At 49.9% G+C, this 57,671-nt stretch carries 45 protein-coding genes (2 of these 45 running past the window's edge); 34 read left to right on the forward strand and 11 right to left on the reverse strand.

The annotated features are described in order from the left end of the window. From clpA to OGY10_RS03185, 3 genes are all read left to right on the forward strand, one after another. Nucleotides 1–66, forward strand: partial view of an ATP-dependent Clp protease ATP-binding subunit ClpA gene (gene clpA / locus OGY10_RS03175; RefSeq protein WP_003036804.1) — the end only. The gene continues 2,211 nt to the left of window position 1, outside the view; only the last 66 of its 2,277 coding nucleotides appear in the window; its start codon lies off the left edge, out of view; it ends in the stop codon at nt 64–66. A 307-nt stretch (nt 67–373) separates the two neighbouring features. Continuing rightward, nucleotides 374–655 (forward strand): hypothetical protein, encoded by a 282-nt coding sequence (locus tag OGY10_RS03180; RefSeq protein ID WP_191227023.1) that lies wholly within the window; start codon nt 374–376, stop codon nt 653–655. A gap of 139 nt (nt 656–794) precedes the next feature. Beyond that, nucleotides 795–3,566 carry a hypothetical protein gene (locus OGY10_RS03185; RefSeq protein ID WP_191227024.1) on the forward strand — a complete coding sequence of 924 codons (2,772 nt, stop codon included), beginning with the start codon at nt 795–797 and terminating at the stop codon, nt 3,564–3,566. A gap of 534 nt (nt 3,567–4,100) precedes the next feature. Here OGY10_RS03185 and trhP read toward each other — a convergent pair. From trhP to OGY10_RS03225, 8 genes are all read right to left on the reverse strand, one after another. Next, nucleotides 4,101–5,462 (reverse strand): prephenate-dependent tRNA uridine(34) hydroxylase TrhP, encoded by a 1,362-nt coding sequence (gene trhP / locus OGY10_RS03190; RefSeq protein ID WP_103285532.1) that lies wholly within the window; start codon nt 5,460–5,462, stop codon nt 4,101–4,103. A gap of 159 nt (nt 5,463–5,621) precedes the next feature. Continuing rightward, nucleotides 5,622–5,954 carry a YegP family protein gene (locus tag OGY10_RS03195; protein ID WP_149607996.1) on the reverse strand — a complete coding sequence of 111 codons (333 nt, stop codon included), beginning with the start codon at nt 5,952–5,954 and terminating at the stop codon, nt 5,622–5,624. A gap of 135 nt (nt 5,955–6,089) precedes the next feature. Further along, the gene (baeR, locus tag OGY10_RS03200; protein ID WP_191227025.1) at nt 6,090–6,812 is read right to left on the reverse strand and encodes an envelope stress response regulator BaeR; all 723 of its coding nucleotides are present in this window, start codon (nt 6,810–6,812) and stop codon (nt 6,090–6,092) included. After that, complete coding sequence (gene baeS, locus OGY10_RS03205) at nt 6,809–8,212, reverse strand: envelope stress sensor histidine kinase BaeS (RefSeq protein ID WP_267456709.1); 1,404 nt, start codon at nt 8,210–8,212, stop codon at nt 6,809–6,811. Before baeS ends, baeR begins: the two co-directional genes overlap by 4 nt. Next, entirely contained in the window at nt 8,212–9,624 is a 1,413-nt protein-coding gene (locus OGY10_RS03210) for an MFS transporter (RefSeq protein WP_003834276.1), read from the reverse strand. Before OGY10_RS03210 ends, baeS begins: the two co-directional genes overlap by 1 nt. After that, nucleotides 9,621–12,701 (reverse strand): multidrug efflux RND transporter permease subunit MdtC, encoded by a 3,081-nt coding sequence (mdtC, locus tag OGY10_RS03215; RefSeq protein ID WP_286576229.1) that lies wholly within the window; start codon nt 12,699–12,701, stop codon nt 9,621–9,623. Before mdtC ends, OGY10_RS03210 begins: the two co-directional genes overlap by 4 nt. After that, nucleotides 12,702–15,824 carry an MdtB/MuxB family multidrug efflux RND transporter permease subunit gene (locus OGY10_RS03220; protein WP_286576231.1) on the reverse strand — a complete coding sequence of 1,041 codons (3,123 nt, stop codon included), beginning with the start codon at nt 15,822–15,824 and terminating at the stop codon, nt 12,702–12,704. It abuts the gene before it with no gap. Then, nucleotides 15,824–17,071, reverse strand: coding sequence for an MdtA/MuxA family multidrug efflux RND transporter periplasmic adaptor subunit (locus OGY10_RS03225; protein ID WP_032943941.1), 1,248 nt, complete (start codon nt 17,069–17,071; stop codon nt 15,824–15,826). Before OGY10_RS03225 ends, OGY10_RS03220 begins: the two co-directional genes overlap by 1 nt. Nucleotides 17,072–17,350: 279 nt before the next feature. On the opposite strand from OGY10_RS03225, the gene OGY10_RS03230 reads away from it, so the two are divergent. Beyond that, nucleotides 17,351–17,410 carry a type I toxin-antitoxin system Ibs family toxin gene (locus OGY10_RS03230; protein ID WP_106672390.1) on the forward strand — a complete coding sequence of 20 codons (60 nt, stop codon included), beginning with the start codon at nt 17,351–17,353 and terminating at the stop codon, nt 17,408–17,410. A 99-nt stretch (nt 17,411–17,509) separates the two neighbouring features. Here the strand turns inward: OGY10_RS03230 and yegD are convergent, their stop codons facing one another. Beyond that, nucleotides 17,510–18,862, reverse strand: coding sequence for a molecular chaperone (gene yegD / locus OGY10_RS03235; RefSeq protein WP_032943940.1), 1,353 nt, complete (start codon nt 18,860–18,862; stop codon nt 17,510–17,512). A 136-nt stretch (nt 18,863–18,998) separates the two neighbouring features. Between yegD and alkA the strand changes: the two genes are divergently transcribed. Beyond that, nucleotides 18,999–19,868, forward strand: coding sequence for a DNA-3-methyladenine glycosylase 2 (gene alkA / locus OGY10_RS03240; protein ID WP_267442119.1), 870 nt, complete (start codon nt 18,999–19,001; stop codon nt 19,866–19,868). On the opposite strand, the gene OGY10_RS03245 is transcribed toward alkA, so the two are convergent. Next, nucleotides 19,836–23,165 carry a diguanylate cyclase gene (locus OGY10_RS03245; protein ID WP_286576235.1) on the reverse strand — a complete coding sequence of 1,110 codons (3,330 nt, stop codon included), beginning with the start codon at nt 23,163–23,165 and terminating at the stop codon, nt 19,836–19,838. The genes alkA and OGY10_RS03245 overlap by 33 nt on opposite strands. A gap of 315 nt (nt 23,166–23,480) precedes the next feature. Here OGY10_RS03245 and udk point away from each other — a divergent pair, with 315 nt between their 5' ends. From udk to asmA, 3 genes are all read left to right on the forward strand, one after another. Then, nucleotides 23,481–24,122, forward strand: coding sequence for a uridine kinase (gene udk, locus OGY10_RS03250; RefSeq protein ID WP_003036776.1), 642 nt, complete (start codon nt 23,481–23,483; stop codon nt 24,120–24,122). A 91-nt stretch (nt 24,123–24,213) separates the two neighbouring features. Next, nucleotides 24,214–24,795, forward strand: coding sequence for a dCTP deaminase (gene dcd / locus OGY10_RS03255; RefSeq protein WP_003834269.1), 582 nt, complete (start codon nt 24,214–24,216; stop codon nt 24,793–24,795). Between the two features lie 26 nt (nt 24,796–24,821). Next, nucleotides 24,822–26,675 carry an outer membrane assembly protein AsmA gene (asmA, locus tag OGY10_RS03260; RefSeq protein WP_100272151.1) on the forward strand — a complete coding sequence of 618 codons (1,854 nt, stop codon included), beginning with the start codon at nt 24,822–24,824 and terminating at the stop codon, nt 26,673–26,675. Nucleotides 26,676–26,719: 44 nt separating this feature from the next. On the opposite strand, the gene OGY10_RS03265 is transcribed toward asmA, so the two are convergent. Beyond that, on the reverse strand, nt 26,720–28,303 hold the full coding sequence (locus OGY10_RS03265; protein WP_032943936.1) for a TerC family protein: 1,584 nt from the start codon (nt 28,301–28,303) through the stop codon (nt 26,720–26,722). 655 nt (nt 28,304–28,958) lie between these two features. Here OGY10_RS03265 and OGY10_RS03270 point away from each other — a divergent pair. The 26 genes from OGY10_RS03270 to OGY10_RS03390 all read left to right on the forward strand — a co-directional run. Beyond that, entirely contained in the window at nt 28,959–30,098 is a 1,140-nt protein-coding gene (locus tag OGY10_RS03270; RefSeq protein WP_286576238.1) for a polysaccharide export protein, read from the forward strand. Nucleotides 30,099–30,103: 5 nt separating this feature from the next. Next, nucleotides 30,104–30,553 carry a low molecular weight protein-tyrosine-phosphatase Wzb gene (wzb, locus tag OGY10_RS03275; protein WP_032949610.1) on the forward strand — a complete coding sequence of 150 codons (450 nt, stop codon included), beginning with the start codon at nt 30,104–30,106 and terminating at the stop codon, nt 30,551–30,553. Next, complete coding sequence (wzc, locus tag OGY10_RS03280) at nt 30,550–32,712, forward strand: tyrosine-protein kinase Wzc (protein WP_100272152.1); 2,163 nt, start codon at nt 30,550–30,552, stop codon at nt 32,710–32,712. The genes wzb and wzc overlap by 4 nt, the downstream gene beginning before the upstream one ends. Nucleotides 32,713–32,784: 72 nt before the next feature. After that, nucleotides 32,785–33,627: a colanic acid biosynthesis glycosyltransferase WcaA gene (gene wcaA / locus OGY10_RS03285; protein ID WP_008785202.1), complete on the forward strand. Its 843-nt coding sequence runs from the start codon at nt 32,785–32,787 to the stop codon at nt 33,625–33,627. A gap of 2 nt (nt 33,628–33,629) precedes the next feature. Beyond that, nucleotides 33,630–34,118, forward strand: a complete 489-nt coding sequence (gene wcaB / locus OGY10_RS03290) for a colanic acid biosynthesis acetyltransferase WcaB (protein WP_032943932.1) — start codon at nt 33,630–33,632, stop codon at nt 34,116–34,118. Further along, a complete protein-coding gene (gene wcaC, locus OGY10_RS03295; protein ID WP_286576241.1) occupies nt 34,115–35,332 on the forward strand; it encodes a colanic acid biosynthesis glycosyltransferase WcaC in 1,218 nt (405 codons plus the stop codon). Before wcaB ends, wcaC begins: the two co-directional genes overlap by 4 nt. Continuing rightward, nucleotides 35,307–36,524, forward strand: a complete 1,218-nt coding sequence (gene wcaD / locus OGY10_RS03300) for a colanic acid polymerase WcaD (protein ID WP_020996654.1) — start codon at nt 35,307–35,309, stop codon at nt 36,522–36,524. The genes wcaC and wcaD overlap by 26 nt, the downstream gene beginning before the upstream one ends. A gap of 5 nt (nt 36,525–36,529) precedes the next feature. Further along, a complete protein-coding gene (wcaE, locus tag OGY10_RS03305; protein ID WP_008785198.1) occupies nt 36,530–37,276 on the forward strand; it encodes a colanic acid biosynthesis glycosyltransferase WcaE in 747 nt (248 codons plus the stop codon). 9 nt (nt 37,277–37,285) lie between these two features. Further along, nucleotides 37,286–37,840 (forward strand): colanic acid biosynthesis acetyltransferase WcaF, encoded by a 555-nt coding sequence (gene wcaF, locus OGY10_RS03310; protein ID WP_048235022.1) that lies wholly within the window; start codon nt 37,286–37,288, stop codon nt 37,838–37,840. A 24-nt stretch (nt 37,841–37,864) separates the two neighbouring features. After that, complete coding sequence (gmd, locus tag OGY10_RS03315; protein WP_111465368.1) at nt 37,865–38,986, forward strand: GDP-mannose 4,6-dehydratase; 1,122 nt, start codon at nt 37,865–37,867, stop codon at nt 38,984–38,986. A gap of 2 nt (nt 38,987–38,988) precedes the next feature. Continuing rightward, entirely contained in the window at nt 38,989–39,954 is a 966-nt protein-coding gene (gene fcl, locus OGY10_RS03320; protein ID WP_286576245.1) for a GDP-L-fucose synthase, read from the forward strand. 2 nt (nt 39,955–39,956) lie between these two features. Beyond that, complete coding sequence (locus OGY10_RS03325; RefSeq protein ID WP_286576246.1) at nt 39,957–40,436, forward strand: GDP-mannose mannosyl hydrolase; 480 nt, start codon at nt 39,957–39,959, stop codon at nt 40,434–40,436. Continuing rightward, nucleotides 40,433–41,659 (forward strand): colanic acid biosynthesis fucosyltransferase WcaI, encoded by a 1,227-nt coding sequence (gene wcaI / locus OGY10_RS03330; protein ID WP_213752598.1) that lies wholly within the window; start codon nt 40,433–40,435, stop codon nt 41,657–41,659. Before OGY10_RS03325 ends, wcaI begins: the two co-directional genes overlap by 4 nt. After that, complete coding sequence (gene cpsB, locus OGY10_RS03335; protein WP_286576249.1) at nt 41,659–43,095, forward strand: mannose-1-phosphate guanyltransferase; 1,437 nt, start codon at nt 41,659–41,661, stop codon at nt 43,093–43,095. The genes wcaI and cpsB overlap by 1 nt, the downstream gene beginning before the upstream one ends. 135 nt (nt 43,096–43,230) lie before the next feature. Continuing rightward, a complete protein-coding gene (gene cpsG, locus OGY10_RS03340; protein WP_286576251.1) occupies nt 43,231–44,601 on the forward strand; it encodes a colanic acid biosynthesis phosphomannomutase CpsG in 1,371 nt (456 codons plus the stop codon). Nucleotides 44,602–44,655: 54 nt separating this feature from the next. Then, a complete protein-coding gene (gene wcaJ / locus OGY10_RS03345) occupies nt 44,656–46,050 on the forward strand; it encodes an undecaprenyl-phosphate glucose phosphotransferase (RefSeq protein WP_286576254.1) in 1,395 nt (464 codons plus the stop codon). A gap of 1 nt (nt 46,051) precedes the next feature. Beyond that, nucleotides 46,052–47,530: a colanic acid undecaprenyl disphosphate flippase WzxC gene (gene wzxC, locus OGY10_RS03350; RefSeq protein ID WP_274491266.1), complete on the forward strand. Its 1,479-nt coding sequence runs from the start codon at nt 46,052–46,054 to the stop codon at nt 47,528–47,530. Between the two features lie 23 nt (nt 47,531–47,553). Further along, entirely contained in the window at nt 47,554–48,834 is a 1,281-nt protein-coding gene (wcaK, locus tag OGY10_RS03355; protein WP_286576257.1) for a colanic acid biosynthesis pyruvyl transferase WcaK, read from the forward strand. Beyond that, nucleotides 48,831–50,051: a colanic acid biosynthesis glycosyltransferase WcaL gene (gene wcaL / locus OGY10_RS03360; RefSeq protein ID WP_286576258.1), complete on the forward strand. Its 1,221-nt coding sequence runs from the start codon at nt 48,831–48,833 to the stop codon at nt 50,049–50,051. The genes wcaK and wcaL overlap by 4 nt, the downstream gene beginning before the upstream one ends. An 11-nt stretch (nt 50,052–50,062) precedes the next feature. Next, a complete protein-coding gene (gene wcaM, locus OGY10_RS03365; protein ID WP_286576259.1) occupies nt 50,063–51,457 on the forward strand; it encodes a colanic acid biosynthesis protein WcaM in 1,395 nt (464 codons plus the stop codon). Nucleotides 51,458–51,605: 148 nt separating this feature from the next. Further along, on the forward strand, nt 51,606–52,601 hold the full coding sequence (locus tag OGY10_RS03370; RefSeq protein ID WP_048215967.1) for an SDR family oxidoreductase: 996 nt from the start codon (nt 51,606–51,608) through the stop codon (nt 52,599–52,601). Nucleotides 52,602–52,838: 237 nt separating this feature from the next. Beyond that, nucleotides 52,839–53,732 carry a UTP--glucose-1-phosphate uridylyltransferase GalF gene (galF, locus tag OGY10_RS03375; RefSeq protein ID WP_286576261.1) on the forward strand — a complete coding sequence of 298 codons (894 nt, stop codon included), beginning with the start codon at nt 52,839–52,841 and terminating at the stop codon, nt 53,730–53,732. Nucleotides 53,733–54,127: 395 nt separating this feature from the next. Further along, on the forward strand, nt 54,128–55,384 hold the full coding sequence (locus OGY10_RS03380; protein WP_286576263.1) for an oligosaccharide flippase family protein: 1,257 nt from the start codon (nt 54,128–54,130) through the stop codon (nt 55,382–55,384). After that, a complete protein-coding gene (locus tag OGY10_RS03385) occupies nt 55,377–56,186 on the forward strand; it encodes a glycosyltransferase family 2 protein (RefSeq protein WP_286576265.1) in 810 nt (269 codons plus the stop codon). Before OGY10_RS03380 ends, OGY10_RS03385 begins: the two co-directional genes overlap by 8 nt. A 172-nt stretch (nt 56,187–56,358) precedes the next feature. Further along, on the forward strand, nt 56,359–56,979 hold the full coding sequence (locus tag OGY10_RS23695) for an EpsG family protein (protein WP_353655381.1): 621 nt from the start codon (nt 56,359–56,361) through the stop codon (nt 56,977–56,979). 420 nt (nt 56,980–57,399) lie between these two features. Beyond that, on the forward strand, nt 57,400–57,671 hold the start of the coding sequence (locus OGY10_RS03390; protein WP_286576266.1) for a glycosyltransferase family 4 protein. The gene runs 811 nt beyond the window's last position; 272 of the gene's 1,083 nt are visible here — the first part of the coding sequence; it begins with the start codon at nt 57,400–57,402; its stop codon lies beyond the right edge, outside the window.

Below are 57,671 nucleotides of genomic sequence, written 5' to 3' on the forward strand. Positions count from 1 at the left end.
GAGAAAAATGAGCTGACCTATGGTTTCCAGAGTGCACAAAAGCACAAGCCAGAAGCAGCACATTAATCTTTAATCACCTAATCAGCCGGGCGCAATGCCCGGTTTTTTTTCGCCTGATAAAAGTGATTTGAATTGGGATATTCAGGGAGTTTAAACGGCAGGCAAAAAATCGCCTGCTTACGAGTTTGAGGCCCTAGCTAATGCTATTATGACCTATGATAATGATGATATTGAGCAGGCTAGGGCGGAGAGCTATCTGAAAGTTGCTTAGGAGCTGCAACAACAGGAAAGAGCTACACCTGCTGTTATTGGGCCAGCTCCACCTCCAGCAGGACGAATTAATATATTGAATGATTTCGCTAGGTCAGTAGGCATGGAATTCAATACCAGTATGTTGTTACACCTTGCACGTGGCGGGCATTTACGTATTGATGGTTTTATTATCGCTGCCACTAGATGTGGAAAGCTGAGACGCCAAAAAGATAACAGTACTGACCGCAGAATTGTCAATTTTTGGCAACGCATGGAACTACATCATAATATTGACAGCAAGGAGATTACGCATGACCCATTTGGCTATTATACCGAGATGTTGAAGAAAGCAGGTCGAGTAGCTAGGTGCAAGTTGTTTGGTGTAAGCGTGCTGAAAGGATAATTATTTTTGAGGGGGGAGAGTGAAAATGATATTTTATGCATGATTTAACTGCGATGAAGGCGTGATGTATAATAGATAATAGGTTTTATTTAATTACATAGCGACATTATATGTTTAAAATTGCAAAGGATATTATGTAATGGGTTTTGAAAGGTGGCGAATCTTATCTTGGTTAGATAAGAAAATGGTTTTAATTATTGTTTTATATCTAACGGTAATGGCTTTGGGGATCTATGGGGTTTTTAATTCTAACTTATTTGATTCAATGCCTGAGTATCTATTCCTCACACCGTCTTTCCTTAATGATACTAAGCTTAATTGGACGACTAGTGTTTGGGCAGGAGTATTAGGTATTCATGGAACTATTGCAGCTTTATCTATAACTTTTATGGGGATGTTTGTTAGTCAGGTGTCAAGTTACTCAGAGGCAGGGTTTAAGGATATATGTAAGTCATTGCTTTTACGTCGGAATAACTTTTTGAGTTTCAGTTTAAATTCTATCTTTAGCTTGTTATGTGGGATTGTCCTTTTAGCTTGTGGTGGAGGGATAATTGCTTACATCATTTCAATTGCCGTATCACTATTCTTTATTTTAAGTTATGGGTTAATGTACTTAAAATTATATGACGTTACAGAAAACCCAACAGTTATAACAGACTATTTGTTTACAGAATTGAAGTCTACAGGGGAACGCTATTATTACTTTAATCTCCATCTGCAGGAGATAACTAATAGTTTTAATCTATGCTGTGAAGCATTGAGTCATATTGAAAGTGGGTGGCCTGTCGATTTTTTAACAATGGATCAGCGATCACTAGAAGTTTTTCCTGAAAAAAGTAAACTGGTGTTAAGTGGTTTCTGTCCTGTATGCCTAAATGAGATTGATAGCGTAATTAAAGACAGTGCTGGTAACTCTAAAATAGTTTTGCGCATGAACCTTAATTTCTATCAAAATATCTCAAATTCTTCATTTAGTATTGAGTTTGAGAAAGAAAGACCTCTTGATGAAAAAATAATTTTTCAGATTGAAAATATGCTCAAAAAAGCTTTGCAGACAAAGAAAGTAAATCCTGTTGAAATTGCTTTGTACCAAAAGTATGAGCAGGCAGTAGTGCAAAATATCAGGAGCAGTTTATTAAAAGGTAGTGAGTCAGGAATTGATTTTGGTGTTAAATCTTTACTAACACTCACGGATAAAAATCATGTGGTTAGAACTATAAATGCTTTGGATCATTCATTTGGATATTCAAATAAAAAAAATAACATAGATTATGCTATTTTGGCTGCATTTTTTGAGAAAGTCTCAACAGAGATACTCTTAAAGAATAATTTTAAGATAGCAAGTGAGGTAATGGGCTCGATTATAAATCTTGGTAGGTATCTTTATACTAATGATTATTTTTACGAATTTTATCGTCTAATATCTCAATCTCTTCATCATCGTGCAAGATATGGATTTGGAGATGATGATTTTAGCATTCTTGATTTGTATTTATATACAGTTCGTCAAAATTTGATGGCTAAAAATTATATGGCGTTTGAGTTGAATACAAAATTCTTAACTAATGAGTTACGTTATCTTGAGCATGCTAATGACGGAGAATCATTAAGTGTAATTGAAAGTAAAATGGTTCAGTTCGTAAAAAGCATAGTGACGTTAATTTTGATTCGCTTGAGCTATCTTTTAGATAATATTAAGCAAGAAAAAGATGAGTTTAATAACCTGTGTAATTACTTGGAATCATGGTGTAATGCGGCGTTTCTTGAGGATGTATACTATAAAGAAGGAACCTATGATGCACTTTTTATAATCCCAAATGAACCCGACTTTGATGCGAGTAGAATTCTAAGGGAAATTCCTGATTATGAAGTAACATCCATATCTATAAGTAATGATACTTATAGAGCTATAGCATTTCTTATGACACAATCTCCATTCAATAATAATAAATTCAATCCAATTTTCATACGAGATAAAAAAGATTTTTTAGAAAACACAGGAATTACAACTCACCAGTTGCAATCAATAATAACATATCTGAGGAGCGACCATTTTATAAGAATGCTTGAAGCAGTAAAAGAAGGTAGTTCTGATAAAGCAAATGGAGAAGTTATTTCTGAAGCTCTTGAAGGTATAATTCATGAGAAAAATAACTTGCTCTCAAAATATATTATTGAATCTGAGTTGAATGATGACTTAGTTCAAAAATATAAAAATGAAGTGACGGTTTATTTTAAGAGACATTTAGATAAGATTCTGGATGTAAATGAACTTCCGGTGTCTAATACCATAGCTAGCGATACTTCATTTTATATTATAAATAAAAGAGAAGTGCTGAAACCCATTGATGGAGTTCATTACTCAATGAGTGGTGGGATTTACGCCGAAAAAGGAATTTATAATTGGGTTAAAGTGACTTTGAATAAGATAAAATCGAAGCCTAAAAATATTCTGAAAATAAATAACCTAGATGAATTGCCAACTCATAAATTAATAACAATTAAAAATAAAATAGAAAATGAATCTGGTGTATATCGTTATTGTAAAGGTTTGAGAATGACTGATAGTGAAGGTGTTTTAGAGTTAGGTGATGCAGGTCTTTATTATATGGATTTTGAAAATGAATTTTTATTCAGAAAAGGAAGGACTTTGTTTGACATAATGATTGAGAAAATTACTGATAAAAATATAGAGTCAATCGGTGGTGCAAATGTCTTTGCAGATGAAAATCCATTTTTGTATGCCCTAATGTCATTGAGGGTTAATTTAGAATTAATTGAAAAGACAAAATATAATTTTTACTTTCTCTCGATAGACAAATGCAGAGAACTCGCAGCATTGAGCGACCGTAGAGTACATTTATCCTTTGATAAAGAAACCGTTTTGGATGGTTCTCAGAACATATCATAACTATGTTATGTAAAATTTGCAGCACTTTGCAAACGTCACCGCGCAGCCAGTTGCTAACTGACTGGATAACATGATGTTTTTAAAAGGATCGTTTTAGTTTCTGTGACGATTAAAATGATTCGGTGGCATCCGGTAATTTTTGGTCGCGGATGTGACGAAGCCTTGAGCGGCACGGGCTGGCGGCTGGTTTGCTTTGCTCTGGGTTTTGCAAAATGGTGCACGAAATTTTGTTAAAGGCTCTACAGCGAAGGGGGGAGGGGAAAGTATTAAAAAACCGCGTTTGTGGGCGGGCTTTGCGTATCGATGTGGTCAATGCGTGGACATTGATAGAAATAAATCCATTTATTTCAGTATGTTATAGGCAAAAAATAAGCCTGCGTAAGGGAGATTACGCAGGCTAAGGAGGTGGTTCCTGGTACAGCTAGCATTTATGGGTTATGTTTTTCAGCGGAGGGGATAATACCCTTAATGAACGCAACGGTATGTGATCGATTTCTAAGAATCTTCCGAACGCTGAAAAATAACCGTAATTAACTACTTAGCATGCGGGTTGCGCGTGGACTCACCGGTAAAATTACGCATCAACAATGCATAATTCAGATCGATATCCTCTGGTACTGGCATCCACACGGTGTAACCATCGCCCGGCGCAACCGGCATGGCTTCACCTTTCGCGTTTTCCATCTGTTCGAGGGTAAAGTTAATGTTGCCCTGTGGGGTCATCAGCTCCAGGCTGTCGCCGATGGTGAATTTGTTTTTCACCAGTACGGCTGCCAGTTCACCTTTACGTTCGCCGGTAAACTCGCCGACAAACTGCTGACGCTCGGAAACAGAGAAGCCGTATTCGTAGTTCTGATAGTCGTCATGCGTATGGCGGCGCAGGAACCCTTCGGTGTAACCACGATGCGCCAGACCTTCCAGCGTTTCGAGCAGTTGCGGGTCGAACGGTTTACCGGCTGCGGCATCATCAATGGCTTTACGATAGACCTGCGCGGTACGTGCACAGTAATAGTATGACTTGGTGCGGCCTTCGATCTTCAGGGAATGCACGCCCATCTGCGTCAGGCGTTCAACGTGGGCTATGGCACGCAAATCCTTTGAGTTCATGATGTAAGTGCCATGTTCGTCTTCGAACGCGGTCATATACTCACCCGGACGCTGGGCTTCTTCAATCATAAAGACTTTGTCTGTCGGTGCGCCGATACCCAGCGTAGGCTCAACATTTTGTACCGGGATAGGCTCGTACTTATGTACGATATTGCCCACCACGTCTTCTTTGCCTTCCTGCACGTTGTATTCCCAGCGGCAGGCATTGGTGCAGGTACCCTGGTTAGGGTCACGCTTGTTGATATAGCCAGAAAGCAGGCAACGGCCGGAGTAGGCCATACACAGCGCGCCGTGAACGAAGATCTCAAGCTCCATATCCGGCACCTGGGTGCGGATCTCTTCGATTTCTTCCAGCGACAGCTCGCGGGAGAGGATCACGCGGGTCAGTCCCATCTGCTTCCAGAATTTCACCGTCGCCCAGTTTACGGCGTTAGCCTGTACTGAAAGATGAATGTCCATGTCAGGGAAGTTTTCGCGCACCAGCATAATCAGACCAGGGTCTGACATGATCAGTGCATCCGGCCCCATTTCCACCACCGGTTTCAGATCACGAATGAAGGTCTTCAGCTTGGCATTGTGTGGGGCAATGTTAACCACCACATAGAATTTTTTACCCAGTTCATGGGCTTCATTAATGCCGAGCTGCAGGTTTTCGTGGTTGAATTCGTTGTTGCGTACGCGCAGTGAGTAACGCGGTTGGCCCGCATACACTGCGTCAGCGCCATAGGCGAAAGCGTAACGCATGTTTTTCAGCGTTCCCGCCGGGGAAAGGAGTTCCGGTTTAAACATAATTTTCTCGTTCTGATGACAGGTCAGACTCGCCTCACTCAATGAGGCGGTTAGGGGAGTGCCCCCATATTAAGGGCGGGCATTGTAGCGCTGCGAGGAAGTCAGGTAAAGAAAAACGCCGGGCGACAGCGTTGCGTTACCCGGCTGAGCGAGTAATTATCAGGTCTTATCTTTTATCGTCTGACTGATACCATTGGTCTTAACTGAAGCAATACCGGTCTCGCGTGACTGTTCATTCGCATACAGTTGACTGCTACCAATAATCTGGTGGTTTGCAGCTTTCAGGTTGAAATGTAATTTGCCATTAGACGCTGTTTTTTTCTCATAACGCTCATCCAGAGGGCTGTTAGCCTGGACAGATGCGATCCCTTTTTCTGCAGCACCTTTTGTAGTGTAAAGCTCACTGGTAAGGATTATTTCCCCGTTCCCAGCTTTAAGAACAAAGCGGTACTGATCATCGCTACTCTTACTTAATTCAAACCAACCAGCCATATGAACTCCTTGATTAAAAGTTTTATATCAAACAGTTATTGACGACAGTATTGTCAGAAAGAGTATGAGCGATATTTGGAGAGTTGCTAGTTACCAGGGCCCACGGAGCAACGGAGCCCTGAAGGGCAGGAGAGTTTAAGCAATTCGGCAGGCGTCGGCTTCCCAGCGATACCCCACGCCATAAACCGCGCGGATAAACGACTGCTCGGCATCCAGCGACTCTAGCTTGCGTCGCAGGTTCTTAATATGGCTGTCGATGGTGCGGTCGGTAACGACGCGGTAATCGTCATAGAGATGATTGAGCAACTGTTCACGGGAGAACACTTTTCCCGGCTCATGTGACAACGTTTTAAGTAAGCGGAATTCGGCGGGCGTTAAATCGAGCATCTTCCCACGCCAGGAGGCCTGAAAACGGCCTTCATCGACGATAAGCGGGCTGTCTGCATCCATTTGTTGTAGTTCGCGCTGCGGTTTGCAGCGGCGTAGAATTGTTTTCACGCGAGCAACGACTTCGCGCGGGCTGTAAGGTTTACAAATATAATCATCAGCACCGATCTCCAACCCCAGCAGGCGATCAATCTCTTCGATTTTAGCGGTTACCATCATGATGGGGACTTCTGAGAAGCGGCGGATTTCCCGACACAGAGTCAGACCGTCGGTACCGGGCAGCATCAGATCCAACAAGATCAGATCGGGCGGCGTTTGGTGCACGTAAGGCAGAACCAGATCGCCGTGGTTGAGCAGCGTAGGGGCATAGCTCGCTGCCCGCAGGTAGTCGATCAGCAGTTGCCCCAGCTTAGGCTCATCTTCCACGATCAGAATACGCGGTGTGTTTTCATCAATGGGTAACTCAGTCATACATCTCTCTGTAAATCGCGTTCCAGCGGTAACTCTACTGTAATGCTAACCCCACCAAAAGGCGAATGGGCGGCACGAATCAGACCATTATGCGCTTGTACTATATTGACGCAAATCGCCAGCCCTAACCCGGAACCTCCGCTGGCGCGGTTGCGCGAGCCTTCGGTGCGATAAAATCGTTCAAACAGCTTCTGTAACTGCTCGTCACTTACGCCGGGAGCGGAATCTGCGAAGGTTAATAACACCATGCGTTCGCGTTGTTCGGCGCTGATATGCAACCCGCCACCGTTATCGGTGTAGCGCAGACTGTTTTCCAGCAGGTTGTTGAACAGCTGCATCAGACGATCCCTGTCACCAAATACCGTCATGCTGTCGGGGAGCGAAAGCTGTATGGTCAAGCCACGGCTGGCGAAGCGTTCACGAAATGCGCCGCTTGCCACTTCCAATAGGGGGATGAGGTCCAGCGATATTTTCTGGTAGGCCAGCGCGCCTTCATCTGACATGGAGAGCTGATGAAGGTCGTCAACCAGTTTGGTGAGCGTACCCACTTCAGCCTGCAACGAGGCAACGGAGTCAGGGGTAAACTGGCGTACACCATCCTGAATGGCCTCCAGCTCACCGCGCAACACCGCCAATGGCGTACGCAATTCGTGAGAAATATCGGCCATAAAGTCACGACGCATCTGCTGGTTTTTTTCCAACGTACTGGCGAGCTGGTTGAAGTCCTGCGCCAGCTTGCCCAGCTCATCCGTACTGGTTGGCGTAACGCGAGTGGTGAAATCGCCCGCTGCCAGTTTGTGCGTGCCTTCCACCAACCGCTTAACCGGGGCCAGCAGGCTGCGCGCCAGCGTAAACGTCGCCAGCGCGGCCAGGATCGTGGAGAGCGCAACGATAAGCCAGCTGGATCGTCGTTGCTGCATGTCGAAATTGATATCCGTATTCCGCGTTAAGCGTTCCACAGGAGAGGCAATCACGGCGCCCACTTCGCTACCGTTAACGCGTATGGGATGGCGCATGCCGTCGCGAGGAACTGGGCCGCGCGGGCCGACAAGAACACGGGCGTTTTGGTCGACAACCCAAAACTGTGTACGCCAGCCGTGCGGTGGCATGCCTGGACCCGGTTTATCATCGTCGTTGTCGTGTTCAAAAGAGCGCAGGATCTGGAAAACAAAACGATCGTTATTGCGTAAGAATCGCCAGTTGCCGTGCTGCTCGTACTGCTCGCTTAATGCGTCGCTGAGCATTTGCAGCCGCTGCTCGTTGCCGTGCTTGATATAGTCAATAAAACCACGTTCGAAGCTAATGCGTACGGCCCAGTGCATGCTGATCAGCAACACAATGCAGGTGGCGAAAATCGCCAGAAACAGTTTGCCGGTGATACCGGGCCGCCAGAACTTCATCAGGTGCTCCTTTTGCGCCGTGAAATCACCGCGTTGGTTTGCGTGTCGTTCGGCACGCGGGCAAAAATAATGGCGGGCAGCGCAATAATGAAGGCGATGCACAGCCAGGTATACATAAAGACGGTATGCGTACTTCCGCTGTCGATGGCGATATGCTGTTGGCCGAACATGCCCAGCAGCAGGCCTGCGATGGTCACACCAATACTCATCGATAGCTGCATGATCATCGACAGCAGGCTGTTACCGCTGCTGGCCAGATCGTCAGGCAGATCTTTTAACGTAAGTGTGTTCATGGATGAAAAACGCGTTGAGTTGACCATTCCCTGTAAAAACAGCACGAAGGGCAGGGCGTAATACCAGCCCAGCAGTGCCGTGGTCATTAGCAACAGACTGACCAGCGACAGGCCAAGCGTAGTGGTAATCAGTACACGACGGTAACCAAAGCGGTTAACGACCTGCACCACAATGCGCTTCATGCCCATACTGCCCAGCACCATCGGGATCATCATCAGCCCGGCATGAAAAGGTGAAAAACCGAGGCCAATCTGTAAAAACACCGGTGTCATAAACGGCAACATGCCGCTGCCGATGCGTCCGGCAAAACTGCCGAACAGACCTAGCGAGAAGGTTGGTGTGCGAAACAGATTCAGGCTGAATAGCGCACGCGGATTACGATGGGCGTGTTTCAGATACAGCGCAATAGCCAATACCCCGCAGATAACCAGCGCCGCCAGCGTGATACTGGAGAGGCCGGTTCCTTTGCTGCCATCGAGCGCCAGCGTCAGTACCGCCATGCCGACCGCCAGCATCGCGAACCCTGAGAGGTCGAAACGTCGGGTTTGCATGGTGTAGTTGGGCATCAGCATTAACGTCGCTATCGCGCCGACAATGCCTACCGGAATGTTAATCAAAAATATCCAGTGCCAGGAGGCGTATTCAACCAGAATTCCGCCTAATGCCGGGCCCAGCAGCGGGCCGATTTGACCGGGTAAAGTGACAAACGTCATTGCCGCCATATATTGCTCACGCGGGACGATTTTCATCACCGTTAGCCTGCCGACCGGCACCATCATCGCGCCGCCAACGCCTTGTAAGACGCGCGCCATCACCAGTTCGTTGAGTGTGCTCGACCCGGCGCAAAACAGCGAGCCAAGCGTAAACAGGATGATGGCGGTGAAGAAGATATTACGCACGCCAACTTTGTCCGCCAGCCATCCGCTGGCGGGCAGCATCACGGCAACAGTTAAAACATATGACACAATGACCATATGCATGTGTAACGGGCTTTCCCCGAGGCTTGCCGCCATCGAGGGAAGCGCGGTGTTAACGATGGTGGTATCCAGCGACTGCATAAAAAAGCCAAATGCCACAATCCAAAGTTGCCAGCGGGTGCTGTCGGGAAGTTCTGTCATAACTCTGCTACCGGTTTGCTGTTTTTACGCGAAAAACGCAGACGCAGACGGTCGAAAAAGAGATAGACCACGGGCGTGGTGTACAGCGTCAGGAGCTGGCTCACGACCAGCCCACCGACAATGGTTATCCCCAAAGGCTGACGCAGTTCAGAGCCATCGCCTGCGGATAACACCAACGGCAACGCGCCAAACAACGCCGCCAGCGTGGTCATCATTATTGGGCGAAAGCGCAACAAGCAGGCCTGGAAAATAGCTTCTTCCGGCTGTAGCTTGCCGTTTCTCTGCGCTTCCAGCGCAAAATCGACCATCATGATGGCGTTTTTCTTCACAATGCCAATTAATAGCATGATCCCTATCAGGGCGATTAGGCTGAATGGGGCATTGAACAGCTCCAGCGCTAACAACGCCCCGACGCCAGCCGAAGGTAGCGTGGAGAGAATGGTCAGCGGATGGACATAGCTTTCATACAGCATACCCAGCACGATATAAACCGTGGCGATGGCGGCGATAATCAGGATCACCTGCGAATTCATGGTGTCCTGAAATACCTGTGCGGTACCGGCAAAGCTACCGCGAACCGTGGAAGGGACGCCTAGCTGGGTCATGGTTCTGTTGATGGCCTCTGTCGCTTCTGACAGTGAAGAACCTGTCGGCAGGTTAAACGACACGGTTGAGGCGGCAGACAAACCCTGATGGTTCACAGACAGCGGCGCATTCGCCGGCTGCCATTTAGCAAAGTACGATAACGGGATCGCTTTACCGTCATTGTTGATGACGAACATTTTGTCCAGTGCGCTGATGTCCTGGGTGTAACGTCGATCGACCTCCATCACCACTTTGTACTGGTTCATCGGCTGATAGATGGTAGAGATCTGTCGTTGTCCGAAAGCATTATTCAACAGGCTGTTGGCGGCTGCCACGTCGATCCCCAGACGAGACATGGTGTCGCGATCGTAAATCAGATTCATCTCCGCGCCATTGTCCTGCTGATCGGAGTTAACGTCTGCCAGTTGGGGCAGGGCGGCAAGCGCCTTACGGATTTTCGGTTCCCACTCACGCAGCGCCGCGAGATCGTCGGACAGCAATGTGTATTGATAGCTGGCGTTGGCCTGGCGTCCACCAACGCGAATATCTTGCACCGCCATTAAAAACAGATTCGCACCTGGCTCTTTTGAAAGCGCGACGCGCAGGCGGTCGATCACTTGCTGAGCCGTTTCATGGCGCTCATCACGTGGCTTGAGGGTAATAAACATCATCCCGCTGTTGACCCGCGAACCACCGGTAAAACCGGTGACGTTATTTACCGCCGGGTCGTCGCGGATGATCTTCATAAAGTCCTGCAGTTTGCCGCGCATCGCCTGAAATGAGATGCTCTGGTCGGCCTGGATCCCACCCATCAATACGCCGGTATCCTGCTCCGGGAAGAAGGTTTTGGGGATGGAAATATAAAGCCAGATATTCAGCGCGATGGTACCAAGTAACACCACGCCTACCAGCCGCGTATGGCGTAGCACCCATTTAAGCGAGGTGCCGTAACTCTGTTGCAGCGCCACTAGCACACGACCAAAACCCCGTTTGCGAGACTGTTCGCGCGGGGTGCTGGATTTGAGCATCCAGCCGCACATCATTGGCGTTAATGTCAGCGACACCAGCAGCGAGATACCGATAGCAACCGACAGCGTGACGGCAAATTCGCGTAGCAAGCGCCCAGGCAATCCGCCCATTAACAGCAGTGGCAGGAACACCGCCACCAGCGACAGACTCATGGAGAGCACGGTGAATCCCACTTCGCGCGTACCCTGTAACGCCGCCTGGAGCGGCTTCATTCCTGCTTCCAGGTGGCGGGCAATATTTTCCAGCACCACGATGGCGTCATCGACGACAAATCCCGTGGCAATGGTTAACGCCATCAACGACAGGTTGTTCAGGCTGAATCCACACAGATACATGGCGGCAAAGGTACCGATCAGCGAGACCGGAACCGCTACCGCGGGGATCAGCGTCGCACGCCCGGAGCGCAGGAAAATAAAGACCACCAGGATAACCAGCGCCACGGAGATAATCAGCGTCTGTTCGACTTCTTCCAGCGAGGCGCGAATAGTCGGCGAGCGGTCCTGGGCGATTTGCAGATCGATAGCGGCCGGGACCAGCGTTTGTAGCTCCGGCAATTTGGCGCGAATGCTGTCTACCGTCTGAATAATATTGGCTTCCGGTAGCTTGCGGATCATCAGCAGAATGGCCGGTTTGGCATTGGTCATCCCCGCGTTGCGTACGTCCTGCACCGAGTCGGTTACAGACGCAATGTCGCCCAGTCGCACCGCCGCGCCGTTATTGTAGTGGATGATAATCGGCTGGTATTCGGCGGCGGTTTTCAGCTCATCGTTGGTTTGTACCTGCCAACGGTGGGTATCATTCTCGATAGCGCCCTGCGGCTTACGTACATTGGCGTTGTCAATTGCGCTACGCACGTCGTCCAGCGACACGCCCTGGTTAAACAGCGCCTGCGGATTAAGCCCTACACGCACCGCAGGCAGTGAGCTGCCTCCAACGTCCACGTCGCCCACGCCGTCGATCTGTGCGATGGTCTGCGCCAGTTGTGTTGATGCGAAATCGTACAATTCACCTTGCGAGTACGTGTCCGACGTCAGCGTCAGGATCATGATTGGCGCATCGGAAGGGTTGGCTTTGCGATACGTTGGTCGGCTCGGCATCCCGCTGGGTAGCAGACTTTGCGCGGCGTTAATTGCGGCCTGAACGTCCCGCGCCGCGCCATTGATGTCACGGTCGAATTTGAATTCGAGAATAATACGCGTACTGCCAAGTGAACTGCTTGATGTCATTTCGTTCACGCCCGCAATGCGCCCCAGCGAGCGCTCCAGCGGAGTTGCGACCGAGGACGCCATCGTTTCGGGTGAGGCACCCGGTAACGATGCGCTGACCATGATCACCGGAAAATCCACCTGCGGTAGCGGAGCGACCGGCAGCAGACGAAATCCGAGTATGCCGCACAGGGTGATGGCTACCGAAATGAGAATGGTCGCCACCGGACGATGAATGAAAAGCGCGAAAAATTTCATTTACGCTTCCTCTTCCTGACGCGGGAAGCGGCTTTTCACGTACAACGAGAGACGGTCAAACAGCAGATAAATCACCGGAGTGGTAAACAGGGTTAATACCTGACTCACCAGCAGCCCACCGACCATGCCAATACCTAATGGACGACGTAACTCTGCGCCCACGCCGGTACTCAACATCAGCGGCAACGCGCCGAGCAGTGCCGCCAGTGTAGTCATCAGGATCGGGCGAAAACGCAGCAGACAAGCCTGGAAAATGGCATCGCGTGGTGACATTCCCTGTTCGCGCTCCGCGGCAAGGGCAAAGTCGATCATCATGATGGCGTTTTTCTTGACGATACCGATGAGCAAAATAATGCCGATAATCGCGATGACGTCCAGTTCGCTCCCGGCAATCATTAACGCCAGAAGCGCCCCGACGCCCGCCGTCGGCAGCGTGGAGAGAATAGTAATTGGGTGAATAAAGCTCTCATACAGCACGCCGAGGACGATATACATCGCGACAACCGCAGCCACAATCAACCAGATGGTATTTCCCAGCGCGGCCTGGAAAGCGAGCGTACTGCCCTGGAACTGGGTGGTAATATTGGCGGGCAGGTTAAGCGTTTTTTCGGCATCCAGAATCGCCTGTACCGCATCACCCAGCGACCACTCGTCTGGCACGTTGAACGAGATGGTGGTGACCGGGAACTGATCGAGGTGGTTAATCGACAGCGGGGCAAAACGCTGATCAACACTGGCGATCGCGCTGAGCGGTACCATGCCGCCGTCGCTACTGGTCAGACGAATTGTATCCAGTGCCGCAAGCCCTGGCGTATTGTTGGTGTCATGTTCTAACACCACGCGATACTGATTTGCCTGGGTGTAGATGGTTGAAATCAGTCGCTGGCCGAAGGCGTTGTACAGGGCGTTGTCGACATCTGACATGCTGATGCCCAAACGGCTGGCGCTGTCGCGATTGACGTTCACATACGCTACCAGCCCTTTGTCCTGCCAGTCGCTACTGACATCGGACAGTTGCGGTAGCTGATTTAGTTTTGCTATCAGCTGTGGAACCCAGGTGCTGAGGGCATCAAGGGATGTCGCTTGCAGCGTGAACTGATATTGCGTCCGGCTGACCTGAGTATCAATCGTCAGGTCCTGAGTGGGCTGAAGATAAAGGTCAACGCCGGGAACTCTGTCAACCGCATCCTGTAGGCGCGCAATCACTTTCTGCACCCGATCGTCACGTTCATCCAGCGGCTTAAGGTTGATTTGTAAGCGCGCGCTGTTCAATGCCGTATTAGTGCCGTCCACACCGACAAAAGCGGTCAGGCTTTCTACCGCCGGATCTTTCAGAATGACATCTGAAACCTGACGCTGGCGCTGGGCCATGCTGGCAAATGAGCTGGACTGCGGTGCCTGTAGCGTGCCCTGGATAATGCCGTTATCCTGGATAGGAAAGAAGCCTTTGGGGATAAAGACCCATAGCATAACGCTCAGCGCCAGCGTGCCGAGCGCAACGCTCAGCGTGAGCCACGGATGGTTGAGCACTTTCGCCAGCCAGTGGCCGTACCCGGCAATAACGCGATCAAACATGCGCTCTGAGGCACGGGAGAAGCGGTTTTGCTTACGCAATGAGGCCTGATTCAGCATACGCGCGCACATCATCGGCGTAAGAGTGAGCGAGACAACGGCGGAAATCAGAATCGCTATGGCCAGCGTCACAGCGAACTCCCGGAATAATCGACCTACGATATCACCCATAAATAGCAGCGGGATCAGTACGGCGATCAGTGAAAATGTCAGAGAGATGATGGTAAAACCAATCTCGCCCGCGCCCTTCAGGGCAGCAGTCAGCGGTTTTTCGCCTTTTTCGATATAGCGTGAAATATTCTCGATAACCACGATAGCGTCATCCACCACAAAGCCTGTCGCGATGGTTAGCGCCATGAGGGTCAGGTTGTTGATGGAGAAATCAAGAAATACCATCACCGCGAAAGTACCGATTAACGATAACGGTACGGCGACTGCAGGAATAATAGTTGCCGGAATATTGCGCAAAAACAGGTAGATAATCATGACTACCAGCGCAATCGCCAGCATCAATTCAAATTGGGTATCCGCTACGGACGCACGAATATTGGTTGTACGATCGGAAAGTACGCTGACCTTAACCGATTTGGGCAGGCTCTCGGTGAGCTGCGGTAGCATCTGGCGGATACTGTCTGCCGTGGAGATGATGTTTGCGCCAGGTTGGCGCTGAACATTCATTACTATAGCTTGTTGCTTATTGGCCCATGCGCCCAGCCAGCTGTTTTCGGCCCCTTGCTCAACGGTGGCGACATCGCCCAGACGAACCGGTGCCCCGTTTTTATAGGCAACAATGAGCTGACGATATTCATCCGCGGACTGCATCTGGTCGTTGGCTGAAAGGGTAACGGCACGCGTTGGACCATCAAGACTCCCTTTTGCCGAATTGACGTTGGCACCGGTAATGGCCGTACGGATGGTTTCGCTGGTCAGACCGAGTGCGGCAATGGCCTGAGCGTTAAGCTTCACGCGGACCGCCGGACGTTGCCCACCGGAAAGTGTTACCAGGCCCACGCCGGATACCTGAGAGATTTTCTGCGCGACGCGGGTTTCGACCATATCTTCCACCTGCGTCATCGGCATGGCGCTGGATGTGACCGCCAGCGTCATGATCGGCGGATCTGCCGGGTTTACCTTGCTGTAGACCGGAGGGTTAGGGAGATCGCTGGGTAATAAATTGGTGGCGGCGTTAATCGCGGCCTGAACTTCCTGCTCGGCAACATCCAACGGGAGCGTCAGTTGAAACTGTAACGTAACGACCGATGCGCCACCGGAGCTTTGTGATGACATCTGTTTTAAGCCAGACATCTGTCCAAACTGACGTTCAAGCGGTGCGGTGACCGCCGAGGTCATGACGTCCGGGCTGGCGCCAGGGTAGAGCGTAACGACCTGAATCGTGGGGTAATCCACTTCAGGTAAGGCGGCGATTGGCAGGAAGCGATAACCGATAATACCGGCAAGCAAAATCGCGACCATCAGCAGCGTGGTGGCGACGGGGCGCAGAATAAACAGGCGCGATGGTCCGCCTGTGTTGTCCGGAGGTAACACCTGCATCAGGAGTTAGCTCCTTTTTTGCCGTATCCGCGTGGCGCTGTTTTCTCGTCCTGAACAGAGGCGTCGTGCGCCTCAACGACTTCGACTTTTGCGCCTTCCGTCAGACGATCAATACCGTCGGTCACGACCCGATCGCCCGCAGACAGCCCGGCAGTAACCACCACTTTTTGGCTATCCTGAACTCCCGGTTTAACCAGGTGTTTGCTCACTTTATTGTCGCTATTCAGTACCCAGACAAAGTGGCCTTCGTTACCCATTTGCAGGGCGGCAGTTGGGATCACAACGGCATTTTGTTGTGTGTCGACCAGCATGCGGGCGTTAACGAACTGGTTAGGGAATAAAGCATCATCCTGATTGTTAAAACGAGCCTTTACTTTGATTGTTCCGGTGGTGGCATCAATCTGATTGTCGAGACTGAGCAGGACGCCTTCGCTCAGCTTTTGCGAATTGGTTCGGTCCCAGGCTTCGACCTTCAGCTGGCTCCCCGATTTTTGTGCCTGCAATACGGTAGCAATGTCGTTTTCAGGCAACGTAAATATCAGGTCGATGGGATGCGTTTGCGTAATGACGACGATTCCGGTGGTATCGCCGTTGGAAATTTGGTTACCGACATCGACCTGTTTCAGGCCGACACGACCATCGACAGGCGCGGTTATCCGGCTCCAGTCGAGCTGCAACTGAGCGCTGGCGACACTGGCTTCATCCGCTTTGATTGTGCCTAACGTCTCGTTGACCAGCGCCTGCTGGGCATCCAGCTCCTGGCGGGAGACCAGATTGGTTTTAACCAACTGTTGATAGCGGGCAAGATCGCGACGGGCATTCGCCAGCGTGGCTTTATCTTTTGCCAGTTGTCCCTGCGCCTGAGCCAGAGCAACTTTGAACTGGCTGGGATCTATCTCTGCCAGCAGGTCGCCGGCTTTTACTTGTTGTCCTTCCTCAAAGTGTAAGGCGATGAGTTGACCATCCACCCGACTACGCACCGTGGCGGTATTTGCGGCAGTAACGGTCCCCAGCCCTGTCAGATAGCGTGGCACGGCTTCCTCGGTGGCGGTGGCAGCCTGCACGGGAGCCAACGGTCCGGAGCGCATTCCACGCCGTCCTGACCCCGCCGTGTGCTGCGCGGGTTTGGTCGCGCCCGGTGCGGTTCCCTGGGATGCGCTGCGGCTTTGCCAGAACCAGATGGCGGCGACGGCGGCCACGACGATCACGATTGCTATCACCCAGCGGGATTTATTACTGCCTTTCATTGTTATGAGTTTCTCATCCTGAAACGATTCGCGGAATGATACTAGTTTAGCCAGCGAACAAGGGAGAAAAATGGAGGAATTATGAAACACTGTCGGGATTCGTCTGAATGGTGACGCGGCTTTGCGAGGCGTTACGCAACAATCGGTGGTGAAGATAGCGAATACTCAATTGTGCGATAGAGTGCTGACAAGGCAAAAAGGAGGAAAGCCAGAGATTTCAGCGGGACGCTGGAACGGGAAAGCCCCTCCCGAGGAAGGGGCCAAAATAAGGAAAGGGTTATGATGAAGTACGTCATCATACTGGTGATACTCTTAGTCATTAGCTTACCGGCTTACTAAGACACCAGGGGGAGGGGAAACCTTCCCTAACCCTCACTCCTGAAAATAAGCCACAGCAAGGATGATGTCAATACGCACACTTTTCAGCATGCGAGCGGCTTAGCGGAAAACAACGTCAGCCCAGCGGGCCAGTCCGGCGGTGACAGAACCGAAGTCATCGCCACCCGCGATAGGGATCCCGGGAAGCTGCTGGGCGAGGGCTTTTTTAATCAGCGGCGAACGCGCGCTGCCGCCGGTCAGATAAATCACGTCCGGTTTTTCCTGTGCGTTGTCCAGCGCCAGCTGGACCTGCTCGAGAATACGCGCCAGGGGCTGATTGAGCGCAGCTTCCAGTCCGTGTTGATTGATATCGGTTGCCAGCGTGTCGCTGATAAACGGTATCGCCGCCGTTACAATAGTCTGGTCGGAAAGTGCGATTTTGCTCTCTTCTGCACTGCGCACCAGGCGATAGCTCAGACGCTCGCGCCAGACTTTAAGCAGCAGAGCGACTTTATCGGCTTCTCTCGCGTCGCGGACAAGATCGTTGAGCAGTCGACCGTTGGCGCTGCTATAGAAATCACTTTGCGCGGGAACGTCGTTGATTGCGACCGCGTTCCACCACGGGAGAATCGGTAAGGCGATACCTTTTTCTGTCTCACCGCCCATACCCAGCAGTGGCATCAGGTGTTTAAACGCCAGCGCGATATCCAGATCGTTCCCGCCTACGCGGCAGCCACTGTGTCCCAGCAGGCTGTTTTCGCGATCGGCACGCTGATGCCATTGCGGCCCCATCAGCAGCAGTGAACAGTCGGTCGTACCCCCGCCGATATCCACCACCAACACGCGTTTTTCTTCCTGCAGCGTCGCTTCGTAATCCAGTCCCGCCGCTACCGGCTCGTACTGGAAGACGACATCCTGAAAACCGGCGCGTTTGGCCGCACGTTCAAGAATACCCTGCGCCTGGGTGTTGGCGTCATCGCCACCTAATCCCTGGAAGTTGATGGGCCGACCAATCACGGCCTGAGTGATAGCTTCCGGCAGCTGGCTTTGCGCCTGGTTGCGAATGTGCAGCATCATTGCACAGACCAGATCTTCAAACAGCGCAACCTGCTGCGGCTTCAGACCGCTGGCACCCAAAAATGATTTTGGCGATTTAACGAAGTACACCTCTTCCGGGTCTTCAATATACTGACCCAGCGATGCCAGACCGAACTGCACGCTGTTGGCGTTAACGTCGATGTCTTCTTCGCGGTTGTAGCGCATCGCACGGCGAAGCAGCGCCTGCGTTTCATCGTCCGTAGTTGGGATGTCGTGATGGCGATACAGCCACTCGCTAACCGCTTCGCGCGTTGGTGCGCACAACATTGAGGGTAGCAACGTGCTGTTATTTTCCATTTTGAGCAGGTGAGGCTGCCCATCACGCATAACGGCCACTGAACAGTTTGCCGTACCGTAGTCAAAACCAATAAACACCGTAAAAATCCCCATGCCAGTGAAGAAGGGGCGTGACTTTAACGAATAGTTGACGCCCCGACAACTGGAATATGAAAGCAAGGCGTACTGATTGAATACCGTTTATGCTGTAGGTTTGCGTAAAAAGGAAAACTGAATGTTCACGCTGAGCTGGCAACCGCCTTATGACTGGCCCTGGATGCTGGGGTTTCTTGCCGCCCGTGCGGTTGAAGGTGTCGAAACCGTAGAGGAACTGAGCTATGTCAGAAGCCTGTCCGTAGGGGAGCATCGTGGTCTGGTGCGCGTTGTCCCGGATCTGCACGCCAACGTGCTACACGTGACGTTGAGCACAGGGTTACAGCCGGTAGCTTCCGAGTGCCTGGCAAAAATAACGCGCTTGTTCGATCTTGGCTGTTGCCCGCAGCAAATTATCGCCGCGCTGGGTAGCCTCGGTGCGGCGCGTCCGGGACTGCGCCTGCCGGGATGTGTCGATGCGTTTGAGCAAGGGGTGCGGGCGATTTTAGGGCAGTTAGTCAGCGTATTGATGGCCGCGAAACTGACGGCGAAAGTGGCGCACGCTTACGGGGAAGCGCTGGAGGATGTGCCCGAGTATGTGTGTTTTCCTACGCCGGAAGCGCTTGCCAATGCCGATCCGCTGCACCTGAAAGCGTTAGGAATGCCACTCAAACGCGCTGAAGCGTTGATCCACCTGGCTCATGCAACCCTTGAAGGAACGCTCGCGACAACAGCCCCTGCCGATATCGAACAAGGCGTTAAGCAGCTACAAACGTTTCCCGGGATAGGGCGCTGGACCGCCAACTATTTCGCGCTACGTGGTTGGCAGGCGAAAGATGTTTTTCTGCCGGATGACTATCTGATTAAGCAGCGTTTTCCCGGCATGACACCGGCCCAGATCCGACGGTATGCAGAGCGCTGGAAACCCTGGCGCTCCTATGCGCTGTTGCATATCTGGTATACGGATGGCTGGCAGCCGTCAGTTGATGGCGAAATTACTGGTATTCAGTAACAGATCCAGCGGTTGGGCGTCGGCAATAATATCGCCATAAATCATATCAACACCGATGCCAGAAAGCGTATCCATTATAAGTGGCAACTGCACCGGCCCGGCGATAGTTTTTATGTCCAGACGCTGGGCATGACCCTGGATAATGGACACCCACATTTCGTCGATCAGGTTGCCGGGAGCGCTGGCACTTAGCTCGCTGTCGAGCAACAGGTAATCGACAATGCGATATTTCAGGTTGTCAAAGAGCTCTAAATCGCGACCAACCTGACTTAATACAATTCGACAACCGTACTGACGCAGTCGATGCAGGGCGGATATAGCCTGCGTTGGGTTGGTTTTGAAGACGCTTGCCGGAACGGTCAGATGCAGCAATCGCGGCGGTAGTGGACTGCGTTGCAAGTGCTCCAGCAGCTCATCGATAAGTTCTGTGTTGAGCAGGCCGACGGCGGAAAGGGGCAGGGCAATACTGAGGCCCTTACTGGCTACTGCTTGGGCAGAGTTCTGGAAGAACTCGCTAAATACCCGACGGTCAAGTGCCTTGCTTAACGCGGGATCGACCAGCCCGGCGCGGAAGGCTTGCTCCTCAATGACTTCACCCTCAGCGGTGCCTAAGCGAAGCGAAATAATCCAGAAGCTAAACGTCTCCGGTATACGCGGGGAAGCCACACCTCTGGCGATCATCAGCATTGGGTTGTGCATAATGGTGTGTCTTTGTTCATCCAATGTCAGTTGACTACGCGCGGCATGACCCTGGCTTTGCTGCGGTTCATAAACGCAGACGCGTCCACGCCCACTGTTTTTCGCCGCATAACAGGCAATATCCGCTTGAGACATGACGTCGCTGGCGACATGGTTTTTCTCATCAATGAGCGTAATCCCTGCGCTGGCGCCAATACGGTGTAAGCGGCCTTCCCACATGAAGTGGTAATCATTAATGGCGCTGATGACGCGACCTGAAATAAAGCGAGCGCTTTCGATATTACAATCCGGTAGCAACAGACCAAACTCGTCGCCGCCCAGGCGCGCCAGCATATCGCTGGATCGCAACATGCTGAGCATAAGCGCTGAGAGTTCACGCAGCAGGGCATCGCCTGCGGCATGACCCGCGCTGTCGTTCACTGCTTTAAAACGATCCAAATCGATAAAAACCAACACATGGCGCTGGTGCGTGTCGTGTACCGAATGCAGCAACTGCTTGAGATGGTTTTCGAAGCTGACCCGGTTTGCCAACTGCGTCAGGTCATCATGCGAGGCGCTGTAGCTAAGCTGGCGGAGCATCTTCCGCGACTCGGTAACGTCCTGAATAACCAACACCGAGCCAATGCTGCCGCCGTCGAGGGTGCTGAGGGGCGTGATGCTGTACTGAATGTCATAACTGTTGCCGTTACGACAATGCAGGACCACTTCCTGTTCGATTGCCGTACGCGACATGTCAGCACTGTAGATATTTTCCATCAGCGGACCGTTCTCGCCAAAAGTAATATGTAGTACCGTCAATAGCGGAATGCCGATGGCACTGTCCTGCTGCCAGCCGCTCATTTTCTCAGCAACCGGATTCATAAAGGTCACGTTCATATCGACATCAATACAAATCACCGCTTCGCCGATTGAATCCAGCGTAATGTGCAGGCGCTCTTTTTCCTGAAACAGCGCTTCGTTAAGCTGCTTGACTTCGGTCATATCCATATTGATACCAAGTAAGCGTTCAACTTCACCGTCTTTATTCAGTACCCGGTTGGCCAACGAACGGATATGGCGTATGCCATCTTTTACCGCGATACGAAACTCAAGCTTAAACGGAGCCCGTGCGGCCAGTGAATCACGAATCACATTTTCGGCGTACTCACGATCTTCGGGTACCACGCACTCATACCAGACTTGCCAACTGGGCTTGATATGCGCAGGAACTTCGTAGAGATCGAACATCCGTTTATCCCAGCTGATCACGTCAGGCTGTAGTTCCCATTCCCAAATCCCAATCCCCCCGGCTTCATTGGCGAGGGTAATGCGCTCCATCAACCGTTTGTTAATCCACTCGGTATGCTTCAGGTCGTTAATGTCCTCAACCTGCGCGATAAAATAGAGTGGGGTATTGTCGCTATGACGCACCAACGAAACGGCCAGCAACGCCCAGACGACGTCGCCCGAACGGGTGTAATAGCGTTTTTCCATGGAATAGCTATTAATCTCTCCGCGTGCCAGCATGTTCAGCTGTTCAATGTCGTTATTCAAATCTTCCGGCCAGGTTAATTGCTGGAAGGTCAGTGAACGTAACTCCTCCTGGCTATAGCCCAGAAACTGACACAAGGCTTTATTGGCCTGTAACCATTGCCCCTCGGTACCGACTAACGCCATGCCAATCGCGGAATATTCCATGGCGTTGCGAAAGCGTGACTCGCTTTCTGAAATGTGCTTGCGTTCGGCTCGAAACGCGTACATCACCATGGTCATCATATTAGCTGGCAACAGGATCATCAAAAACGGCAACCAGGGGATGTCCGTCATCATGTTCGGTTTCGGGGTGTAAAGCAGCGAAGGGTCGGCAGCCAGCATCAGCGAAACCATCATCACGGTGCTGAGGAATATTAAAAACGCCTCCATACGCGGCAGACGGACAGCGCTCCACATCAGCAGGACAATAACGCAGGTAAATGGCCATGGAATGTACATCATGGACAGCCAACTGAGCGTTAAGGTCACCAGCAGGGTAATCAGGGTCTCAAGCAATAATCGCGGGTCGCGATGGCGCAACAGGTAATGTGGTTTAAACAGTAAACCTAACGGCACCAACGCCAGTGCGCCAATGGATTCTGACAGTACCCAAATGAGAAAGGTATTTAACGACGTGTCCTTCGGCAGCAACAACCACATCAAAATGCCGCCCAACAGTGGTGGAACAACCGCGCTACAAAATGCCAGGCGCGCCCAGTCATTCAAATTTTGTAAGGGATTGTACCAGGGCAGCAGTTTACGCAATAACATTGCGCCAACAACAGCCTCAATAATGTTAATGACCGTATAGGAGAAATTAAGCGACTGTCCGGGGAAAAAAAGTAAAGAGGCGCCGATGCTACCGAATGAGCAAGCCAGCGCGATCCCAGGCCACATCTTTCCCGCGTGACGGTAAAAAGCCACCATCATGATAGAGGTTGGAAACCACAGAGGGGCAAGCTGTGCGCCGTAACGTGATAGTTCCAGCGAAAACAACGTAAAGATGAAAGCCACCAGACCTAAACTGGCCAGGCGCAGTAGAGGATGGGGTAAGGTAACTAAAACATGTTGGGATTGTTTACTCATTACCACTCTACCCAAATAGCCGTTGTCGCCCAGCAGAGATGCCGGACGCATCACATTTAATCTGGGATTATGCTAGTACAAACAATTTACAATTTATACGCCAGCTGCTCATAAATTAACACTCCCAAGCTATTAATTCCTAAGGCAGGTGAATAAATATAGCGGCTGTTCTAAATCTGACCATTTTAATTTGCGACAGGGACAGCATTGGTGCAGCCTGGGGTGGCATCGCGCCGCTGAAATCCCTATAATTGCCGCGTTTGGCGTTTCGGCGCCGCCCTTCCTTACATCCAGGTTAATCAGGTCGCTAAATTTATGACTGATCAGTCCCATCAGTGCGTCATTATCGGCATTGCCGGCGCATCGGCTTCCGGCAAGAGCCTTATTGCCAGTACTCTTTATCGCGAATTGCGTGAACAAGTCGGTGACGAACATATTGGCGTTATTCCCGAAGACAGCTATTACAAAGATCAAAGCCATCTGTCGATGGAAGAACGCGTAAAAACCAACTACGACCATCCGAACGCGATGGACCACAGCCTGCTGTTTCAACATCTGCAAACGCTGAAACGCGGCTCTGCCATTGAGCTGCCGGTTTATAGCTATGTTGAGCACACGCGTACGCAAGACACTATTCATATCGAACCGAAGAAAGTCATTATCCTGGAAGGCATTTTGCTGCTGACGGATGCGCGTTTGCGCGATGAGATGAACTTTTCTATTTTTGTTGATACGCCGCTGGATATTTGTCTGATGCGCCGTATCAAGCGCGATGTGAATGAACGTGGTCGTTCAATGGATTCGGTGATGGCGCAATACCAGAAAACCGTCCGTCCAATGTTCCTGCAATTTATTGAGCCTTCAAAGCAATACGCCGACATCATTGTGCCGCGCGGGGGTAAAAACCGCATCGCCATCGATATTCTGAAGGCTAAAATCAGTCAGTTCTTTGAATAAGTTCAGCGAATTGTGTACCGTTCAGTGATAACCTGGTTCACCCTTAACGCACCTGGCATTAAGGGTTTGAAGCACGAAAGGAGAAAGTGCCATGCGTTTATGTGACCGAGATATTGAAGCCTGGTTGGATGAAGGTCGCCTGTCGATCACTCCACGCCCTCCTGTCGAGCGAATCAATGGCGCCACGGTAGATGTGCGTCTTGGCAACAAATTCCGTACGTTCCGCGGTCATACGGCGGCGTATATCGATTTGAGCGGACCGAAAGATGAAGTCAGCGCCGCGCTGGATCGCGTGATGAGTGATGAAATCGTCCTCAAGGACGGCGAGGCATTCTTCTTGCATCCGGGTGAGCTTGCGCTGGCAGTAACATTCGAATCCGTGACGCTGCCTTCCGATCTCGTCGGTTGGTTAGATGGCCGTTCATCTCTGGCGCGTCTGGGACTGATGGTACACGTCACCGCACACCGTATCGATCCGGGCTGGTCTGGCTGTATCGTACTGGAGTTTTACAACTCCGGAAAATTACCGCTGGCTCTGCGTCCGGGCATGCCGATTGGCGCGCTAAGTTTCGAACCGCTTTCCGGTCCGGCAGCGCGACCATACAACCGTCGTCAGGATGCGAAGTATCGCGACCAGCAGGGCGCCGTTGCCAGCCGGATCGATAAAGACTGAGTGTTTATCAGTCCATTGGGGATAGCATGAGACGATTTCTGACGACGCTGATGATTCTTCTGGTCGTGCTGGTGGCCGGCTTTTCTGCGTTAGTACTGTTGGTGAATCCGAATGATTTCCGCGCGTATATGGTCAAGCAGGTTGCCGCACGTAGCGGGTATCAGCTGCAGTTGGATGGCCCCCTGCGTTGGCACGTATGGCCGCAACTGAGTATCCTCTCAGGGCGAGTGGTGTTAACGGCTGAAGGTGCCAGCGAACCTCTGGTTCGTGCCGACAATATGCGTCTTGACGTTGCGTTATGGCCGCTGTTGAGCCACCAGCTCAGCGTGAAGCAGGTGATGCTCAAAGGCGCAGTGATTCAACTGACCCCGCAAACTGAGGCGGTACGCGGCAAAGATGCACCTGTTGCCCCAAAAGACAATATGTTGCCCGATCTGGCGGAAGACAAAGGATGGTCGTTTGATATCGCCCGTTTGCGGGTTGCCGACAGTGTTCTGGTATTCCAGCATGAAGACGATGAACAAGTTACTGTTCGTGATATTCGTCTGGAGATGGAACAAGATAGCCAGCACCGCGGCACGTTTGATTTTTCCGGGCGTGTGAACCGCGATCAGCGCGATCTCGCGTTATCCTTTAACGGCACGGTCGATGCCTCCGATTATCCGCACAACTTATCTGCGAATATCGAGCAGTTAAGCTGGCAATTGCAGGGGGCCGATTTGCCGCCCCAGGGGATCAACGGTCAGGGACATCTTCAGACACAATGGCTGGAAGAGAAAAAACAGCTTTCGTTTAGTCAGATAAATTTGACCGCCAATGACTCTTCGTTCTCCGGGCAAGCACACGTATCCTTGTTGGAAAAACCGGAATGGGCCGTCGACCTGAAATTTGGTCAGCTCAATCTGGATAACCTGCTCGTACAACATGACGCAGCGGCGACAGCAAAAGGTGACGTTCAGCAAGGTCAGAGTCAGTCAACGCTGGCGCGCCCCGTCATTGCTTCCCAGGTTGATGCCGTTTCGTATCAGGGACTCAAGGGTTTTTCGGCAGACATCGCTTTGCAGGCTGACAAAGTGCTGTGGCGGAAAATGGCGTTTGAGAATGTTTCGGCAAAAATAGACAACCAGTTCGGCTTACTGAACATTGCGCAGTTGCAGGGAAAAAGTGATGGCGGGCTGATCTCACTGCCCGGCACGCTGGATGCCAGAAAGGGAGAACCGCGAGCGGTCTTTCATCCGCGCCTGGAAGGTGTGGAAATTGGCACTATTTTGAAGGCCTTTGATTACCCCATCGCACTCACCGGCAAGCTGTCGCTGGCGGGAGATTTTTCCGGCTCAGATATTGACGCCCAGGCGTTTCGCCATAGCTGGCAAGGGCAGGCCCATGTCGAAATGAACGATACGCGAATGGAAGGGATGAACTTCCAGCAGATGATTCAACAGGCTGTAGAACGCAGCGGTGGGGATGTTAAATCTCAGCAAAACCTCGATAACGTGACCCGGTTGGATCATTTTGTAACCGATATGAGTCTGGATAACGGTGAGGTGACGCTGGATAACATGGCAGGGGAGTCCGCGATGTTGGCGCTAACCGGCAAAGGAACGTTAGATCTGGTGAAGCAGAATTGCGACACGCTGTTTAACATTCGCGTGCTGGGCGGTTGGGATGGCGAAAGTAAGTTGATTAGTTTCCTGAAGGCCACCCCGGTTCCTCTCAGGGTCTATGGCCAGTGGCAATCACTGAACTACAGCCTGCAAGTTGATCAGCTTTTGCGTAAGCATCTGCAGGATGAAGCAAAACGTCGTCTGAATGACTGGGCAGATCGCAATAAAGATTCCCGCAACGGCAAAGATGTTAAAAAGTTGCTGGATAAGCTCTGATTCATATTGCCGGATGGTGGCTAATGCCCCATCCGGCTCGTGACTTACACCTCGTAATCCATCTCTTCTTCACTGTGTAGCGGTATCAGCTGGACCTTTTGCACGCGATGATTTTCCACCTGCAGGGTTTTTAGCCGATAGTCGCCAACCTGGACTTCCTCCCCGGTTTTCGGGATGCGCTGCAAATACTCCATTAACAGTCCGGCAATGGTGTGATACTCACGCTTATCGTCTAACGGGATAGGCACGTACTGCACCAGGTCTTCCAGTGGCATATGTCCGTTAGCGGTCCACGAACCATCGGCGTTTTTCTGAATATCATGACGGGCGTCGATTTCCTCTACCTCGTTTGGCAGATTGCCGGCGATGGTTTCCATCACATCACTCAGCGTCACAATCCCTTCGACGGAACCAAATTCATCGGCTACAAACGCGAAATGCGTGCGGGCATTACGGAACTGCTCAAGCGCCGGAAGCAGCGGCAAGGTCTCCGGGAACACCAGCGGCTGGCGAATCAAGACGCGCAGGTCGAGCGGTTCGCCGCGCAGAGACTGTTGCAGTAAATCGATGACATGCACCACGCCCAGCAGCTCCTCCTGCTCGTCTTCGCCAGTGACCACCAGACGCGTATGCTGGTTTTTTTCCAGTAAGGCGCGGATTTCTGCTTCGGGCGCATTGAGGTCGATATGTTCAATATCATGGCGCGAGGTCATGATACTGCTGACGGTACGCTGATTGAAGTTCAGCACACGTTCAATCATCCGCCGCTCCTGAGGCGCAAAAATCTGACCTTCATGATGATCCGCCAGCATCGCCGCGGTTTCGGCATCCAGTTCGGCATCTTCTTTTTGCCCGCTCAGCAGCCGCATTACCGCCTCGGCGGTGCGCTGGCGCAGAGTATGGTTGGCTGAGAGGAAGCGACGACGGTTAAAGATAGCCAACTGGTTCAATGCTTCGATCATGACCGAGAAGCCGATGGCTGCGTACAGGTAACCTTTCGGGATATGGAAACCAAACCCTTCGGCCACCAGACTGAAACCAATCATCAGCAGGAAGCTCAGACACAGAATAACAATAGTTGGATGGCTGTTAACAAAGCGCGTCAGCGACTTGCTGGCCAGCAACATCAGGCTGATGGCAATAATGACTGCCGCCATCATCACCGCCAGGTGATCGACCATGCCAACAGCGGTAATGACGGAATCCAGAGAGAAGATGGCGTCAAGCACCACGATCTGCGCGACCACACCCCAGAACTTAGCGCCTTTACGCTGGGTGGGGTTATCGCTGTCTTTCCCTTCCAGCCGTTCGTTGAGCTCCATAGTGGCTTTAAACAGCAGGAAGAAACCACCGAACAGCATGATCAGATCGCGGGCGCTGAAGCTGAGATCGCGAATGCTGAACAGCGGCGTGGTCAGCGTTACCAGCCAGGATATTGATGCCAGCAGCAGCAGGCGCATAACCATCGCCAGCAGTAGCCCGGTAATACGCGCCTTATCCCGCTGGGCAGGAGGTAGTTTCTCCGCGAGGATGGCAATAAAAACAAGATTATCAATGCCAAGAACAAGTTCGATCACGATTAACGTGACCAGTCCGGCCCAGATTGACGGATCGGCAATCCATTCCATAGTAAATGCTATACCCATAGTTGTATGACAATTGTCACAATTCGATCATGGGTAAAACTGGCGAAAAATGCAATGGCGAGAAGGGATTTCTCTGTCGGTTATATCAGAACTGATGCAGGATAATAGCCTTAATGTAACTACAGGAAATGATTTTATTAATCTAAATATATTTAGGAAATATCGCAGGTGGAATATTTCTATATCAATATTGTCAATATCAATAAAATCCTAAAAATATATAAAACCGACGCTTAATATTAATCTTAAAAGCCAGGTATCGGCGGTTTGTTATCTTGCCTGATATTCGCATAGCTGCAACAATTCTTGCGGTAATAATCAAAAGATAAATATTTCCTCATCAATCAGTGGCGCCATTCCCGATGCGTTAACGCTGTAAATGTGATGAAAATAAAGGAGAAGATAAAAATTTAAATTAATCAGTGCATTGGTAGCTAGTGAAGCCAGGGGCGGTAGCGTGTCTGGTCGCCTGAAACAAGCCTAAATTATTCTGTCAAGAGACCGCAGATGAATTCATTTTTTTTAGGACTGATGCCAGTTAAATTCCATTTCAATTAACGGCAAGGTAAATACGTACAGGCGAAGTCGCTATTTAGATTGCATGTGATAAATACTCTGCCAAAGTGATAAATAATCAATGATGAAATCCAAACTTAAATTGATGCCAGTATTGGTATCGGTGATCTTGATAAACGGTTGTACCGTGCTTCCGGGCAGCAATATGTCTACGATGGGCAAAGATGTGATTAAACAGCAGGACGCTGATTTTGATATCGATCGCATGGTGAATGTTTATCCACTCACGCCACGGCTGGTCGAACAATTACGTCCTCGACCAAATGTTGCCCAGCCTAATATGTCGCTGGACCAGGAGATTTCCGGATATCAGTACCGGGTCGGCCCGGGGGATGTCCTGAATGTGACCGTCTGGGACCATCCTGAACTCACCACGCCGGCCGGGCAGTACCGTAGCTCAAGCGATACCGGCAACTGGGTGCAGCCTGATGGCACCATGTTTTACCCCTACATCGGCAAAGTCAGCGTGGTGGGAAAAACGTTGGCAGAGATTCGTAGTGATATTACCGGGCGCTTAGCGAAGTACATTGCTGACCCGCAGGTGGACGTTAATATCGCCGCTTTCCGCTCGCAGAAGGCCTATGTCTCCGGGCAGGTGAACAAAACCGGCCAGCAGGCCATCACCAACGTGCCGCTTACCGTTCTCGATGCCATTAACGCCGCTGGCGGTCTCACCGAGGCAGCAGATTGGCGCAACGTTGTGCTGACTCATAAAGGGCAGGAGCAACGTATTTCACTGCAAGCGCTGATGCAAAATGGCGACCTGAGCCAGAACCGGCTGCTCTATCCTGGCGACATTCTGTTTGTTCCGCGTAATGACGATCTGAAAGTCTTCGTAATGGGAGAAGTGAAAAAACAGAGCACCCTCAAAATGGACTTCAGCGGCATGACGCTTACCGAAGCGCTGGGCAATGCCGAAGGTATTGACCTGACTACCTCCAATGCCAGCGGCATTTTCGTTATTCGACCATTGAAAGGCGAGGGCGGGAACAACGGCAAGATCGCCAATATCTATCAGCTTGATATGTCCGATGCGACGTCGCTGGTGATGGCAACATCATTCCGACTCCAGCCATACGATGTGGTGTACGTCACTACCGCGCCGGTTGCTCGCTGGAACCGTTTGATCAATCAGTTGCTGCCGACTATTAGCGGTGTTCGCTATATGACGGACACGGCCAGCGACCTTCACAACTGGTAATCATCATGTTTAACAAAATCTTAGTTGTCTGTGTGGGGAACATTTGTCGTTCCCCGACGGCAGAGCGCTTATTAAGGCAATTTCATCCGGCGTTAACGGTCTCTTCAGCCGGTCTTGGGGCGCTGGTGGGGAAAGGCGCGGATCCGTGTGCTATTAGCGTGGCACAGGCGCACAACCTGTCACTGGATAATCATTGTGCCCGGCAGATCTCGGGACGAATGTGCCGGGAGTATGACCTGATCCTGACCATGGAGAAGCGCCATATCTCTGCCCTGTGTGAAATGGTACCGGAGATGCGTGGCAAAGTGATGCTTTTTGGGCACTGGGACAGCGAGCGCGAAATTCCCGATCCGTATCGTAAAAGCCGTGATGCGTTTGACGCGGTGTACGCATTACTTGAACGGTCTGCCCGCCAATGGGCTCAGGCACTGAACGCAGAGCAGGGAAAACAATGACAGAAAAAGTTAAACAGTCTGCTGCGCCGGTAACCGGCAATGATGAAATCGATATTGGTCGTCTGGTCGCAACGGTGGTGGAAGCCCGCTGGTGGGTACTTGGCATTACCGCGGCTTTTGCATTGTGCGCCGCGGTCTACACGCTGTTCGCCACACCCATCTACAGTGCGGACGCGCTGGTGCAAATTGAGCAAAATACCGGAAATTCACTGGTGCAGGATATTGGCTCGGCGTTGTCGAACAAACCGCCGGCCTCGGAAGCGGAAATTCAGCTCATCCAGTCGCGTCTGGTATTAGGGAAAACGGTAGACGATCTTAACCTCGATATCGCCGTTACCAAAGATACATTCCCTATTTTTGGCGCGGGCTGGGACCGGCTGATGGGCCGCCAGAACGAAACGGTTAATGTGACCACCTTCACGCTGCCAAAGGCAATGAATGAACAGACCTTCACGCTCAATGTTCTGAATGACACAAGCTATCAACTGGTGAGTGACGGGGGTTTTAGCGCCCGGGGGCAAGTCGGCAAAGTGTTGGAACACGATGGCGTGACGATGCTGGTTGAGGCGATTCATGCCAGCCCGGAGAGCCAATTTACCGTCAGCAAATTCTCCACGCTGGGCATGATAAACACCCTGCAAAATAATCTGATGGTGGCGGAAACAGGCAAAGACACCGGCGTATTGAGCCTGACCTTTACCGGTGAAGACCGCGAGCAAATCCGCCAGATCCTCGACAGTATTACCCGCAACTATCTGCAACAAAACGTGGAACGTAAATCTGAAGAGGCCGCCAAAAGTCTGGCGTTTCTGGCAAAGCAACTGCCTGAGGTGCGTAATCGGCTGGACGTTGCTGAAAACAAGCTGAACGCCTTTCGTCAGGATAAAGACTCCGTGGATTTGCCGCTGGAAGCCAAAGCGGTGCTGGATTCGATGGTGAATATCGATGCGCAACTGAATGAACTGACCTTCAAAGAAGCGGAGATTTCCAAGCTGTTCACCAAAGCGCATCCGGCGTACCGCACGCTGCTGGAAAAACGCCAGGCGCTGGAAGATGAGAAAAGTAAGCTGAACGGGCGCGTAACGGCGATGCCGAAAACGCAGCAGGAAATTGTTCGTCTGACGCGTGATGTGGAGTCCGGTCAGCAGGTCTATATGCAGTTGCTGAACAAGCAACAGGAACTGAAGATTACCGAGGCCAGTACGGTTGGCGATGTGCGCATTGTCGATCCCGCGATTGCCCAGCCTGGCGTGCTGAAGCCGAAAACGGCGCTGATTATTCTCGGCAGTATCATTCTCGGTTTGATGCTTTCGGTGGTGGGCGTACTGCTGCGTTCTCTGTTTAATCGCGGTATTGAAAGCCCGCAGGCGCTGGAAGAGCATGGTATCAGCGTGTATGCCAGTATTCCGCTGTCCGAATGGCAAAAAGCACGTGATAACGTTCAGACCATTAAAGGTGTGAAACGCTACAAGCAAAGCCAGCTGTTGGCCGTGGGTAATCCAACCGATCTCGCCATAGAAGCGGTCCGTAGCCTGCGTACCAGCCTGCACTTTGCCATGATGCAGGCGCGTAACAACGTATTGATGCTGACCGGCGTCAGCCCGTCGATTGGCAAAACGTTTGTCTGCGCCAACCTGGCGGCAGTCATCAGCCAGACCAACAAACGCGTGCTGTTGATCGACTGCGATATGCGCAAAGGCTATACCCACGAACTGCTGGGGACCAATAACGTCAACGGCCTGTCTGAGATCCTGATTGGCAAGGGGGATATCTCATCCAGCGCCAAACCGACATCGATTCCGCATTTTGATCTGATCCCTCGTGGTCAAATCCCTCCCAATCCTTCCGAGCTGTTGATGAGCGAACGTTTCGGCGAACTGATTGCCTGGGCCAGCTCGCACTATGACCTGGTGTTGATTGACACCCCACCAATTCTGGCGGTGACCGACGCGGCCATCGTGGGGCGTCACGTCGGCACCACGCTGATGGTGGCGCGTTATGCGGTCAACACGCTGAAAGAGGTGGAAACCAGCCTGAGTCGCTTCGAGCAAAACGGCATTCAGGTGAAAGGGGTGATCCTCAACTCGATCTTCCGCCGTGCCAGCGGGTATCAGGATTACGGCTACTACGAATACGAATACACGTCGGATGCGAAATAAATCACCAACCCTGCCGGATGCGGCGAAAACGCCTTATCCGGCCTACAAAAGCGTATCTATCCGGAAACGAAAATGACGACAGAAAACCCGCTAATTTCAATTTATATGCCAACCTGGAACCGCCAGCAGCTGGCCATTCGGGCGATTAAATCGGTGTTGCGCCAGGACTACCCTCACTGGGAGATGATCATTGTGGATGATTGCTCTTCCTCATATGAGCAGTTGCAGCAGTTTGTTGAGGAACTCAACGATCCGCGCGTGTCGTATACGCATAATTCCACCAACTCCGGGGCCTGCGCGGTGCGTAATCAGGCCATTATGCTGGCCAACGGGCAATATATTACGGGGATTGATGATGATGATGAATGGACGCCGAACCGCCTGAGCGTGTTCCTGCAGTATCGGCATCAACTGGTCACACGGGCGTTTCTGTATGCCAATGACTATGTCTGTGAGGGCGAAGTGTATTCGCAGCCGACCAGTCTGCCGCTCTATCCGAAGTCCGTTTATTCACGCCGCAGGTTTTATAAGCGCAACATCATTGGTAATCAGGTATTTACCTGGGCATGGCGGTTTAAAGCATGCCTGTTCGATACCACGCTGAAAGCGGCGCAGGATTACGACATCTTCCTGCGCATGGTGGTGGCGTATGGCAAACCGTGGAAGGTCAAAGAGGCGACGCAGATCCTGCATGTGAATCACGGCGAGATGCGTATTACCTCATCGCCGAATAAATTCTCCGGTTACTTTCAGTTTTACCGCAAGCACAAAGGCAAATTTGACCGGGCCAGCAAGAAATATCAGCTGTTTACCCTCTATCAGATCCGCAACAAACGGATGAACTGGCGCACGCTGCTGACGCTGCTTTCTGTTCGCAACAGTAAGCGTCTGGCCGACGGACTGCGAGGACGCTAAGTATGCTGGAAGATTTACGCGCGAACGGCTGGAGTCTGCGCCCCTGCTGCATGGTGGCGGCCTATCGGATTGCCCATTTTTGCTCCGTCTGGCGTAAAAAAAACATCATAAACAACCTGTGGGCTGCCCCGGTACTGGTGATGTACCGCCTTATCACCGAATGCCTGTTTGGCTATGAAATTCAGGCTGCTGCATCAATCGGTCGTCGTTTCACCATCCATCATGGCTATGGGGTGGTTATCAATAAACACGTGGTGGCGGGGGATGATTTTACCCTACGCCACGGCGTTACTATCGGCAATCTTGGTGCCAACGATCCATCCTGTCCGGTCATCGGTAACGGCGTTGAGTTGGGGGCCAATGTCACTCTGCTCGGCGACGTTGCTATTGGCGATAACGTGACGATTGGCGCCGGGAGCGTTGTGGTGGATAGCGTTCCGGACAATACGCTGGTCGTGGGCGAGAAGGCACGGGTGAAGGTAATAAAATGAAGATATTACAGTTTAATGTGCGACTCGCAGAAGGTGGGGCGGCAGGCGTGGCGTTAGATTTGCATCTTCGCGCGCTGGAAAAAGGGCTGTCGTCGCGGTTTGTGTACGGCTATGGCAAAGGTGGCAAGAAAAGCGCCAGCCACAGGGATTATCCGCATGTTATCAAACATACGCCGCGTCTGACATCGGTGGCGAATATTGCGCTATTTCGTTTCGCGAACCGCGACATGTTTGGCAATCTCAACAAGTTATACCGTGAAGTTACCTGCACCAGCGGCCCACTGGTACTGCATTTTCATGTGTTGCACAGCTACTGGTTGAACCTGGAAGAGGTGGTGACCTTTTGCCAAAAAGTGAAGGCGCATAAATCGGATATCACCTTCGTCTGGACGCTGCACGATCACTGGAGCGTGACCGGGCGCTGTGCCTTTACTGATGGCTGCGAAGGCTGGAAAACGGGCTGCCAGAAATGCCCAACGCTCAGCAACTATCCGCCGGTAAAAATCGATAAAGCCCATCAGCAGTTGCCCGGCAAGCGGCAGATGTTTCGCGCCATGCTGGCGCTGGGCTGCCAGTTTATCTCACCCAGTCAGCATGTGGCCGAGGCATTCAACAGCCTGTATGGCGTGGGACGATGTCACATTATTAACAACGGTATTGATGTGGCAACTGAAGCCATTCTTGCCGAACTACCCGCGATGCCTGCGGAGAGCGGTCGGCCGAAAATTGCCGTGGTAGCTCATGACCTGCGCTATGACGGCAAAACTAGTCAACAACTGGTGCGAGCGATTAGCGCGCTTGGGGACAAAATTGAGCTGCATACCTTCGGCAAATTTTCGCCATTTGCGGGAGATAACGTCATCAACCACGGTTTTGAGAGCGATAAGCGCACGTTGATGAGTGCGCTTAACCAGATGGATGGACTGGTGTTCAGCTCCCGTGTCGATAACTACCCGCTGATTCTGTGTGAAGCGCTTTCCATCGGCGTACCGGTAATTGCCACGCACAGCGATGCCGCGCAGGAAGTGCTGGCTAAATCAGGCGGCAAAACGTTCAGCGAAGCGGACGTAATGCAACTGGTGCAACTGAAAAAATCAGACATTGCGCAGGCGGTATTTGACACGTCCCTTACCGCGTTCAGTCAGCGCAGTCGGGTGGCATACAGTGGGCAACAGATGCTGGAGGAATATGTCTCGTTCTATCAGAATCTGTAGCTATCTGGTGCTACCGCTGCTTTATCTGCTGGTTAACGTCAAACTTGCCCAGCTTGGCGAGAGCTTCCCGATAACCATCGTCACGTTCTTGCCCGTTCTGTTGTTGCTGTTTGTCGAGCGCATCAATATCAAAAAATTAATGATCGCGCTGGGGGTAGGGGGCGGGCTGACGGCGTTTAACTACCTGTTCGGCCAATCACTGGATGCCAGCAAGTACGTAACGTCAGCGATGCTGTTTGTTTATACCGTGGTGATCATTGGCATGGTGTGGAGTATTCGCTTCAAAACCATTTCACCGCATAACTACATTAAGATTTTGCGTTTTTTCTGGCTGGTGGTGGGACTGGTGGTGGGGTTAGCTGCGGTTGAAATGGCACAGATAATTCTCAGCGGCGGCAGCAGTTTAATGGAAGTTATTTCGAAATATCTTATTTACAGTAACAGCTATGTTCTGAACTTTATTAAGTTTGGTGGGAAACGTACCACTGCGCTCTATTTCGAACCGGCATTCTTCGCTCTGGCGTTAATCTCAATTTGGCTCAGCATCAAACAGTTTGGTATCAAAACACCTAAGTCCGATGCTATGATTCTGGCAGGGATAATATTATCAGGATCTTTTTCAGGGGTGATGACGTTTATTTTGTTTTATCTCCTGGAGTGGGCGTTCCAGTACCTGAATAAGGATGCGATAAAAAAGAAGCTACCGCTGGCGATAATCTCATTAAGCGTGTTTTTAGTTGGGGTGATATTTGCTTTTCCGTACATCGCAACGCGGCTTGGTGATTTAGGAACTGAAGGTTCGTCATCGTATTATCGTATCGTAGGACCATTGGTGATGGTCGGTTATTCATTACTGAATGTTGATGGCGTAGTGAGATTTGGCTCACTTTATGAATACGTTGCGTCATTCGGAATTTTTAACGGTGCAGATGTCGGTAAAACAATAGACAATGGTTTGTATCTGCTGATTATTTATTTTTCATGGTTCGCGGTGATATTAGCCCTATGGTACATGGGGAAGGTCATGAAAATGATGATCAATGCGTTTGGCGATAATCAGAATTATCGGGTGCAGCTTTATCTTTTTACACCGTTGTCACTGTTTTTTACAGGTTCAGTATTTAGTCCGGAATACGCATTTTTAATTGTGTGTCCGTTTATATTGCGCAAGGCGCTGAATATCGCGAGGTAACTCACATGCTGCTCAGTATCATTACCGTCGCCTTTCGCAATCTGGAAGGGATCGTCAAAACTCACGCATCGCTGGCACATCTGGCGCAAGCGGGTGATATCAGTTTTGAGTGGATTGTTGTTGATGGCGGCTCCTCGGATGGTACGTCGGCGTTTCTTGAAGGGCTCAGTGGGGAACACCGGTTACGGTTTGTCAGCGAGCCGGATAACGGCATCTATGATGCGATGAACAAAGGCATCGCGATGGCGCGCGGACGGTTTGCACTGTTCCTCAACTCCGGGGATATTCTGCATGCGGATGCGGCACATTTTATCCGCCAGCTAAAAATGCAGAGCGACCAAACCATGGTCATTGGCGATGCGTTGCTGGATTTCGGCAATGGCAACAAAATTAAGCGCCGGGCAAAACCGGGTTGGTATATTTATCACAGCCTGCCCGCCAGTCATCAGGCGATATTCTTTCCGCTCTCAGGGCTGAATGTCTGGCATTATGATTTGCAATATAAAATATCGTCTGATTACGCGTTGGCAGCCCAATTATACAAGTCCGGTTACGCTTTTAAAAAGCTGAGCGGGTTGGTGTCGGAGTTTTCCATGGGCGGAGTGTCAACGACGAATAATCTGGAATTGTGTCGGGATGCCAAAAAAGTACAGCGCCAGATATTACACATGCCAGGTTTTTGGACCGGTTTGTCAGAATATTTACGTCTGCGCACAACCGGTAAAACAAAAACCTTATATGGAAAAACGTAAGGGCATATTATGCAGGACTTAAGCGGATTTAAAGTGCCTGGAGGTTTTCGCGGCGGTGGTGCTATTAAAGTGCAATTATGGTGGGCGGTACAAGCAACATTATTTCGCTGGTCACCGCAGGTTATGTATCGCTGGCGTGCATTTTTATTACGAATGTTTGGCGCAAAAATAGGAAAAAACGTAGTCATTCGGCCTTCAGTAAAAATTACTTATCCGTGGAAATTAACCCTGGGAGATTATGCCTGGGTGGGTGACGACGCGGTTTTATATACGTTAGGTGATATTACGATTGGCGCCCATGCGGTTATTTCGCAAAAAAGTTATTTATGCACCGGGAGTCATGATTATGCCAGTCAACATTTTGATATTAACGCCACGCCGATTGTGGTTGGCGCTAAATGCTGGTTGGCGACAGATGTCTTTGTCGCGCCTGGCGTGACGATTGGCGATGGCACCGTCGTTGGAGCACGAAGCAGCGTATTTAAATCGCTGCCAGCAAATGTCATTTGTCGGGGAAATCCCGCAGTAGTCACGCGCGAACGCGTCGAGAAAGTTACTCCCTGAGGGGATCACTGAAGAGGTTATAACATGTCAAAAGTCGCTCTCATTACTGGCGTAACCGGGCAGGATGGTTCTTACCTGGCAGAACTCCTGCTGGAAAAAGGGTACGAAGTACACGGTATTAAGCGTCGCGCTTCATCATTCAACACCGAACGTGTGGACCACATCTACCAGGATCCGCATTCAGGCAATCCCAAATTTCATCTGCACTATGGTGATTTGACGGATTCATCCAACCTGACCCGTATTTTAAAAGAGGTCCAACCGGATGAGGTCTATAACCTGGGTGCCATGAGCCATGTCGCGGTGTCGTTTGATTCACCGGAATACACCGCAGACGTTGATGCAATCGGTACGTTGCGTTTGCTGGAGGCTATCCGCTTCCTCGGTCTGGAAAAGAAAACCCGTTTCTATCAGGCCTCCACCTCAGAACTCTACGGTCTGGTACAGGAAATTCCACAGAAAGAGACCACGCCGTTCTATCCGCGTTCACCGTATGCGGTAGCTAAGCTCTACGCCTACTGGATTACCGTTAACTACCGTGAATCTTACGGTATGTATGCCTGTAACGGCATTCTGTTCAACCACGAATCTCCGCGCCGCGGCGAAACCTTTGTCACTCGCAAAATTACCCGGGCGATCGCCAACATCGCTCAGGGGCTGGAGTCTTGCCTGTACCTGGGCAACATGGATTCACTGCGCGACTGGGGGCATGCCAAAGATTACGTCAGGATGCAGTGGATGATGCTGCAGCAGGATAAGCCGGAAGATTTCGTGATTGCCACCGGCGTGCAGTATTCCGTGCGCCAGTTCGTGGAAATGGCGGCCGCTCAGTTGGGGATTAAATTGCGCTTTGAAGGCGAGGGCGTGAATGAGAAAGGCATCGTGGTTTCTGTGACCGGACACGATGCGCCGGGGGTGAAACCCGGGGATGTCATGATTGCCGTTGACCCGCGCTACTTCCGTCCGGCTGAGGTGGAAACGCTGCTGGGCGACCCGGCCAAAGCACATGAAAAACTGGGCTGGAAACCGGAAATCACACTGCGCCAGATGATCTCGGAAATGGTTGCCAACGATCTTGATGCGGCGAAGAAACATTCCCTGCTCAAGTCGCACGGTTACGAGGTCGCCATCGCGCTGGAGTACTGAGGATGAAGACACAACGTATTTTTGTGGCGGGCCATCGCGGGATGGTGGGGGCCGCCATCGTCAGACAACTGGCGCAGCGAGATAACGTAGAACTGGTGCTGCGTACTCGCGACCAGCTTAATCTGCTGGACGCCGGTGCGGTGCAGGCGTTCTTTGCCGCTGAAAGTATTGACCAGGTTTATCTGGCGGCGGCAAAAGTGGGAGGGATTGTGGCGAACAATACTTATCCTGCTGATTTTATTTATGAAAATATGATGATTGAGAGCAACATTATTCATGCGGCGCATCTGCATAACGTGAATAAACTGTTGTTCCTCGGGTCATCCTGTATTTATCCCAAGCAAGCCACCCAGCCAATCGCCGAAAGTGAACTGTTGCAGGGGGCACTTGAACCGACCAATGAGCCGTATGCGATTGCCAAAATTGCCGGTATCAAGCTGTGCGAATCGTATAACCGACAGTATGGCCGCGATTATCGCTCGGTGATGCCGACCAATCTGTACGGACCGCATGACAACTTTCATCCGAGTAATTCGCATGTGATCCCGGCGCTGCTGCGCCGCTTTCATGAGGCTCGCGAGCAAAATACGCCGGATGTGGTGGTGTGGGGAAGCGGGACGCCAATGCGTGAATTTCTGCATGTCGACGATATGGCGGCGGCCAGTATCCACGTGATGGAGCTGGCTCAGGAAGTGTTGCAGGAATATACCCAACCAATGCTGTCGCATATCAACGTGGGCACCGGTGTGGACTGCACCATCCGTGAACTGGCCCAGACTATCGCGCAGGCCGTGGGTTACAAGGGGCGCGTGGTGTTTGACGCCAGCAAACCGGACGGCACGCCGCGCAAATTGCTCGATGTTACGCGTCTGCATCAGTTGGGCTGGTATCACGAGATATCTCTGGAAGCGGGGCTTGCCAGTACATATCAGTGGTTCCTTGAAAACCAGCAGCGTTACCGGGGGTAAGCATGTTTTTACGTCATGAGGATTTTGCCACCGTTGTACGTTCAACTCCGCTGATTTCCATCGATTTGATCGTGGAAAACGCCCACGGCGAATTTCTGCTTGGCAAGCGCCTCAATCGTCCGGCGCAGGGGTACTGGTTCGTGCCCGGCGGTCGGGTGCAAAAAGATGAACCGCTGCGCGCGGCCTTTGAGCGGCTGACCGACGCTGAGCTGGGGTTACGTTTACCGCTGTCCGCTGCAGAGTTTTACGGGGTCTGGCAGCACTTCTATGACGACAACTTTTCCGGGGAAGATTTCTCAACGCATTACATCGTGCTGGGATTTCGTCTGCGGGTGTCGGAAAACGACCTGCAACTGCCTGACGTTCAACATGACGCGTACCGCTGGCTGGCAATTGAAGAGATCCTGGCCAGTGACCACGTGCACGACAACAGCCGGGCTTACTTCTGTGAGAAGAGTCAGGCCGGAGTACCCGGGCTATGAAGATCCTTGTGTATGGCATCAACTATTCGCCGGAGTTGACCGGTATCGGTAAATACACCGGTGAAATGGTGGAGTGGATGGCGCAACAGGGGCATGACGTACGGGTGATAACTGCGCCGCCTTATTATCCGCAGTGGAAGGTCAACGGTCGCTATTCATCCTGGCGCTACCGTCGTGAAGAAGGCGATGCCATCGTCTGGCGTTGCCCGCTGTATGTGCCTGAGCAGCCTTCTACGCTCAAGCGCCTGCTGCATTTAGGTAGTTTCGCCCTGAGCAGTTTCTTCCCGTTGCTGGCGCAGCGCCGCTGGAAGCCGGATCGCATCATTGGGGTAGTGCCAACGCTGTTTTGTACGCCGGGCATGCGTCTGCTGGCGAAGCTGTCCGGGGCGCGCACGCTGCTGCATATTCAGGATTACGAAGTCGATGCCATGCTGGGGCTTGGCATGGCGGGCAAAGGCAAGCGTGGCGCGGTGGCAAAACTGGCCAGCGCCTTTGAGCGCAGTGGGCTGTTGAATATGGATCATATTTCGACCATTTCTCGCTCAATGATGAATAAAGCGCAGGAGAAGGGCGTTGATGCACAGAAGGTCATTTTCTTTCCGAACTGGTCAGAAGTAGCGCGTTTTCGTGACGTGAACGATGCCGATGCTCTGGCGTTGCGCCAGCAACTGGGCTTGCCTGATGATAAAAAAATCATTCTCTACTCAGGCAATATCGGTGAAAAGCAAGGGCTGGAGAGTGTGATCGACGCAGCGGCCCTGTTGAGCGAACAGCCCTGGCTGTTTGTGATTGTCGGGCAGGGCGGGGGTAAAGCGCGGCTGGAGAGTATGTCTGGCGAACGCGGCCTGAACAATGTGATCTTCTTTCCGCTGCAATCTTATGACGCGCTGCCTGCGCTGCTCAAGATGGCGGACTGCCATCTGGTGGTACAAAAGCGCGGTGCGGCGGATGCCGTATTGCCCTCCAAACTGACCAATATCCTCGCCGTTGGCGGTAACGCGGTGATTACCGCCGAACCTGAGACCGAGTTGGGTCAGCTGTGTGACGCTCACCCAGGCATCGCGGTGTGTGTCGAGCCTGAATCAGTGAATGCGCTGGTTGGCGGGATTCAACAGGCGCTAACCATGCCAAAAGTTAACACGGTGGCACGTGAGTATGCCGAACGCACGCTGGATAAAGAAAACGTGCTGAGCCAATTTATTGCAGATATTCGGGGTACATGATGAGTCAAAACAAACTCTTTCCGGTGGTGATGGCCGGTGGCTCGGGTAGCCGTTTATGGCCACTGTCCCGCGTGCTGTATCCAAAGCAGTTCCTGTGTCTGAAAGGCGATCTCACCATGCTGCAGACAACGATCTGTCGTCTGAACGGCGTGGAGTGTGAAAGCCCGGTGGTTATCTGTAATGAACAACACCGTTTCATTGTGGCGGAACAGCTACGGCAACTGCACAAGCTGACTGAGAATATTATTCTCGAACCCGCCGGACGTAACACGGCACCGGCGATAGCGCTGGCCGCGCTGGCGGCAAAACGTCAAAGTCCGGGGGAAGATCCGCTGCTGTTGGTATTGGCGGCCGATCACATGATTGCCGATGAAGAGGCATTTCGAGAGGCGGTTCGCAATGCAATGCCGTATGCCAGCGCGGGTAAGCTGGTGACGTTTGGTATCGTGCCGGACCAGCCGGAGACCGGCTACGGCTATATACGTCGCGGCGAGGTTTCGCCGACCAATACCGACGCCGTGGCTTTTGAGGTGGCGCAGTTTGTTGAAAAGCCCAATCTGGAAACTGCGCAGGCTTACGTGGCGAGCGGCGACTACTACTGGAACAGCGGCATGTTTCTGTTCCGGGCTGGGCGCTATCTGGAAGAACTGAAAAAATATCGCTCCGACATTCTTGAGGCCTGCGAAAACGCCATGAGTACGGTTGATCCCGATCTCGATTTTATCCGCGTTGATGAACAGGCGTTTCTCGCCTGCCCGGAAGAGTCTGTGGACTATGCGGTAATGGAATGTACGGCCGATGCGGTGGTGATGCCCATGAACGCAGGCTGGAGCGATGTTGGCTCCTGGTCATCGCTGTGGGAAATCAGCGCCCATACCGCTGAAGGTAATGTGCATCATGGTGACGTCATTAGCCATAAAACGGAAAATAGCTACGTGTATGCCGAGTCTGGCCTGGTGACGACCGTCGGGGTGAAGGATCTGGTGGTGGTGCAGACCAAAGATGCGGTGCTGATCGCCGATCGCAACGCGGTGCAGGACGTCAAAAAAGTGGTGGAGCAAATTAAAGCTGACGGACGACATGAACACCATATTCACCGTGAAGTTTACCGTCCATGGGGCAAGTACGACTCTATTGATGCCGGAGACCGTTACCAGGTGAAGCGGATTACCGTTAAACCCGGTGAGGGATTGTCCGTGCAGATGCATCATCACCGGGCTGAACACTGGGTTGTGGTGGCTGGTACCGCGAAGGTGACAATCAATGACGACATCAAACTGCTCGCTGAAAACGAGTCTGTCTATATTCCGCTGGGGGCGACCCATTGTCTGGAGAACCCGGGGAAAATCCCGCTCGATCTGATTGAAGTGCGCTCCGGATCTTACCTCGATGAGGATGATGTGGTGCGGTTTGCGGACAGATACGGGCGTACCTGATGTCGGATGCGCTGCGCTTATCCAGCCTACAGCACCGTAGGCTCGATAAGCGAAGCGCGCCGGGAAATGCATTTAACACTCATTAAAAGGCTCATTAAGAGTCAGGGCCTCCTGTTGCCTGAAGAAGGGTAAATCATGACGAAATTAACCTGTTTCAAAGCCTACGATATTCGCGGCAGGCTGGGCGAAGAACTGAATGAAGATATTGCGTGGCGTATTGGCCGCGCTTACGGCGAGTTCCTGAAGCCGAAAACGATTGTCCTCGGCGGCGATGTGCGCCTGACCAGTGAGACGCTGAAGCTGGCGCTGGCGAAAGGACTGCAGGATGCGGGCGTGGATGTGCTGGATATTGGTATGTCGGGCACTGAAGAGATTTATTTTGCCACTTTCCACCTGGGCATTGACGGCGGTATTGAAGTCACCGCCAGCCATAATCCGATGGATTACAACGGTATGAAGCTGGTGCGGGAAGGGGCGCGGCCCATCAGCGGTGATACCGGTCTGCGCGACGTGCAGCGCCTGGCGGAAGCCAATGATTTCCCGACGGTTGATGAGACAAAACGTGGCCGCTACCAGCGCATTACTGCCCGTGATGCCTACATTGACCACCTGCTGGGTTACATCAATCCCGCCAACCTGAAACCGATGAAGCTGGTGCTCAATTCCGGCAACGGCGCGGCAGGTCCGGTGGTTGACGCCATTGAAGTCCGTTTTAAGGCGCTGGGTGTGCCGGTCGAGTTCATCAAAATTCACAACACGCCGGATGGCAACTTCCCCAACGGTATTCCCAATCCTCTGCTGCCGGAATGCCGGGCCGACACGCGCCATGCAGTGATTGAACACGGCGCGGATATGGGGATTGCCTTCGACGGTGATTTTGACCGCTGCTTCCTGTTCGATGAAACAGGTCAGTTCATTGAGGGCTACTACATTGTCGGCCTGCTGGCGGAAGCGTTTCTGGAGAAGAATCCGGGGGCGAAAATTATCCACGACCCACGCCTGTCCTGGAACACCGTGGATGTGGTGACGGCGGCAGGCGGTAAACCGGTGATGTCAAAAACCGGGCACGCGTTTATCAAAGAGCGGATGCGCCACGAAGATGCCATTTATGGTGGCGAAATGAGCGCGCACCACTATTTCCGCGATTTTGCCTATTGCGACAGCGGAATGATCCCGTGGCTGCTGGTGGCGGAGCTGCTGTCTCTGAAAGGACAGTCGCTGGGCGAACTGGTCCGTGACCGGATGGTGGCCTACCCGGCGAGCGGAGAAATAAACAGTACGCTGGCAGAGCCGGCGGCAGCGATTGCGCGCGTGGAGCAGCATTTTTCCCGTGAGGCGCTGTCGGTGGACAGAACGGACGGTATCAGCATGTCGTTTGTCGACTGGCGCTTCAATTTACGCTCTTCCAATACCGAACCGGTGGTGCGCCTGAACGTGGAATCGCGCGGAGATATTCCGTTGATGGAAGCGCGAACGCGCACTCTTCTGGCGTTACTGAATCAGTAATGCTGGTGCTTCCTTTGCCCGAAGCTGGGCAAAGGGTGACTAACAGGAACCACGATGACACATCTAAAAAAGCGCGAACGCGCCAAAACCAATGCGTCGTTAATTTCGATGGTGCAACGCTTTTCAGATATCACCATCATGTTTGGCGGGTTGTGGGTAATCTGCGAATTAAGCGGTTTGCCTTTCCTGTACATGCACCTGCTGGTGGCGCTGATCACGCTGGTCGTTTTTCAGATGCTCGGTGGCATAACGGATTTTTATCGCTCCTGGCGCGGTGTCAAAATTTCCACTGAGCTGGTGCTGTTGCTGCAAAACTGGACGCTGAGTCTGATTTTTTGCGCAGGTCTGATCGCCTTTAATAACGATTTTGATAACCGTCTCGCCGTCTGGCTGGCGTGGTATCTGCTATCCAGCGTTGGCCTGGTGTTGAGCCGGTCATTTATTCGCTACGGCGCGGGATGGTTGCGTAATCGCGGGTATAACACTCGCCGGGTGGCGGTGGCAGGGGATCTGCCCGCCGGACAAATGCTATTGGACAGCTTTCGCCATGAACCGTGGCTGGGATTTGAAGTGGCGGGGGTCTATCACGATCCTATCCCTGGAAAAAACTCCCGCGACTGGGCCGGTAATCTGCAACAGCTGGTGGACGACGCCAAAGCCTCACGTATTCATAACGTTTATATCGCCATGTCGATGAGCGATGGCGCCAGCGTCAAAAAACTGGTTCGCGATCTGGCCGACACTACCTGCTCAGTGATCCTTATTCCTGATGTCTTTACATTCAACATTCTGCATTCACGGATTGAAGAGATGAATGGCGTTCCGGTGGTGCCGCTGTATGACACGCCGCTCTCGGGGATCAATCGCCTGTTGAAACGCGCGGAAGATATCGTGCTGGCTTCGCTGATCCTGCTGCTTATTTCTCCGGTGCTGTGTGGCATAGCGCTACTGGTAAAACTGACCTCCAAAGGACCGGTGATTTTCCGCCAGACCCGTTATGGCATGGACGGAAAACCGATCAAAGTCTGGAAATTTCGCTCGATGAAAGTGATGGAAAACGACGCGGTGGTGACGCAGGCGACGCAAAACGATCCGCGCGTTACCCCTGTGGGGAATTTCCTGCGCCGAACGTCGCTCGATGAACTGCCGCAGTTTATTAACGTGCTGACCGGGGGCATGTCTATTGTTGGGCCACGCCCGCATGCGGTGGCGCATAACGAACAGTACCGCCAGCTGATCGAGGGGTACATGTTACGCCATAAGGTGAAACCGGGTATTACCGGTTGGGCACAAATCAACGGCTGGCGCGGTGAAACCGATACGCTGGAAAAAATGGAAAAACGTGTGGAGTTTGACCTCGAATACATTCGCGAGTGGAGCGTGTGGTTCGATATCAAAATTGTTTTTCTGACGGTATTCAAAGGCTTTGTCAACAAAGCGGCGTATTAACATGAGCTTACGAGAAAAAACGCTGAACGGCGCAAAGTGGTCGGCGATTGCCACGGTGATCATCATTGGTCTGGGTCTTATCCAGATGACCGTACTGGCACGGATTATTGATAACCACCAGTTCGGGTTGTTAACCGTGGCGCTGGTGATCATCGCGCTGGCTGATACGTTGTCTGACTTTGGTATTGCCAACTCAATTATTCAGCGCAAAGAGATTGGCTATCTTGAACTGACCACGCTGTACTGGCTCAACGTGGGGCTGGGTATCGTGGTATGCGTAGCGATGTTTCTGCTGAGCGAGACGATTGCCAGCGTACTTAATAACCCAGAACTGGCACCGCTCATCAAAACGTTATCGCTGGCGTTTGTGGTGATACCGCACGGGCAGCAGTTTCGTGCGCTGATGCAAAAAGAGCTGGCCTTCAACAAAATTGGCATGATTGAAACCAGTTCGGTACTGGCTGGTTTTACCTTCACCGTAGTCAGTGCCCATTTCTGGCCGCTCGCACTGACGGCCATTCTCGGGTATCTGGTAAACAGTACGCTACGTACGCTGCTGTTCGGCTATTTTGGTCGCCGGATTTACCGTCCGGGGCTGCATTTTTCGCTGGCATCCGTTTCGTCGAATCTGCGTTTTGGTGCGTGGCTGACGGCAGACAGCATCATCAATTACATCAATACCAACCTTTCCACGCTGGTTTTAGCCCGCACGTTGGGAGCTGGCGTGGCGGGCGGATTCAATCTCGCCTGGAATGTGGCGGTTGTCCCCCCGATCAAACTGAACCCGATTATCACCCGCGTGCTGTTTCCGGCGTTTGCCAAAATCCAGGACGACAGTGAAAAGCTACGGGTGAATTTTTACAAGCTGCTGTCGGTGGTTGGGATTATCAACTTCCCGGCGCTACTGGGACTGATGGTGGTATCGAATAACGTGGTGCCGCTGGTATTCGGCGAGAAGTGGAGCGGCATTATCCCCATCCTGCAACTGCTGTGCATTGTTGGGCTGCTGCGCTCGGTGGGGAATCCAATCGGTTCACTGCTGATGGCGAAAGCGCGGGTCGATATCAGCTTTAAATTCAATGTGTTCAAAACCTTTCTGTTTATTCCCGCTATTTTCATCGGTGGACATCTGGCCGGGGCAATTGGCGTGACGCTGGGCTTTTTGCTGGTCCAGGTGATTAACACCGTCCTCAGCTATTTCGTGATGGTTAAGCCTGTTCTTGGCCCCAGCTACCGCCAGTACATGCTCAGTCTTTGGCTGCCGTTGTATCTCTCCTTGCCAACCCTTGTGGTGAGCTATGCGCTGGGCGTAATGCTGCATGGCCAACTGTCGTTGGGCGTGTTGTTGGGGAGCCAGATAGCGGCAGGGGCACTGGCGTTTGCGCTAATGATGGTGCTGTCGCGTCATCCGCTGGTGGTGGAAATAAAACGCCAGCTCTGTCGCAGTGAAAAAATGAAAACCTTGCTCCGTGCAGGATAAGAACAACGCTTTAAGAGGTCATAATGAAACTATTAATTTTGGGCAACCATACCTGCGGGAACCGAGGGGATAGCGCGATCCTGCGCGGTTTGCTGGATGCCATTAACGCGTTGCGTCCTGAGACTGAAGTGGATGTTATGAGCCGCTACCCGGTGAGCTCTTCGTGGTTGCTGAACCGCCCGGTGATGGGCGATCCGCTGTATTCGCAGATGAAGCAACACAACAACGCAGCGGGTGTTATGGGGCGCGTGAAGAAAGTGCTGCGTCGTCGCTATCAGCATCAGGTACTGCTCTCGCGTGTTACCGACTCCGGTAATCTGCGCAATATCGCTATCGCCCAGGGCTTTACCGATTTTGTTCGTTTGTTGTCGCGCTATGACGCCATCATCCAGGTCGGCGGATCGTTCTTTGTCGATCTGTATGGTGTGCCGCAGTTTGAACATGCGTTGTGTTCGTTTATGGCGAAAAAACCGCTGTACATGATTGGTCATAGCGTGGGGCCATTCCAGGATGAGCAGTTTAATCAACTGGCGAACTACGTGTTTGGCCACTGTAATGCATTGATTTTACGTGAATCCGTCAGTCTTGATCTGATGAAGCGTAGCGCAATTACCACGGATAAAGTCGAAACAGGCGTGGATACGGCCTGGCTGGTCGACAATCATCATGAGGATTTTGAGCCAGGTTATGCGGTACAGCACTGGTTAGACATGGCGGCTAAACAGAAGACCGTTGCCATTACATTGCGCGAGCTGGCGCCTTTTGATAAGCGTCTGGGGACAACGCAGCAGGCCTATGAGCAAGCCTTTGCCGGGGTGGTGAACCGCATCCTTGATGAAGGTTATCAGGTGATTGCACTGTCAACCTGCACCGGTATTGATAGTTACAACAAAGATGATCGCATGGTGGCGTTAAACCTGCGCCAGTATGTTAACGATCCTACCCGATATCACGTGGTGATGGATGAACTTAACGATCTGGAGATGGGGAAGATTCTGGCTGCCTGCGATCTGACGGTGGGGACTCGCTTGCACTCTGCCATCATCTCGATGAATTTTATGACGCCTGCCATCGCCATTAACTACGAGCATAAATCGGCAGGGATCATGCAACAACTTGGGTTGCCGGAGATGGCTGTCGATATTCGCCATCTGCTCGATGGCAGTCTGGAAGGAAAGGTCGCCGATACCCTCGGACAGTTACCTGATCTGAACATACGACTTGGGGACGCTGTGACACGCGAACGCGAACGCGGGGTACGCATGGTGCAGTCGGTTTTAACGCGTATTGAGGGGGAAAAATGAAGATTGGTTTTTTCCTGCTTAAATTTCCGCTCTCTTCTGAGACCTTTGTACTCAATCAGATAACCGCATTTATCGATATGGGCTACGACGTGGAGATTGTCGCTTTGCAGAAGGGCGATCTTGAAAATACGCATGCCTCATTTAATACCTATCGGCTGGGTGAAAAAACGCGCTGGTTGCTGAATGAACCGGAAAGCAAACTGGCGAAGCTGAAATATAGGGCGGCGGCGGCTCTGCACGGTCTCACCCGCGCAGCGACCTGGAAAGCGCTTAATGTTGCACGCTATGGCGAGGAGGCGCGCAATCTGATTTTAGCGGCCATTTGCGGCGGGAATCCGCAGGTGTTTGAAGCTGATGTCTTTATTGCTCATTTTGGCCCCGCAGGCGTAACGGCCGCCAAACTGCGTGAGATTGGAATGATCCGCGGAAAAATCGCCACGGTATTTCACGGAGTCGATGTTTCGCATCGGGATGTGCTTGCCCGCTATACCCCTGAGTATCAGCAACTGTTTCAACGTGGAGATTTGATGTTACCCATCAGCAATCTCTGGGCCGGACGTTTAAAAAATATGGGATGTCCGCCGCAAAAAATTGCGGTTTCGCGCATGGGTATCGACATGACATGTTTTACCCCTCGTCAACTTAAATCGCCAGCCGCACCGCTGGAGATTATCTCTGTCGCCCGGCTAACCGAGAAAAAAGGGTTGCACGTCGCCATTGAGGCCTGTCGTCAGTTAAAAGAGCAGGGCGTTTCATTTCGTTATCGCATCCTGGGTATCGGCCCATGGGAGCGTCGTTTACGTACGCTGATCGAGCAATATCAGCTTGATGATGTGATTGAGATGCCTGGCTTTAAGCCCAGTCATCAGGTAAAGGAGATGCTTGAGCAGGCGGATGTATTTTTGCTGCCGTCGATCACCGGAAGAGACGGCGATATGGAGGGGATCCCGGTGGCGCTGATGGAGGCGATGGCGGTAGGTATTCCGGTAATTTCTACCGTTCACAGCGGGATCCCGGAGCTGGTCGAATCGGGCAAGTCTGGCTGGCTGGCACCGGAAAATGACGCGCAGGCACTGGCAGAGCGTTTAGCGGCATTCAGCCTGCTCGACAGTGAGCAGGTACAGCCGATTGTGCTGTGCGCGCGCGAAAAAATTGAAACTGAATTTAATCAGCTAGCGATCAATAAACAGTTAGCCAGTCTGCTGCAAACGATGTAAATCGAGGTTGTATGTCAGAGAACAAACTCTCACGCCGTACTTTTCTGACGGCAGGCTCTGCGCTTGTCGTGCTGCATTCTCCCGTTGTCCGGGCGCTTGAATCATCGGGCAGCGTCAACATTCAGGATTACAACCCAAAGGATTGGGTCGCTTCTTTCCGGCAGGCGTTCAAAGAAGGACAAACGGTAGTCGTACCAAATGGACTGGAATGTAAGGATCTCAATACCGCTATTGTTATTCCTCCTGGCAAAACGCTACACCTGCAAGGCAGAATCAGCGGCAATGGCCGCGGTCGCTTTGTTCTGCAGGATGGATGTAAGGTAGTGGGTGAGCAGGGCGGGAGCCTGAGGAATGTTACCCTCGATGTGCGCGGTTCGGACTGCGTGATAAAAGGGATTGCCATGAGTGGTTTTGGCCCAGTGACACAAGTCTATATCGGCGGCAAAACACCGAGGCTGATGCGCAATCTGATTATCGATGATATTACCGTCACGCGCGCCAACTATGGGATCCTGCGTCAGGGCTTTCATAACCGGATGGATGGCGTAAAGATTACAAACTGCCGTTTTAGCGATCTACAGGGAGATGCCATTGAGTGGAATGTGGCGATCAACGACAGCAACATCCTCATTTCTGACCATGTCATTGAACGTATTAACTGTACCAATGGCAACGTGAACTGGGGCATCGGCATCGGACTGGCGGGCAGTACCTATGACAATTCCTATCCCGATGAACTGGCGGTAAAAAACTTTGTCGTGGCGAATATCACCGGCACCGACTGTCGACAGTTAGTCCATGTAGAGAACGGTAAACATTTTATCATTCGTAATATCACCGCACGAAATATTACCCCAGATTTTAGTAAGAAAGCAGGCATTGATAATGCAACGGTTGCTATTTATGGCTGTGATAATTTCGTGATTGATAATATCAATATGGAAAATAGTGCAGGTATGCTCATTGGCTACGGTGTTATTAAAGGACGATATTTATCCATCCCACAGAACTTTAAGTTAAATAATATCCATCTGGATAACACGAAACTTGAATATAAATTACGCGGCATTCAGATCTCATCAGGTAATGCAACGTCGTTCGTGGCCATCACCAACGTTGAGATGAAGCGAGCCTCGCTTGAGTTGCACAACCAACCGCAGCACCTTTTTTTACGTAACATCAGAGTGATGCAGCAATCCGTAACAGGACCCGCGCTCAAGATGCACTTCGATCTGCGCAAGGACGTACGCGGTAAATTTATGGCTAAGCAGGACACCTTGCTATCACTGGCGAATGTCAATGCGGTAAACGAAAGCGGGCAAAGTTCAGTTGACATTGACCGGGTAAACCATCAGGTGGTGAATGTCGAAGCGGTGAATTTTCGGCTACCGGGGCAGGGGAGGTAACCCCACTATATTCTTACTGGATATCATTGGCTAAAAGATTATAATCACCCAATTACTGTTAAAGCTGGGGCTGGGCAGCATTGACTACTCAGGGAAGACGCTCATCTTTATCATATGTTTCTAGTGTTACGAACAGACAAAGTGATTTATGAACGATAAAGTTTTGCTCATCGGTGCCTCCGGCTTCGTGGGGACCAGACTCCTGGAGACGGCTGTTGCGGATTTTGATATCAAGAATCTGGATAAACAGCAGAGTCATTTCTATCCGCAAATCACGCAAATCGGTGATGTTCGCGACCAACAAGTTCTGGATCAGGCGCTGTCAGGCTATGACACAGTAGTGTTGTTAGCGGCTGAACACCGTGATGATGTCAGTCCTACTTCACTCTACTATGATGTGAATGTTCAGGGGACGCGAAATGTATTGGCCGCTATGGAGAAAAATGATGTTAAGAACATCATTTTTACCAGTTCTGTTGCGGTCTATGGCCTGAACAAAACCAACCCTGATGAAAATCATCCTCACGATCCCTTCAACCACTACGGTAAAAGCAAGTGGCAAGCGGAAGAGGTTCTTCGTGAATGGCATGCTAAAGCGCCTGATGATCGTTCGCTGACTATCATTCGTCCAACTGTTATCTTTGGCGAACGCAACCGCGGCAACGTTTATAATCTGCTGAAGCAGATCGCTGGCGGTAAGTTTATGATGGTTGGGGCTGGTACTAATTATAAATCAATGGCTTATGTGGGTAATATTGTTGAGTTTATCAAGTATAAACTGAAGAATGTGACTGCTGGTTATGAGGTTTATAATTACGTAGATAAACCTGATCTGAATATGAATCAACTGGTTACCGAAGTTGAACAGAGCTTAAGTAAAAAAATCCCCTCAGCACACTTACCTTACGCTTTAGGCATGTTAGGTGGCTATTGCTTTGATATTTTGGGTAAAGTGACCGGCAAAAAATATGCTGTCAGCTCTGTGCGCGTGAAGAAGTTCTGTGCCACCACACAGTTTGATGCAACGAAAGTCCACTCATCCGGTTTTGTCGCACCTTACACATTGTCTCAGGGGCTGGATCGCACTTTAAAATACGAATTTTTGCACGATAAGAAAGATGACATTACGTTTGTCTCTGAGTGATTGCTGTTTGTTGAGTGTCTGGGGCTTAGTTAACTTCGATTTTTCGCAAATGCTATAAAACTGACGAGATGAGTTCGTTTCCGAGGAATCCGAGTTCACCTCGGTGCTGGTGAAGTGTAAAGTTTGCATTCGGTTTACCTTAACCTGGTTATTTCGTGTTGAGGATGGAGCCAGCAATACTGGCTAACGTACGGCTAGAGTCTATACTTTATCAGCCGTTTGGAGGTAGGAGAGAGAATGACTAATTTGAAAGCAGTTATCCCGGTAGCGGGCCTGGGGATGCACATGTTGCCTGCCACGAAGGCAATCCCTAAAGAGATGCTGCCGATCGTAGACAAGCCGATGATTCAATACATTGTCGACGAGATTGTAGCTGCCGGTATCAAAGAAATCGTTCTGGTGACTCATGCGTCGAAGAACGCAGTTGAGAACCACTTCGACACCTCTTACGAACTCGAATCACTCCTTGAGCAGCGTGTTAAGCGCCAGCTCTTAGCCGAAGTGCAGTCTATCTGTCCTCCGGGCGTGACTATCATGAACGTCCGTCAGGCTCAGTTGCTGGGTCTGGGTCATTCCATCCTTTGTGCTCGTCCTATCATTGGTGATAACCCGTTTGTCGTCGTATTACCGGACGTCGTTCTGGATACTGCAAGTGCGGATCCGCTGCGCTACAACCTCGCTGCTATGGTTGCTCGTTTTAATGAAACCGGGCGCAGTCAGGTGCTGGCTAAGCGTATGGAGGGCGATCTGTCTGAATACTCTGTTATTCAAACCAAAGAGGCTTTGGACAACGAAGGCAAAGTCAGCCGTATTGTTGAGTTCATCGAAAAACCAGACCAGCCGCAGACACTTGATTCCGATCTGATGGCCGTAGGGCGCTATGTGCTGTCTGCTGATATTTGGGCAGAATTAGAGCATACCCAACCAGGTGCCTGGGGGCGTATTCAGTTGACGGATGCCATCGCTGAGCTGGCGAAAAAACAGTCTGTTGACGCCATGCTGATGACGGGTGACAGCTACGACTGTGGTAAAAAAATGGGCTATATGCAGGCGTTCGTTAAGTATGGACTTCGTAACCTGAAAGAAGGGCCGAAGTTCCGCAAGGGTATTGAGAAGTTGCTTAGCGAGTAAGTAGTTTACGGTTGAGCTGACCGACGTAAAACAATTAACAGCAGTAAACATCCAAGCATATCAAATCTGTGCAGGTAATGTTTATTGCCGTTTATTTTTCTATAAATCACATTTTTTCGATGGGTTAGAGTAAGTCATTTAAATAGTTTTTTGCAGGATATCTTCTTGTTTCTGGGCAAGAATGGTAAGACAATTAGCCTTTGAGTTAAAATGAACGCAGATCTACTTACTCATACCCACGAAAGTTCTCAGTGCACTGGTAGCTGTAAAGCCAGGGGCGGTAGCATTCTCTTAATAATAATTCTGTTCAGATTTTATTATGGACTTACTGAGATTTTTATAAACATACAATTTGAATTGGCGGTGAGATTTCTTCAGTTAGCCAAGTAGATATTATGTACATTAAATTAAAAATGAAAAAACTATTAGGTAATGCAATTTTTAAAAATATTGCATGGCTTATAAGTGAGAAACTGTACTTTGTCATCCTTATTTTCCTTGGTGAGGGGATTATTAGCCGTGCTCTTGGTGTAAATGATTATGGGAAATGGATTTATTCTTTAAATATAATAATAATCATATCTTCCGTTGCATTAGTTGCAGGGAGTGAAGTAATGGTACCGGCTTTAAGCAGAAATAAAAAATTAGCAGGAGAGCTAATTACGTCAGCCTTTATCATTAGGTTCTCAGGTGCTTTTCTATCATTCATTATAGTGAATTTGTATTCATTAGCATTTATAGAAGATCCTGTAATCCAACATATGATCAGCTCGCTTTCATTAGTTCTTTTGTTCAATGAACCATTCGGCGTAATCACGAACTATTTTCAGTCGAAAATTGACATGAAAAAAGTAGTATTAGCCCGTTGTTTATCACTGGCATTACGAACCACGTTAATTTTCATAGCATATAAAATAGCTGAAAGTAACCTCGTTTATTTATCAAGAGCAAGCGAATCTATTCTTTTAGCAGTAATGCTGTCATTGCTCCTATATAAAAGTAGCATAAAACTGAATTTCTCAAAGAAAGTATTTTTTATTGTTTTAAAACGTGGGTGTTCATTATGGGTACCTCTAATTAGTATGATGATATATCTCCGGATAGATCGTTTGTTTGTTGAAAAATATTTTTCATATGAAACTTTGGCTATGTATGGTGTGGCTGTTCAATTTATAGAACAAGCTTTTTTATTATTGGTTATTGTTATTCAAACCATTTCACCAAAGTATATTTTTCAGTCTATGCCAAAAGAAAATATGCTAAGAAATATCAAAATCTTAACTTTCTTTCTTCTAATATTGGTTGTGATAATGCAAATATTTTGCATAATGTTCCTAAAGGATATTATTACTACTATATATGGGAAGAACTATATTCAAGCAGGACAGTTAGCTATTTCTTTATTACCTTCATTGTTATTTTATGCGGTAGACACTATTCTTATGCAGGTGTTTTATAAATATAGGAATAATACAGCAATTCTAATAAAATGGATTACAATGATGCTCTTTTCTTATTTGATGTATTATATTTGGTTCAATTTATTGTCACAAACAAATGTAACCATGGTTTTCAATATTAATTATCTGACTATGTCAATCATAACATTTTTCTTATTTAAAAATGGGCTGAAAAAGTACGGAAATGACTAAGTTTACAATATTTACACCTACATATAACCGAGCGATTTACCTTGAAAGATGTTACCGCAGTATTGTAAATCAAAATTTTAATTCCCTTGAATGGCTGGTCATAGATGATGGCTCAACCGATGGAACGAAAGACCTGATTGATAAATTTATTAATGAGGCAAAAATTAATATTACGTATGTTTATCAAGATAATGCGGGAAAACAAGCTGCCTGGAACGTTGCTGTTGAGAAAGCTTGTGGTCAGTATTTTATTGGGCTTGATTCTGATGACGCGTTAAACGATAATTGCCTTGATTCAGTTATAAAAGATTTAGAAATAATATCATCAAATAATGATATTATTGGTTTAAGATGCTTGTCGAAAAAAATTCCTTCCTCTAAAATTTACGATAAGAATTTCTCTTCAGATTTAGACAGGGTTTGTACTTGGTTTGATGAGTTTGCTAGTGGAATATACCAGGAACGAATTGATATTTTTAAAACGCAAATTTTAAAAGACTATTATTACCCTGTTGAAAAAGGAATGAAATTTATACCTGAGATATGGTTGTATAGTTTAATTTCGAAAAAATATAAATTCTTTTATGTTAACAAGATTGTTAGGGTGTTTTATGATGATGATTCTCATAATCGTCTTAGCAAAAGTGCGTTCAAGAAACACTATAAGGGACATCTGTTAGCAAGAAAAACAATGCTAGCTAATATTCCGCTGAAGTATTTCCTTAAAAATCCATCTGGTTTATTGAAGACCCTTATACGATATATGCAAGCAAGATATTATAGCTTTCTTTTCAGGGATTAAAATCAACATTTGTGTTATTTCCAGTGATATAGAATTACAAAATTCATTTTATATTATATACATCAAGGCATGAAAATTGATTTAGCTAATTCTTACACGAAGATATAGATAATTTTATAATTTTATAATTTTATAATTTTATAATTTTATAATTTTGCTACTATTCTTCATTGTGGTTTTAAGTTGTTGTAACAAAAATTTTAACAAGATTCTTGCTCCTGCAATTTTATTAATAATAGGAACTATAGTTTCCCTCCGTAATATCAGCGTTGACAGAGATAGTTTTGTTTATTTCACTGGATATGGTGAGTTAATAAAATTAAATGATCTAAATGAGATTTTAATTTATTCAACAAATTTAGGTCAAGAACCGGGTTTTTTAATCCTAATGAAATTTTTCAGTTCATTGGGTTTTTCATTTTTTAGCTTTAGAGCTATTTTTGAAATGCTAACGTTGTATTCTTTATTCTTCTTCATTAAAAGAATATGTGATACAAACTTTTTTCTAATTACATTGCTAATATATATAGCAATGTTCATATTGTTCAGAGATTTTACGCAGATAAGATTTTCATTTAGTAGTTGTATGGCTTTGAATTCAATTTATTACCGTTTAAAAAATAGAAATACGTTATCTATATTATTTTTAATGTTTGGAATTTTAGTGCATAATGCAATATTGATCATAATACCTATATTGCTATGTGCAAATTGTAAATTTATATATAATTTAAAATTCTATGTGTCAGCGATTTTCTTTGTTATTCTTTTATTTAAGTTTGTTTTTTCATGAGTTTGATTAATACGGGGTTATTACCTCATCAGATTACTAGATATATTGGACAGGATGAAGCTGTTGGCAATACCTTTGGAATAACTATGCTTATGACAACTGCGCTGTCATTTATCATGTGTGTAGCTTTCAGACCGGACTATGGTGCAGACTATAAACTTTTATATATAAATATTTTTCTTGCAACTATTGTATCTTTTATTTTTATGAATATACTATAATGATGAGAATGCAATTGTTATGCTTCACAGCAATAATTATTATACCGAATGTAATTTCGAGATATTTCGTTAAACGAAACATTGCAAATATTATGCTTATTCAATTGAGCTTTGCTACATTCTCAATAATTTACTTCTATTCGGTATTATCATCAGAAATAGTTTATGAGTATAAATCAATACTATAAAAGGATTATTTGTGAAAAGAGTTTGTTTCTTCGTTGGGGATATAAGTAGGTCGGGTGGTACAGAACGAGTTGCCTGTTTAATTGCTAATTATCTTGCACAATTTGATTTTGAAATTTACATAACAAGTATATATGGTACAAATGAGGCTTATTTTCCTTTAGATCTTAGAGTGAAACGGAATACTTTATTTCAAACTCCACGACGAGGGATAGTCAGTTTTCCTTTTATCATTTCTAGGCTAAGGCGATTTATCAAGGAAAGTAATATGGAAGCTTTGGTTTC

This window comes from Citrobacter sp. Cpo148 (assembly GCF_030332375.1).
GTDB classification, from domain to species: Bacteria; Pseudomonadota; Gammaproteobacteria; order Enterobacterales; family Enterobacteriaceae; genus Citrobacter; species Citrobacter portucalensis.

Excerpts from the sequence above, each read along its gene's own strand:
- OGY10_RS03180 (WP_191227023.1), top strand. The coding sequence starts at position 374 with ATGGAATTCAATACCAGTATGTTGTTACACCTTGCACGTGGCGGGCAT.
- OGY10_RS03185 (WP_191227024.1), top strand. The coding sequence starts at position 795 with ATGGGTTTTGAAAGGTGGCGAATCTTATCTTGGTTAGATAAGAAAATG.
- trhP (WP_103285532.1), bottom strand. The coding sequence starts at position 5,462 with ATGTTTAAACCGGAACTCCTTTCCCCGGCGGGAACGCTGAAAAACATG.
- OGY10_RS03195 (WP_149607996.1), bottom strand. The coding sequence starts at position 5,954 with ATGGCTGGTTGGTTTGAATTAAGTAAGAGTAGCGATGATCAGTACCGC.
- baeR (WP_191227025.1), bottom strand. The coding sequence starts at position 6,812 with ATGACTGAGTTACCCATTGATGAAAACACACCGCGTATTCTGATCGTG.
- baeS (WP_267456709.1), bottom strand. The coding sequence starts at position 8,212 with ATGAAGTTCTGGCGGCCCGGTATCACCGGCAAACTGTTTCTGGCGATT.
- OGY10_RS03210 (WP_003834276.1), bottom strand. The coding sequence starts at position 9,624 with ATGACAGAACTTCCCGACAGCACCCGCTGGCAACTTTGGATTGTGGCA.
- mdtC (WP_286576229.1), bottom strand. The coding sequence starts at position 12,701 with ATGAAATTTTTCGCGCTTTTCATTCATCGTCCGGTGGCGACCATTCTC.
- OGY10_RS03220 (WP_286576231.1), bottom strand. The coding sequence starts at position 15,824 with ATGCAGGTGTTACCTCCGGACAACACAGGCGGACCATCGCGCCTGTTT.
- OGY10_RS03225 (WP_032943941.1), bottom strand. The coding sequence starts at position 17,071 with ATGAAAGGCAGTAATAAATCCCGCTGGGTGATAGCAATCGTGATCGTC.
- alkA (WP_267442119.1), top strand. The coding sequence starts at position 18,999 with ATGTTCACGCTGAGCTGGCAACCGCCTTATGACTGGCCCTGGATGCTG.
- OGY10_RS03245 (WP_286576235.1), bottom strand. The coding sequence starts at position 23,165 with ATGAGTAAACAATCCCAACATGTTTTAGTTACCTTACCCCATCCTCTA.
- udk (WP_003036776.1), top strand. The coding sequence starts at position 23,481 with ATGACTGATCAGTCCCATCAGTGCGTCATTATCGGCATTGCCGGCGCA.
- dcd (WP_003834269.1), top strand. The coding sequence starts at position 24,214 with ATGCGTTTATGTGACCGAGATATTGAAGCCTGGTTGGATGAAGGTCGC.
- asmA (WP_100272151.1), top strand. The coding sequence starts at position 24,822 with ATGAGACGATTTCTGACGACGCTGATGATTCTTCTGGTCGTGCTGGTG.
- OGY10_RS03265 (WP_032943936.1), bottom strand. The coding sequence starts at position 28,303 with ATGGAATGGATTGCCGATCCGTCAATCTGGGCCGGACTGGTCACGTTA.
- OGY10_RS03270 (WP_286576238.1), top strand. The coding sequence starts at position 28,959 with ATGATGAAATCCAAACTTAAATTGATGCCAGTATTGGTATCGGTGATC.
- wzb (WP_032949610.1), top strand. The coding sequence starts at position 30,104 with ATGTTTAACAAAATCTTAGTTGTCTGTGTGGGGAACATTTGTCGTTCC.
- wzc (WP_100272152.1), top strand. The coding sequence starts at position 30,550 with ATGACAGAAAAAGTTAAACAGTCTGCTGCGCCGGTAACCGGCAATGAT.
- wcaA (WP_008785202.1), top strand. The coding sequence starts at position 32,785 with ATGACGACAGAAAACCCGCTAATTTCAATTTATATGCCAACCTGGAAC.
- wcaB (WP_032943932.1), top strand. The coding sequence starts at position 33,630 with ATGCTGGAAGATTTACGCGCGAACGGCTGGAGTCTGCGCCCCTGCTGC.
- wcaC (WP_286576241.1), top strand. The coding sequence starts at position 34,115 with ATGAAGATATTACAGTTTAATGTGCGACTCGCAGAAGGTGGGGCGGCA.
- wcaD (WP_020996654.1), top strand. The coding sequence starts at position 35,307 with ATGTCTCGTTCTATCAGAATCTGTAGCTATCTGGTGCTACCGCTGCTT.
- wcaE (WP_008785198.1), top strand. The coding sequence starts at position 36,530 with ATGCTGCTCAGTATCATTACCGTCGCCTTTCGCAATCTGGAAGGGATC.
- wcaF (WP_048235022.1), top strand. The coding sequence starts at position 37,286 with ATGCAGGACTTAAGCGGATTTAAAGTGCCTGGAGGTTTTCGCGGCGGT.
- gmd (WP_111465368.1), top strand. The coding sequence starts at position 37,865 with ATGTCAAAAGTCGCTCTCATTACTGGCGTAACCGGGCAGGATGGTTCT.
- fcl (WP_286576245.1), top strand. The coding sequence starts at position 38,989 with ATGAAGACACAACGTATTTTTGTGGCGGGCCATCGCGGGATGGTGGGG.
- OGY10_RS03325 (WP_286576246.1), top strand. The coding sequence starts at position 39,957 with ATGTTTTTACGTCATGAGGATTTTGCCACCGTTGTACGTTCAACTCCG.
- wcaI (WP_213752598.1), top strand. The coding sequence starts at position 40,433 with ATGAAGATCCTTGTGTATGGCATCAACTATTCGCCGGAGTTGACCGGT.
- cpsB (WP_286576249.1), top strand. The coding sequence starts at position 41,659 with ATGAGTCAAAACAAACTCTTTCCGGTGGTGATGGCCGGTGGCTCGGGT.
- cpsG (WP_286576251.1), top strand. The coding sequence starts at position 43,231 with ATGACGAAATTAACCTGTTTCAAAGCCTACGATATTCGCGGCAGGCTG.
- wcaJ (WP_286576254.1), top strand. The coding sequence starts at position 44,656 with ATGACACATCTAAAAAAGCGCGAACGCGCCAAAACCAATGCGTCGTTA.
- wzxC (WP_274491266.1), top strand. The coding sequence starts at position 46,052 with ATGAGCTTACGAGAAAAAACGCTGAACGGCGCAAAGTGGTCGGCGATT.
- wcaK (WP_286576257.1), top strand. The coding sequence starts at position 47,554 with ATGAAACTATTAATTTTGGGCAACCATACCTGCGGGAACCGAGGGGAT.
- wcaL (WP_286576258.1), top strand. The coding sequence starts at position 48,831 with ATGAAGATTGGTTTTTTCCTGCTTAAATTTCCGCTCTCTTCTGAGACC.
- wcaM (WP_286576259.1), top strand. The coding sequence starts at position 50,063 with ATGTCAGAGAACAAACTCTCACGCCGTACTTTTCTGACGGCAGGCTCT.
- OGY10_RS03370 (WP_048215967.1), top strand. The coding sequence starts at position 51,606 with ATGAACGATAAAGTTTTGCTCATCGGTGCCTCCGGCTTCGTGGGGACC.
- galF (WP_286576261.1), top strand. The coding sequence starts at position 52,839 with ATGACTAATTTGAAAGCAGTTATCCCGGTAGCGGGCCTGGGGATGCAC.
- OGY10_RS03380 (WP_286576263.1), top strand. The coding sequence starts at position 54,128 with ATGTACATTAAATTAAAAATGAAAAAACTATTAGGTAATGCAATTTTT.
- OGY10_RS03385 (WP_286576265.1), top strand. The coding sequence starts at position 55,377 with ATGACTAAGTTTACAATATTTACACCTACATATAACCGAGCGATTTAC.